60 protein-coding genes and 12 pseudogenes (2 of these 72 only partly in view) are annotated in these 56,194 nt (G+C 38.0%); 22 read left to right on the plus strand and 50 right to left on the minus strand.

What is annotated here, in order from left to right; all coding sequences use genetic code 11:
• Window positions 1-1,705 carry the 5' portion of an aconitate hydratase AcnA gene (gene acnA / locus ACQVGT_RS11050; protein ID WP_015383771.1) on the minus strand. Its footprint begins 1,025 nt before the window's first position, so the window shows 1,705 of its 2,730 coding nt (coding positions 1-1,705); the start codon lies at window positions 1,703-1,705; its stop codon lies beyond the left edge, outside the window.
• Window positions 1,706-1,932: 227 nt separating this feature from the next.
• Here acnA and sspO point away from each other — a divergent pair, with 227 nt between their 5' ends.
• The 4 genes from sspO to yneK all read left to right on the plus strand — a co-directional run bounded on the left by sspO (window position 1,933) and on the right by yneK (window position 3,391).
• On the plus strand, window positions 1,933-2,079 hold the full coding sequence (sspO, locus tag ACQVGT_RS11055; protein WP_003244839.1) for a small acid-soluble spore protein SspO: 147 nt from the start codon (window positions 1,933-1,935) through the stop codon (window positions 2,077-2,079).
• 31 nt (window positions 2,080-2,110) lie between these two features.
• Window positions 2,111-2,257, plus strand: a complete 147-nt coding sequence (locus tag ACQVGT_RS11060) for a small acid-soluble spore protein P (protein WP_003221237.1) — start codon at window positions 2,111-2,113, stop codon at window positions 2,255-2,257.
• A gap of 80 nt (window positions 2,258-2,337) precedes the next feature.
• Window positions 2,338-2,730: an outer spore coat protein CotM gene (gene cotM, locus ACQVGT_RS11065; RefSeq protein ID WP_080030670.1), complete on the plus strand. Its 393-nt coding sequence runs from the start codon at window positions 2,338-2,340 to the stop codon at window positions 2,728-2,730.
• A gap of 232 nt (window positions 2,731-2,962) precedes the next feature.
• On the plus strand, window positions 2,963-3,391 hold the full coding sequence (gene yneK, locus ACQVGT_RS11070; RefSeq protein WP_015383768.1) for a DynA interaction protein YneK: 429 nt from the start codon (window positions 2,963-2,965) through the stop codon (window positions 3,389-3,391).
• A 30-nt stretch (window positions 3,392-3,421) separates the two neighbouring features.
• Here yneK and ACQVGT_RS11075 read toward each other — a convergent pair whose 3' ends face one another.
• From ACQVGT_RS11075 to ccdA, 3 genes are all read right to left on the minus strand, one after another.
• Window positions 3,422-3,913 (minus strand): CcdC family protein, encoded by a 492-nt coding sequence (locus ACQVGT_RS11075; RefSeq protein ID WP_072174017.1) that lies wholly within the window; start codon window positions 3,911-3,913, stop codon window positions 3,422-3,424.
• Window positions 3,914-3,991: 78 nt separating this feature from the next.
• Window positions 3,992-4,354 carry a response regulator gene (locus tag ACQVGT_RS11080; RefSeq protein ID WP_003245707.1) on the minus strand — a complete coding sequence of 121 codons (363 nt, stop codon included), beginning with the start codon at window positions 4,352-4,354 and terminating at the stop codon, window positions 3,992-3,994.
• A gap of 88 nt (window positions 4,355-4,442) precedes the next feature.
• Entirely contained in the window at window positions 4,443-5,150 is a 708-nt protein-coding gene (ccdA, locus tag ACQVGT_RS11085) for a cytochrome c-type biogenesis protein CcdA (protein WP_015383767.1), read from the minus strand.
• Window positions 5,151-5,369: 219 nt separating this feature from the next.
• Here ccdA and ynzD point away from each other — a divergent pair, with 219 nt between their 5' ends.
• On the plus strand, window positions 5,370-5,543 hold the full coding sequence (gene ynzD / locus ACQVGT_RS11090) for an aspartyl-phosphate phosphatase YnzD (RefSeq protein WP_010886518.1): 174 nt from the start codon (window positions 5,370-5,372) through the stop codon (window positions 5,541-5,543).
• A 73-nt stretch (window positions 5,544-5,616) separates the two neighbouring features.
• On the opposite strand, the gene ACQVGT_RS11095 is transcribed toward ynzD, so the two are convergent.
• The 6 genes from ACQVGT_RS11095 to yneA form a co-directional block, all read right to left on the minus strand.
• Window positions 5,617-5,835 (minus strand): YneF family protein, encoded by a 219-nt coding sequence (locus tag ACQVGT_RS11095; protein WP_003221221.1) that lies wholly within the window; start codon window positions 5,833-5,835, stop codon window positions 5,617-5,619.
• Window positions 5,836-5,920: 85 nt separating this feature from the next.
• Window positions 5,921-6,367, minus strand: coding sequence for a sporulation inhibitor of replication protein SirA (gene sirA, locus ACQVGT_RS11100; protein ID WP_015383766.1), 447 nt, complete (start codon window positions 6,365-6,367; stop codon window positions 5,921-5,923).
• Between the two features lie 152 nt (window positions 6,368-6,519).
• Window positions 6,520-8,523 carry a transketolase gene (gene tkt, locus ACQVGT_RS11105; protein ID WP_015483285.1) on the minus strand — a complete coding sequence of 668 codons (2,004 nt, stop codon included), beginning with the start codon at window positions 8,521-8,523 and terminating at the stop codon, window positions 6,520-6,522.
• A 168-nt stretch (window positions 8,524-8,691) separates the two neighbouring features.
• Window positions 8,692-8,925, minus strand: a complete 234-nt coding sequence (locus tag ACQVGT_RS11110; protein WP_003231595.1) for a DUF896 domain-containing protein — start codon at window positions 8,923-8,925, stop codon at window positions 8,692-8,694.
• Window positions 8,926-8,988: 63 nt separating this feature from the next.
• Window positions 8,989-9,642, minus strand: coding sequence for a YneB family resolvase-like protein (locus ACQVGT_RS11115; protein ID WP_015383764.1), 654 nt, complete (start codon window positions 9,640-9,642; stop codon window positions 8,989-8,991).
• 18 nt (window positions 9,643-9,660) lie between these two features.
• Window positions 9,661-9,978 carry a cell division suppressor protein YneA gene (gene yneA, locus ACQVGT_RS11120; RefSeq protein ID WP_003231598.1) on the minus strand — a complete coding sequence of 106 codons (318 nt, stop codon included), beginning with the start codon at window positions 9,976-9,978 and terminating at the stop codon, window positions 9,661-9,663.
• A gap of 149 nt (window positions 9,979-10,127) precedes the next feature.
• On the opposite strand from yneA, the gene lexA reads away from it, so the two are divergent.
• A complete protein-coding gene (gene lexA, locus ACQVGT_RS11125; RefSeq protein ID WP_003238209.1) occupies window positions 10,128-10,745 on the plus strand; it encodes a transcriptional repressor LexA in 618 nt (205 codons plus the stop codon).
• A 371-nt stretch (window positions 10,746-11,116) separates the two neighbouring features.
• Here the strand turns inward: lexA and ACQVGT_RS11130 are convergent.
• Window positions 11,117-11,374: pseudogene (locus ACQVGT_RS11130) on the minus strand (hypothetical protein).
• Window positions 11,283-11,717 carry a metallothiol transferase FosB gene (fosB, locus tag ACQVGT_RS11135; RefSeq protein ID WP_015383763.1) on the minus strand — a complete coding sequence of 145 codons (435 nt, stop codon included), beginning with the start codon at window positions 11,715-11,717 and terminating at the stop codon, window positions 11,283-11,285. The pseudogene ACQVGT_RS11130 and the gene fosB overlap by 92 nt, the downstream one beginning before the upstream one ends.
• 205 nt (window positions 11,718-11,922) lie before the next feature.
• Here fosB and ACQVGT_RS11140 point away from each other — a divergent pair, with 205 nt between their 5' ends.
• Window positions 11,923-12,372, plus strand: a complete 450-nt coding sequence (locus ACQVGT_RS11140) for a YndM family protein (RefSeq protein WP_015483284.1) — start codon at window positions 11,923-11,925, stop codon at window positions 12,370-12,372.
• 26 nt (window positions 12,373-12,398) lie between these two features.
• On the opposite strand, the gene pghL is transcribed toward ACQVGT_RS11140, so the two are convergent.
• The 10 genes from pghL to ACQVGT_RS11190 form a co-directional block, all read right to left on the minus strand.
• Complete coding sequence (gene pghL, locus ACQVGT_RS11145; RefSeq protein ID WP_015383761.1) at window positions 12,399-13,157, minus strand: gamma-polyglutamate hydrolase PghL; 759 nt, start codon at window positions 13,155-13,157, stop codon at window positions 12,399-12,401.
• A gap of 224 nt (window positions 13,158-13,381) precedes the next feature.
• A complete protein-coding gene (locus tag ACQVGT_RS11150; RefSeq protein ID WP_174616646.1) occupies window positions 13,382-13,696 on the minus strand; it encodes a hypothetical protein in 315 nt (104 codons plus the stop codon).
• A gap of 86 nt (window positions 13,697-13,782) precedes the next feature.
• Window positions 13,783-15,423 (minus strand): YndJ family protein, encoded by a 1,641-nt coding sequence (locus ACQVGT_RS11155; RefSeq protein ID WP_015383759.1) that lies wholly within the window; start codon window positions 15,421-15,423, stop codon window positions 13,783-13,785.
• A complete protein-coding gene (locus ACQVGT_RS11160) occupies window positions 15,420-16,037 on the minus strand; it encodes a DUF4166 domain-containing protein (RefSeq protein ID WP_015483283.1) in 618 nt (205 codons plus the stop codon). Before ACQVGT_RS11160 ends, ACQVGT_RS11155 begins: the two co-directional genes overlap by 4 nt.
• A 4-nt stretch (window positions 16,038-16,041) precedes the next feature.
• Entirely contained in the window at window positions 16,042-16,848 is an 807-nt protein-coding gene (locus ACQVGT_RS11165; RefSeq protein ID WP_015483282.1) for a hypothetical protein, read from the minus strand.
• Between the two features lie 146 nt (window positions 16,849-16,994).
• Window positions 16,995-18,209 carry a Ger(x)C family spore germination protein gene (locus ACQVGT_RS11170; RefSeq protein WP_015483281.1) on the minus strand — a complete coding sequence of 405 codons (1,215 nt, stop codon included), beginning with the start codon at window positions 18,207-18,209 and terminating at the stop codon, window positions 16,995-16,997.
• Entirely contained in the window at window positions 18,199-19,290 is a 1,092-nt protein-coding gene (locus ACQVGT_RS11175) for a spore germination protein (RefSeq protein ID WP_015383756.1), read from the minus strand. Before ACQVGT_RS11175 ends, ACQVGT_RS11170 begins: the two co-directional genes overlap by 11 nt.
• A 29-nt stretch (window positions 19,291-19,319) precedes the next feature.
• On the minus strand, window positions 19,320-20,882 hold the full coding sequence (locus ACQVGT_RS11180; protein WP_015383755.1) for a spore germination protein: 1,563 nt from the start codon (window positions 20,880-20,882) through the stop codon (window positions 19,320-19,322).
• 293 nt (window positions 20,883-21,175) lie between these two features.
• Complete coding sequence (locus tag ACQVGT_RS11185) at window positions 21,176-21,364, minus strand: hypothetical protein (RefSeq protein ID WP_015383754.1); 189 nt, start codon at window positions 21,362-21,364, stop codon at window positions 21,176-21,178.
• Window positions 21,365-21,401: 37 nt separating this feature from the next.
• Window positions 21,402-21,524 (minus strand): hypothetical protein, encoded by a 123-nt coding sequence (locus ACQVGT_RS11190; protein ID WP_015483279.1) that lies wholly within the window; start codon window positions 21,522-21,524, stop codon window positions 21,402-21,404.
• A gap of 149 nt (window positions 21,525-21,673) precedes the next feature.
• On the opposite strand from ACQVGT_RS11190, the gene ACQVGT_RS11195 reads away from it, so the two are divergent.
• Window positions 21,674-22,108 carry an SRPBCC family protein gene (locus tag ACQVGT_RS11195; RefSeq protein ID WP_015383753.1) on the plus strand — a complete coding sequence of 145 codons (435 nt, stop codon included), beginning with the start codon at window positions 21,674-21,676 and terminating at the stop codon, window positions 22,106-22,108.
• Between the two features lie 62 nt (window positions 22,109-22,170).
• On the opposite strand, the gene ACQVGT_RS11200 is transcribed toward ACQVGT_RS11195, so the two are convergent.
• Complete coding sequence (locus ACQVGT_RS11200; protein WP_015483278.1) at window positions 22,171-22,569, minus strand: YndA family protein; 399 nt, start codon at window positions 22,567-22,569, stop codon at window positions 22,171-22,173.
• 16 nt (window positions 22,570-22,585) lie between these two features.
• Window positions 22,586-22,747, minus strand: a pseudogene (locus ACQVGT_RS11205) (hypothetical protein).
• Between the two features lie 78 nt (window positions 22,748-22,825).
• Here ACQVGT_RS11205 and tatAC point away from each other — a divergent pair.
• The 6 genes and pseudogenes from tatAC to ACQVGT_RS11235 all read left to right on the plus strand — a co-directional run bounded on the left by tatAC (window position 22,826) and on the right by ACQVGT_RS11235 (window position 26,701).
• Entirely contained in the window at window positions 22,826-23,014 is a 189-nt protein-coding gene (tatAC, locus tag ACQVGT_RS11210) for a twin-arginine translocase TatAC (protein ID WP_003231634.1), read from the plus strand.
• Between the two features lie 176 nt (window positions 23,015-23,190).
• Complete coding sequence (locus ACQVGT_RS11215; RefSeq protein WP_015483277.1) at window positions 23,191-23,415, plus strand: hypothetical protein; 225 nt, start codon at window positions 23,191-23,193, stop codon at window positions 23,413-23,415.
• A 244-nt stretch (window positions 23,416-23,659) separates the two neighbouring features.
• Window positions 23,660-24,018 (plus strand): annotated as a pseudogene (locus ACQVGT_RS11220) (YoqO family protein).
• A 160-nt stretch (window positions 24,019-24,178) separates the two neighbouring features.
• Complete coding sequence (locus tag ACQVGT_RS11225; protein ID WP_144052038.1) at window positions 24,179-24,901, plus strand: YrpD family protein; 723 nt, start codon at window positions 24,179-24,181, stop codon at window positions 24,899-24,901.
• A gap of 42 nt (window positions 24,902-24,943) precedes the next feature.
• On the plus strand, window positions 24,944-25,231 hold the full coding sequence (locus tag ACQVGT_RS11230; RefSeq protein WP_119123060.1) for a hypothetical protein: 288 nt from the start codon (window positions 24,944-24,946) through the stop codon (window positions 25,229-25,231).
• Between the two features lie 117 nt (window positions 25,232-25,348).
• Window positions 25,349-26,701, plus strand: a complete 1,353-nt coding sequence (locus ACQVGT_RS11235; protein ID WP_015483274.1) for an IS1182 family transposase — start codon at window positions 25,349-25,351, stop codon at window positions 26,699-26,701.
• Between the two features lie 234 nt (window positions 26,702-26,935).
• On the opposite strand, the gene ACQVGT_RS11240 is transcribed toward ACQVGT_RS11235, so the two are convergent.
• Together ACQVGT_RS11240 and ACQVGT_RS11245 are read right to left on the minus strand one after the other, a co-directional pair.
• Entirely contained in the window at window positions 26,936-27,775 is an 840-nt protein-coding gene (locus ACQVGT_RS11240) for a thymidylate synthase (RefSeq protein ID WP_046340238.1), read from the minus strand.
• A gap of 275 nt (window positions 27,776-28,050) precedes the next feature.
• Window positions 28,051-28,215 (minus strand): hypothetical protein, encoded by a 165-nt coding sequence (locus tag ACQVGT_RS11245; RefSeq protein ID WP_144052037.1) that lies wholly within the window; start codon window positions 28,213-28,215, stop codon window positions 28,051-28,053.
• 405 nt (window positions 28,216-28,620) lie between these two features.
• Between ACQVGT_RS11245 and cotU the strand changes: the two genes are divergently transcribed.
• Window positions 28,621-28,884: a spore coat protein CotU gene (gene cotU / locus ACQVGT_RS11250; RefSeq protein WP_015483271.1), complete on the plus strand. Its 264-nt coding sequence runs from the start codon at window positions 28,621-28,623 to the stop codon at window positions 28,882-28,884.
• Between the two features lie 314 nt (window positions 28,885-29,198).
• Here cotU and dutA read toward each other — a convergent pair whose 3' ends face one another.
• Both dutA and ACQVGT_RS11260 read right to left on the minus strand, forming a co-directional pair.
• Window positions 29,199-29,633: a dUTP diphosphatase DutA gene (gene dutA / locus ACQVGT_RS11255; protein ID WP_003245820.1), complete on the minus strand. Its 435-nt coding sequence runs from the start codon at window positions 29,631-29,633 to the stop codon at window positions 29,199-29,201.
• A 29-nt stretch (window positions 29,634-29,662) separates the two neighbouring features.
• Window positions 29,663-30,124: a DUF2691 family protein gene (locus ACQVGT_RS11260; RefSeq protein ID WP_015383749.1), complete on the minus strand. Its 462-nt coding sequence runs from the start codon at window positions 30,122-30,124 to the stop codon at window positions 29,663-29,665.
• A gap of 464 nt (window positions 30,125-30,588) precedes the next feature.
• On the opposite strand from ACQVGT_RS11260, the gene alr reads away from it, so the two are divergent.
• On the plus strand, window positions 30,589-31,773 hold the full coding sequence (gene alr / locus ACQVGT_RS11265) for an alanine racemase (RefSeq protein WP_015483270.1): 1,185 nt from the start codon (window positions 30,589-30,591) through the stop codon (window positions 31,771-31,773).
• A gap of 101 nt (window positions 31,774-31,874) precedes the next feature.
• Here the strand turns inward: alr and ACQVGT_RS11270 are convergent, their stop codons facing one another.
• Window positions 31,875-33,290: a sugar porter family MFS transporter gene (locus ACQVGT_RS11270; RefSeq protein ID WP_015383747.1), complete on the minus strand. Its 1,416-nt coding sequence runs from the start codon at window positions 33,288-33,290 to the stop codon at window positions 31,875-31,877.
• A gap of 412 nt (window positions 33,291-33,702) precedes the next feature.
• On the opposite strand from ACQVGT_RS11270, the gene yncB reads away from it, so the two are divergent.
• Window positions 33,703-34,338 (plus strand): endonuclease YncB, encoded by a 636-nt coding sequence (gene yncB, locus ACQVGT_RS11275; protein WP_015383746.1) that lies wholly within the window; start codon window positions 33,703-33,705, stop codon window positions 34,336-34,338.
• A 214-nt stretch (window positions 34,339-34,552) separates the two neighbouring features.
• Here the strand turns inward: yncB and ACQVGT_RS11280 are convergent.
• From ACQVGT_RS11280 to xylA, 3 genes and pseudogenes are all read right to left on the minus strand, one after another.
• A pseudogene (locus ACQVGT_RS11280) lies at window positions 34,553-34,718 on the minus strand (glycoside hydrolase family 11 protein); the annotation flags it as partial.
• Window positions 34,719-34,822: 104 nt separating this feature from the next.
• Complete coding sequence (gene xylB / locus ACQVGT_RS11285; protein ID WP_015383744.1) at window positions 34,823-36,322, minus strand: xylulokinase; 1,500 nt, start codon at window positions 36,320-36,322, stop codon at window positions 34,823-34,825.
• Between the two features lie 150 nt (window positions 36,323-36,472).
• Window positions 36,473-37,810 (minus strand): xylose isomerase, encoded by a 1,338-nt coding sequence (gene xylA, locus ACQVGT_RS11290; protein ID WP_015383743.1) that lies wholly within the window; start codon window positions 37,808-37,810, stop codon window positions 36,473-36,475.
• A gap of 247 nt (window positions 37,811-38,057) precedes the next feature.
• Between xylA and xylR the strand changes: the two genes are divergently transcribed.
• The gene (gene xylR / locus ACQVGT_RS11295; RefSeq protein WP_015483268.1) at window positions 38,058-39,212 is read left to right on the plus strand and encodes a transcriptional repressor XylR; all 1,155 of its coding nucleotides are present in this window, start codon (window positions 38,058-38,060) and stop codon (window positions 39,210-39,212) included.
• Window positions 39,213-39,349: 137 nt separating this feature from the next.
• On the opposite strand, the gene xynB is transcribed toward xylR, so the two are convergent.
• From xynB to ACQVGT_RS11370, 15 genes and pseudogenes are all read right to left on the minus strand, one after another.
• On the minus strand, window positions 39,350-40,951 hold the full coding sequence (gene xynB / locus ACQVGT_RS11300) for a xylan 1,4-beta-xylosidase (protein WP_015383741.1): 1,602 nt from the start codon (window positions 40,949-40,951) through the stop codon (window positions 39,350-39,352).
• Window positions 40,952-40,981: 30 nt separating this feature from the next.
• The gene (locus ACQVGT_RS11305; RefSeq protein ID WP_015383740.1) at window positions 40,982-42,373 is read right to left on the minus strand and encodes an MFS transporter; all 1,392 of its coding nucleotides are present in this window, start codon (window positions 42,371-42,373) and stop codon (window positions 40,982-40,984) included.
• Window positions 42,374-42,942: 569 nt separating this feature from the next.
• On the minus strand, window positions 42,943-43,254 hold the full coding sequence (locus ACQVGT_RS11310; protein ID WP_015483267.1) for a hypothetical protein: 312 nt from the start codon (window positions 43,252-43,254) through the stop codon (window positions 42,943-42,945).
• 350 nt (window positions 43,255-43,604) lie between these two features.
• Window positions 43,605-44,000, minus strand: a pseudogene (locus tag ACQVGT_RS11315) (UPF0715 family protein).
• A 24-nt stretch (window positions 44,001-44,024) separates the two neighbouring features.
• The gene (locus ACQVGT_RS11320) at window positions 44,025-44,300 is read right to left on the minus strand and encodes a YnaG family membrane protein (RefSeq protein ID WP_015483265.1); all 276 of its coding nucleotides are present in this window, start codon (window positions 44,298-44,300) and stop codon (window positions 44,025-44,027) included.
• Window positions 44,301-44,342: 42 nt separating this feature from the next.
• Window positions 44,343-44,705 (minus strand): annotated as a pseudogene (locus ACQVGT_RS11325) (hypothetical protein).
• A gap of 21 nt (window positions 44,706-44,726) precedes the next feature.
• The gene (locus ACQVGT_RS11330; RefSeq protein ID WP_015383737.1) at window positions 44,727-45,368 is read right to left on the minus strand and encodes a DUF3885 domain-containing protein; all 642 of its coding nucleotides are present in this window, start codon (window positions 45,366-45,368) and stop codon (window positions 44,727-44,729) included.
• Window positions 45,365-45,595: a helix-turn-helix domain-containing protein gene (locus tag ACQVGT_RS11335; RefSeq protein ID WP_015383736.1), complete on the minus strand. Its 231-nt coding sequence runs from the start codon at window positions 45,593-45,595 to the stop codon at window positions 45,365-45,367. Before ACQVGT_RS11335 ends, ACQVGT_RS11330 begins: the two co-directional genes overlap by 4 nt.
• Before the next feature lie 582 nt (window positions 45,596-46,177).
• Window positions 46,178-46,558 (minus strand): UPF0715 family protein, encoded by a 381-nt coding sequence (locus ACQVGT_RS11340; protein WP_015483263.1) that lies wholly within the window; start codon window positions 46,556-46,558, stop codon window positions 46,178-46,180.
• An 88-nt stretch (window positions 46,559-46,646) separates the two neighbouring features.
• Window positions 46,647-47,549 (minus strand): CPBP family intramembrane glutamic endopeptidase, encoded by a 903-nt coding sequence (locus ACQVGT_RS11345; protein WP_015383735.1) that lies wholly within the window; start codon window positions 47,547-47,549, stop codon window positions 46,647-46,649.
• A gap of 78 nt (window positions 47,550-47,627) precedes the next feature.
• Window positions 47,628-48,164: a GNAT family N-acetyltransferase gene (locus ACQVGT_RS11350; protein ID WP_015483262.1), complete on the minus strand. Its 537-nt coding sequence runs from the start codon at window positions 48,162-48,164 to the stop codon at window positions 47,628-47,630.
• A gap of 333 nt (window positions 48,165-48,497) precedes the next feature.
• Window positions 48,498-49,291 (minus strand): annotated as a pseudogene (locus tag ACQVGT_RS11355) (DUF7225 domain-containing protein).
• A 69-nt stretch (window positions 49,292-49,360) separates the two neighbouring features.
• Window positions 49,361-49,795 carry an SMI1/KNR4 family protein gene (locus ACQVGT_RS11360; protein ID WP_072175706.1) on the minus strand — a complete coding sequence of 145 codons (435 nt, stop codon included), beginning with the start codon at window positions 49,793-49,795 and terminating at the stop codon, window positions 49,361-49,363.
• Between the two features lie 182 nt (window positions 49,796-49,977).
• Window positions 49,978-50,229, minus strand: a complete 252-nt coding sequence (locus ACQVGT_RS11365; protein WP_015383731.1) for a SunI/YnzG family protein — start codon at window positions 50,227-50,229, stop codon at window positions 49,978-49,980.
• Between the two features lie 130 nt (window positions 50,230-50,359).
• Window positions 50,360-50,623 (minus strand): annotated as a pseudogene (locus ACQVGT_RS11370) (toxin); the annotation flags it as partial.
• Between the two features lie 907 nt (window positions 50,624-51,530).
• Here ACQVGT_RS11370 and ACQVGT_RS11375 point away from each other — a divergent pair.
• A pseudogene (locus ACQVGT_RS11375) lies at window positions 51,531-51,662 on the plus strand (excalibur calcium-binding domain-containing protein); the annotation flags it as partial.
• A gap of 26 nt (window positions 51,663-51,688) precedes the next feature.
• On the opposite strand, the pseudogene ACQVGT_RS11380 reads toward ACQVGT_RS11375, so the two are convergent.
• The 3 genes and pseudogenes from ACQVGT_RS11380 to ACQVGT_RS11390 form a co-directional block, all read right to left on the minus strand.
• Window positions 51,689-52,111, minus strand: a pseudogene (locus ACQVGT_RS11380) (hypothetical protein).
• Window positions 52,088-52,177: pseudogene (locus ACQVGT_RS11385) on the minus strand (hypothetical protein); the annotation flags it as partial. The pseudogenes ACQVGT_RS11385 and ACQVGT_RS11380, both read right to left, overlap by 24 nt.
• Window positions 52,178-52,403: 226 nt before the next feature.
• Complete coding sequence (locus tag ACQVGT_RS11390; protein ID WP_015483259.1) at window positions 52,404-52,697, minus strand: hypothetical protein; 294 nt, start codon at window positions 52,695-52,697, stop codon at window positions 52,404-52,406.
• A gap of 1,081 nt (window positions 52,698-53,778) precedes the next feature.
• On the opposite strand from ACQVGT_RS11390, the pseudogene ACQVGT_RS11395 reads away from it, so the two are divergent.
• The 3 genes and pseudogenes from ACQVGT_RS11395 to ACQVGT_RS11405 form a co-directional block, all read left to right on the plus strand.
• Window positions 53,779-55,649 (plus strand): annotated as a pseudogene (locus ACQVGT_RS11395) (T7SS effector LXG polymorphic toxin).
• A 20-nt stretch (window positions 55,650-55,669) separates the two neighbouring features.
• Window positions 55,670-55,978, plus strand: coding sequence for a hypothetical protein (locus ACQVGT_RS11400; RefSeq protein WP_015383727.1), 309 nt, complete (start codon window positions 55,670-55,672; stop codon window positions 55,976-55,978).
• A 53-nt stretch (window positions 55,979-56,031) separates the two neighbouring features.
• A protein-coding gene (locus ACQVGT_RS11405) for a contact-dependent growth inhibition system immunity protein (protein ID WP_015483256.1) crosses the window boundary here: on the plus strand, window positions 56,032-56,194 show its 5' portion. Its footprint extends 137 nt past the window's final position; the window shows 163 of its 300 coding nt (coding positions 1-163); its start codon is at window positions 56,032-56,034; its stop codon lies off the right edge, out of view.

The following is a 56,194-nucleotide window of genomic DNA, read 5'->3' on the forward strand; positions in this document are numbered from 1 at the left end:
GCGGTGGTGAAGCAAGATAGTTGCCTTTAACAAGCGGGTGAATACGTCCTTCAAAGTTACGGTTTCCGGAAAGGACAGACGTAATCAGAAGATCATTTTTCGCAACCGCTTCTTCGATTTCTGGTGAAAGCGGACCTGAGTTCCCGATACATGTTGTACAGCCGTACCCAACGAGGTTAAAGCCAAGCTCTTTCATGTATGGAAGAAGGCCTGAATTCACAAGATATCCTGTAACGACTTTAGAACCCGGTGCAAGTGACGTTTTCACGTAATTAGGCACCTTAAGCCCTAACTCAACCGCTTTTTTCGCTACTAGTCCGGCGCCGATCAGAACATATGGGTTTGATGTATTCGTACAGCTTGTAATAGCAGCAATGGCGATCGCACCCGTTTTCATAACTGTTTCTTCGCCGTTAAGGAGTTTAAACTTAATTTCTTTATTTTCTTCCTCAGCGTTTAAACCGAACCCTTGGTTACCCGCAGGGCTGACTAAGTGCTTTTTAAACGTTTCCTGCATAGCAGAAAGCGGAATTAAATCCTGTGGACGCTTTGGACCTGATAAGTTCGCTTCAATTTGAGACAGATCAATTTCAACCACATCAGTAAATTGAGGGTCTTCCGCATCAGGAGTGTAGAACAAGCCATTGCTTCTGCAGTACGCTTCGACAACATCAATATGTTCAGGATCACGGCCTGTCAGGCGCATGTAGTTGAGCGCTTCTTCATCTACTGGGAAGAATCCGCATGTAGCACCATATTCCGGAGCCATGTTCGCAATTGTTGCGCGGTCTGCGAGCGGCAGTTCAGCAACTCCTGGCCCGAAGAATTCAACAAATTTACCGACAACGCCTTTTTCGCGCAGCACTTGTGTTACTTTTAACGCCAAGTCAGTAGCTGTTGTTCCGTTTGGAAGCTTGCCGACAAGTTTCGCGCCGATTACCTCTGGAACTGGGAAGTAAGAAGGCTGTCCAAGCATTCCCGCTTCAGCTTCAATTCCACCGACACCCCAGCCGAGAACACCGATACCGTTAATCATTGTTGTGTGTGAGTCTGTTCCGACAAGCGTATCAGGATACGTTACAAGCTCGCCGTCTTCTTCAATGGCATGGACAACACTTGCCAAGAACTCAAGGTTAACCTGGTGCACAATACCTGTTGCAGGCGGCACTGCCTGATAATTGTTAAACGCTTTCTTTGCCCAGCTTAAAAATTTGTAGCGCTCTGCATTTCTTTCGAATTCCAAGTCCATATTTACTGCTAATGCATCTTCTGTACCCGCTTTATCTACCTGTACAGAGTGGTCGATAACGAGATCAACAGGAATTTCAGGGTTGATTTTATCAGGATCTCCGCCGACAGCTGCCATTGCTTTACGCAGTGAAGCCAGATCTACTACTGCCGGAACCCCTGTGAAGTCTTGTAAAATAACACGAGACGGTTTGAACGGAACGTCGATATCCTTTAATTCGGCAGTTCCCCATTTTGCCAAATTTTCCACGTGTTCTTTTTTGATAACGAAGCCGTCAACTTGACGCAATACTGATTCTAAAAGAACTTTGATGGAATAAGGAAGCTTCGAAACCTTTCCTATACCTGAATCTTCTAACGCTTTTAAAGAGTAGTAATGATATGTTTTCCCATTTGTAGTAAACGTTTTTCTCGCTTGGAAAACGTCTTTTGCTGCAGTTTTTTGCTCGTTTGCCATTCTCCAAAATCCCCCTTCAGATCAGATCATTCTCAGATGAACATTACATTCCATCACAATTTTCTCACAATTTCATATTAAAACAAAATCATACATAAGTAAATATCAATGTTTTTATTAAATACAATAAGTTCGACTTATGAGAAAAATGTACCGGTAATTTTTACTGTTTACGCTCTCTCATATAACACAGTAAAAGGAGCCATATTATGATTGAGGTGATAATGATGGTCAAAAGAAAAGCGAATCACGTCATTAACGGAATGAATGACGCAAAAAGCCAAGGCAAAGGCGCCGGCTATATTGAAAACGACCAGCTTGTACTGACTGAAGCAGAACGCCAAAATAACAAAAAAAGAAAAACCAATCAATAACACCGAACTCTTTTAAGGAGGTTCTCAATTTATGACCAATAAGAATACAAGTAAAGATATGCATAAAAACGCCCCTAAAGGACACAATCCCGGACAACCCGAGCCTCTAAGCGGAAGCAAAAAAGTAAAGAACCGAAACCATACAAGACAAAAGCACAACTCAAGCCATGATATGTAAGAAAAGCAGACCTTAGTGTCTGTTTTTTTATGCGTTCACCCATTTATAATCCACCGCATATGATGTTAAGCAAGGTTGATATGTGGAGGAATGCTTCCATGAACCATTCAAAACGCAACGATGCGAATGATTTCGATAGTATGGATGAATGGCTTCGGCAATTTTTTGAAGACCCCTTCGCCTGGTACGACGAAACATTGCCTATTGATTTATATGAAACAAGTCAGCAGTATATTATAGAAGCGGATCTGACTTTTTTACAGCCTACACAAGTAACAGTTACCCTTTCTGGATGCGAGTTCATCTTAGCTGTCAAATCGTCAGGACAGACTTTTGAAAAACAAATGATGCTTCCTTTTTATTTTAATGACAAAACCATTCAAGCCGAATGCGAAAATCAAATACTCACAGTCGCCGTCAATAAAGAAACAGAAGATGGCTCTTCTTTTTCTCTTCAATTTCCTCTCAGCTAAACATAAAAAGTCACTTTCATCCCCTATTATGAAAGTGACTTTTTTTCCGTCCATTTATCGTCAAATACCCTCTAGTGACTCTCCCATGGCCAAATAGCAGATTCACTATACAATAGAATATGATCTACTATCTCTTTTGACTAGACGTCTATCACTTTTTTCTATTCTTTTTTACTGTGTTCTTCTAATCTCTCTTCGTATACAATATGGTTAGAATAAGGGGGAATGATTGATGCTGGAAGGATGGTTTTTATGGTTTATTCTGTTTTGGGTGATCATGATGGTAGTCTTATTATCAATCGGCGGTTTTTTCATGTTTCGAAAGTTTTTAAAACGTTTACCAAAAGAGGACGGCAGATCAGAGCTTGATTGGCAGGATTACTATATTGAAAACAGCAGACATTTATGGAACGATGAAAACAAACAGTTTCTAAATGAATTGACTGCGCCGGTGCCAGAACTGTTCAGAGATGCAGCAAAAGTCAAAATCGCAGGCAAAATCGGTGAGCTTGCATTAAAAGAAAAGGTAGCAAAGATTGATCAGCAACTTATGATCAAAGGCTATATTCTCGCAACTCCTAAAAGAGACCATACCTTCTTAAAAAGGCATCTGCGGGACAAAAAAATCGATTTGGAACCTTATCAGACCCTTCTCAAATAAAAAACCTTTCCTGACAAGAGGAAAGGTTTTTTAATTCATTTGAATATTAGCTGACTGCAGCTCGTTATGAAGTTTTCGATATGATAAATACATGGCGATTCTCCAAGGCACAATCATACCGAAAGCCAGAATCCAAAACATTCCGCTCAGTGCACCATAATCAATTGATGTGCTCAAGATCGATTTCATCACGATTCTGATCACCAAAAGACCGACTAATATAAAAACAAATGCTTTAGAGCGTTTCATGTAAATTTCATTATTTTTAATTTCGAACTTAGAAGTTTTGATTAGAAAAATAGAGAAAATCACACCTAAAGTGAATGCTTCCAAAAACTCTGCACCAGTTACCCAAAATACCGGAAATAAAAACATTAACGCTCCCGTACTCATAAAAATCGGCGGAAGAATGATTTTTTTTGGTGAAACGGGCTTGTCAGAGGACTTTATTCTGACCACCATCACAGCTACAGCCATTAACACAGCAATAATCGATGAAACTATAATCATCATACTTATCATTCCTTTGTTTCTCGGAGTGTTGATACTATATACTATACTCCAAAACAATAAAAAAAACCATTTTGAAAAGAAATGACTTTAATGTCCCATAACGCGGCTTACAGCTTCCAGCACTTTTGTTTCCTCAAACGGCTTAACAATAAAATCCTTTGCCCCCAGCTCAATTGCTTCCGTTACAATTCTTTGCTGGCGCATGGCAGTGCACATGATGACCTTCGCTTTAGGATCAAAGGTTAAGATATCACGAAGCGCTTTAATGCCGTTTTTCACCGGCATTGTAATATCCATTGTTACAAGGTCCGGGCGCAGTTTTTTATACAGGTCCGCTGCTTGTTCACCGTCCGCCGCTTCGCCTGCGATTATGTAATTTGCCTCTTCCAAGATCTCTCTGATTTTTACTCTCATGAACTTGGCGTCGTCTACAACTAAAACTCTTGTCATATTCCCCTCCAACAATCGATTTCCACAGATAATAGTCTTATTGTACCAAAAACAAAAGGATTAGTAGTAGTACGAAAGTAATTTACCGTCAAAAACCAGTAAAGCCTCCAAAAAGATCTGACAGCAAAATAATGATCAGGCTCATCCAATTAAAGAATAACAGCACACCAATCACAATCATCAAAACGCCGCCAGCTTTCATAATGAAAAGCTGGTTCTTCCTTATCCACTTCAGCTTTGTGATAAAAAAAGACAATAAAAGAAACGGTACCGCAAAACCGAGTACATATAACATCATGTATGGCACCGCTGAGCCCGGATTGGTGCCTGCAAGTGTGATAACAGCACCTAATATCGGACCGGTACATGGTGTCCATCCAGCTGCAAATGCCATTCCAATTAAGACCGACCCTAAAAACCCGCTTGGTTTATGCTTAAAATGGATTCTCCGTTCTTTCATCATAGCCTCAGGCCGGAACACACCTAGTGTAATGAAACCGAACAAAATAATAAGCAACGCGCCAATTTGCCGAATCGCATCGTGATAATCCCTAAACAGGCTGCCAATAAAAGATGTTCCATAGCCTAAAGCAATAAAAATGACTGAAAAGCCAAGCAAAAAACACAAAGTATGAAACAGGCTTCTTTTCTGCAGCAGCAGCTTTTCTGTTTTTACATCGTCCATGCTGACCCCTGTAATATATGACAAAAAAGCTGGGTAAAGCGGCAGGCAGCAAGGCGAAATAAAGGATAAAAACCCCGCTCCGAATGTCAAAAAATAATTCACGTCTCCCATGTCATCATCCCTTCATGATTTGACATTCCTTCAAGTTATGACAAAATCATTTCATTTTTTTAACACTTTCACTTGAAGGATTTCTATTTTCAGAAAAAACTTATATAATTTAATTTGACATTGAGACATTATACTCCTTCTCATTTGAAAATTAGTATAAATATGGATATAATATAAACATTCACTTTGAAGATCTAATGTATGAAAGGATACATCCCTGTGATTAGAGAGCATCTATTAAAAGAAATTGAAAAAAAAAGAGCAGAGCTGCTGCAAATTGTCATGGCGAACGGAATGACATCTCATATTACGATAGAGCTCAGTCAGGAGCTTGACCATCTTCTCATACAATATCAAAAGCAGCGCCTTCGAGCAGTAGCGGGTGATGAATGATTGCAAAATAAAAAACCCGTATAAGGGTTTTTTATTTTATAACCATGTTTCTCTATATCATAATCTTTACGTATTATTTCGTTTGATTATTCATGGCTTTCATCATTTGATTGATTTTCTTTTGAGAAGGTTTCATTCCCATTTGCATCATCATCATGCGTAACATTTGTTCATTAATAGGCGGATTCTTTTTCAGGTAGCTCATCATATATTTACGAGCAATAAAAAACCCGAGTGCAACACCTATGAGCAATGCAACAACGCCCACTAGGATGCCAACCCATAAAGTCATTTTATTTCCTCCTTCATGTTGTCTAGTTTAAAGTGTACTAAACCAAAAGCTATTATACAACATTTACATCTCTTTTTCTTCGGTTTTAGACAAAATTTCTTTCTTTCACCGGATTTAGCCATCCGTAACGCTTCGAATTGAAATCCATTGCTAAAAAGCAAGGGCTTACTTTTCTTAACACTTCAAAGAATATCGTTTCTGCCTCGTAATCTCCCGAAGCCACAATTTCTATCATGTGCTCCTTCATCATAAACGTCGCATGGCCTTTTGCTTTCGGCAAAGCTATTCTATAAATATAATCCAGCTGCCTGTAATCCGTCTTGTTTAAATTCAATTTTAACCGCTGATGCATATGTAAAATCGGGATTGGTTGTGTAATATATTGAATCTGTTTCTCTGTCATTTCATACTGCTGCTTTTCAAGGCTTGTCCAATGATAGTCTTGAAACAGCTCAAACATAACCGATTCCCGGCCGAAATAGTGATTGGCAAATTCCTCTTTGATCAGGTACGTATAGTAGTGACGTTCCATCTTTTCATCCCCTTTTCCAGCAGCATTTCATTTGCTCTCTATTATACAAAAGAAGAAAAGAAAGAATTGTCTATTACTGTTAAACAGCCAATACTATTTTTGTCGGATAAACAAGAAAAAGAGGATGATTTGACCCATCCTCTTTCAAAAGCTTACTTATTGATTAATGCCTTAACTCGATTCACTACGTTCGGAACTGAGAAGCCGTATTCGTTAATGATGGTTTCACCTGGAGCAGATGCACCGAATCGGTCTATGCCGAGAACGTCACCTTCAAGCCCCGTGTATTTGCCCCATCCAAATGATGAGCCCATTTCAATTGCAAGACGTTTTTTCACATCTGCAGGAAGGACTTCGTTTTTGTATTCATCAGATTGTTTCTCAAAACGGTCCATTGAAGGCATGCTGACAACAGAAACATCGATATTTTCTTTTGCCAATTCAGCCTGCGCTTCAATTGCAAGACCTACCTCTGATCCGGAAGCGATGAGAAGAGCGTCAGGTGTTTCGTTTTTAGATTTAGAAACGACATATGCACCTTTTTCTACTCCTGCCAATGCTTCTTCAGATGTTTGATCGATGGTAGGAAGGTTTTGACGTGTAAGCACTAGCGCTGTTGGGTGGTCAGTGCTTTGCACTGCAAGCTTCCATGCTGCTGCTGTCTCATTGCCGTCTGCTGGACGGATCAAAGAAAGGTTAGGCATCGCACGGAGTGAAGCAAGCTGTTCAACAGGCTCGTGCGTCGGACCGTCTTCACCTACCGCAATACTGTCATGTGTGAAGACATATGTCACAGGAAGGCCCATTAACGCTGCAAGGCGAACCGCAGGACGGAGGTAATCAGAGAAGACAAAGAAAGTTCCGCCGAATACACGAAGACCGCCATGAAGCGCCATACCGTTTAAGGCTGCACCCATCGCAAATTCACGTACACCAAACCAGAAGTTTTTGCCTGAGTAATCAACCGCTGTAAAATCACCGGCATTTTTAATAGTCGTTTTGTTCGATCCCGCTAGGTCAGCAGAACCTCCGACAAAGAAAGGAATTTTTTTCGCAAGTCCGTTGAGAACTTCACCGGAAGATGCACGGGATGCCAGGCTGCTTCCTTTTTCATACACAGGAACCTCTTGATCCCAGTCCTTCGGAAGCTCTCCTTTGATTGCCAGTTCAAGCTGTTCAGCAAGTTCAGGATAAACTTCTTTATATTTAGCGAATTGAGCATTCCATTCTTGTTCTTTTTTCTCACCTGATTCTTTAACAGCTGCAGCGAAATGCTCATAAACTTCTGACGGAACGTAGAAGTCTTCTTCATACGTCCACGCGTAAGCTTCTTTTGTTAATTTGCTTTCCTCTTTACCAAGCGGCGCACCGTGAACACCGGATGTACCGGCACGGTTAGGTGAACCGAATCCGATTGTCGTTTTCACTTCAATTAATGTAGGTTTCTTTTCATTTTGGCGTGCTTTTTCGATAGCCGCTGTTAATTCTTCAATATTGTTTCCATCCTCAACATAAAGAACTTCCCAATTCATTGCTTCAAAACGCTGTTTCACGTTTTCAGAGAATGAACGGTCGAGGTCTCCATCAAGAGAGATGTCATTAGAATCGTATAGTACGATCAGACGGCCAAGCTGAAGATGGCCTGCGAGTGAAGCGGCTTCAGAAGAAATACCTTCCATTAAATCACCATCACCGCAAATACTGTATGTATAATGATCGACTACGTTAAATGAATCGCGGTTGTATGTTTCCGCTAAATGGCGTTCAGCAATTGCCATACCGACTGCCATGGCAATTCCTTGACCAAGCGGTCCTGTTGTAGCATCAACACCGGCAGTATGTCCGAATTCCGGGTGTCCAGGTGTTTTGCTGCCCCACTGGCGGAATCCCTTAAGATCTTCAATACTAAGATCAAACCCGCTTAAATGAAGCATGCTGTATAATAGTGCTGACCCGTGTCCAGCAGATAAAACAAAACGGTCACGGTTAAACCAGCCAGGGTTTGCCGGACTTACGTTCATAAATTTTGTCCACAGCGTGTATGCCATTGGAGCGGCTCCCATCGGCATCCCTGGGTGACCAGAATTTGCTTTTTCAATAGCGTCTATTGACAGTGTGCGAATGGTAGCAACTGATTTCTTTTCAATTGTATCCATAAAAATCCCCTTCCTTATGTGTTGTACCCTTACATCATAAATGTCTGACGACTTTTTCTCAACTGTTTCAGCTTAAATTTGAGAGAAACTTGTTGAATTTTGTCACATAAGAGTTTTGATTATAGTATATGCAAAAGAGGAATACGATATTGCCGTATTCCTCTTATATTAGTGAAGTTTGTTATTTCTTTGTTCTCTTTTTAGCTTTTCCGGTGTTACATCATTGCCTTCTGGGTCAATGATTTTCACACTTTTTAACGTGTTCTTCATAGAAGAACGAAAACCTTTCAAGTACTCTTGACGGAGCTTTTGCTGTTCGGCTTTTTCTTCTTCTGTAATAACGCCAGCTTTAGCTTTGGCAGCAAGCTCATTAATTCTGGCAATTTTCGCGTTTGAAATCATGTTAAACTCCTTTATTGCATTTTGTCTATATAGTACTAGATCAAAAAAAGTTTTACAACTGATTCACTCTGCTGTCTCTTCATTCTCTATGTATTCCTGAAAACGCCGGTGAACGGTTGCTTTAGAGACATCATAGCCAAACCCTCTTAGGGTAGCCGCGATTTCAGCAAACGTCAGTTTATTCGCTCTTAGGCGGACGATCTCAGAGATTGGCACCTCTATTTTTTCTTTTCCACTGTTCTCATGTTGGTTTTTTAAGTTTTTTTGCGGTTTAAAACCGTTTTTTACTGCACGCTTCATTCCCCGTCTGATTTTCATGTTGTGAATCTTTCGCTGATACTCTTCCACAATGCTGACGATTTCCAAGACCATTGAGTCAGCCTCCGATAACTCCAGTTCACCTCTGTGAGCCGTTGTATAGACTTTCACACCTTCTCTGTAAATACAATGAAGCAGTGCGATTTTTGCGTTTCCCCGCCCGAGCCTTGTCTCGTCTTGAACCAAAATGACATCAATTCCAGCGTTCTTAATCTCATCAAGCAGCTCAAATACACCATCCCGATCCATTTCATATCCGCTGGCTTTTTCTGAAATCACTTTGACCACTTCCATGCCGTTCTCCGCTGCAATGGCCGTAAGCTCCTCCTCCTGCCGCTTTAATGACGTTTCCTGCTGTTCTTTATTTGTGCTTACACGGGCATAAATGAGTGCTTTCATTTTATCTCTCTTTCCTCTCTATCTTACAGTTGCCAATTCATATGCATCCTGATGCTTCTTTTTCAATGGGATCACTAACTCATCACCCGGCTGGATATCAGATGTCTGTAGTTGATTTTTATCAGCTACCCATTCAATAAAATCATTTTTGTTTATCTTTTTTGTATCTGCTACCTGATCAGCAATTGACCAAAGTGTGTCGCCTTGCTGGACTTCTATTTTAACATACTGATTAAGCTCCTGGCCGCTGCTTGTATATGACAGCATAAGGATAACCGCGCTCAAAATCACTGTGAACAGACCGACAAAAATAATAGATTCTTTACTCATGATCATAACCCCCAACAGGAATGTTTGTTCGCATTTTTATAATTTCAGTATATACGAACAAACGTTTCTGTCAATTGTTTTTTCGAACCTATGTTTGTACTGTAAGGAAAATCATGCTATAATCTTCTTAAAATCGACGTTTTGAGGTGCGAAAAATGACGAAGCTATCAAAAAGGCAACTTGATATCCTCCGTTTTATTAAAGCAGAGGTTAAATCAAAAGGATATCCGCCTTCCGTTAGAGAGATCGGAGAGGCTGTCGGGCTTGCGTCCAGCTCTACTGTCCACGGCCATTTGGCCCGCTTGGAAACAAAAGGACTGATCAGACGGGATCCGACAAAACCAAGAGCAATAGAAATTCTTGATGAAGAAGTAGACATTCCGCAAAGCCAGGTCGTTAATGTACCGGTCATCGGGAAAGTCACGGCGGGATCTCCTATTACAGCAGTAGAAAATATTGAAGAATATTTTCCGCTCCCTGACCGCATGGTTCCTCCAGACGAGCATGTATTTATGCTGGAGATTATGGGAGACAGTATGATAGATGCCGGTATTCTCGATAAGGACTATGTCATCGTTAAACAGCAAAACACAGCGAACAATGGGGAAATTGTAGTTGCGATGACAGAAGATGATGAAGCAACTGTAAAACGATTCTATAAAGAGGATACCCACATTCGCTTGCAGCCTGAGAACCCAACGATGGAACCTATCATTTTGCAGAATGTCAGCATTCTAGGGAAAGTGATTGGCGTGTTCAGAACCGTCCATTAATCTATTGATCTATCAGATGCATGAAATAACCCCCTCTTCCTTTACGGAGAGGGGGTTTGTTGTTCAAAAAAAGCAGGCTCGCCCTGACTTTTGGGTGCGAGCCTGAATAGGAGGAAAAAGAACATCATGTTTACACCATAATTATCCACCAAAAGATTGTTGAAGTCAAGAAATTTTCTTTCCTTCAGGAAACTTTTATCAAAATATGAACGTTTAGAATATTAGACGCTATCTTCTTAAAAACGTTTCATTTTTTAGGTCGTGGAAGGATGCGGTTTCATATTTATTAAGGGGCGAGGCAATTGAAATATAATGAAAATTTAGTACACAGTTTAATTAGTTCATATTTCTGTTAAAACAGCTCGCTTTCTTCATATAAAATGTAATGTGTATTTCAATTTCACCTTCACCCAATCACTTGTGCAGTTCAAAAGATATGGCATCGTTGAACAAGTCGGGTAGAAACCTTCCCCAAACATAAAGTCTCCCCCAACACCCTTCTTTCAATTTAACCTTATATGAAATATGGTTGTGATATCAAAAGGCCGTTTCATCATAAAAGTGCATATGCGTTTTTTCTTGTTTGTAATATCGAAGCCTGTCTTGAAGGGTTCCGGTATGAAATTCAAATTTGTGGCCGTCAGGGTCGGTAAAATAAATTGATTTTCGATCGCGTTCATCTCGTTCTCTGCCAGGCAAAATATTGACATGTTGTCTTTTTAATTTAGCTGACACCTCCTCAAATTCATGATCTTCAATTGTAAAAGCAATATGGGTATAAGAAAGCTTAATGTCATTTCTCGGGATGTCTGGTTCTTCATTAAGAGCTAGCCAGATGCCGTTCATATCAAAATATGCAGTTGTTCTTCCCTTTACCAATAGCTTTGCACCAAACACTTTTTGATAAAAATCAATCGATGTATCCAAATGCGAAACTGAAAATAGCAAGTGATTGATTCCTTTTATCTCCACAAATCATTCCCCCCTTGAAAGCTGATCATCCACATATACGACTTTTTCATAAGAAAGTTTCATACAGCTGAAAAAAATACCAGTGTAAACAAAAACGGACTGTTTAAAATAGTAACATGACATTATGAATGGTTTTGAATTGCATTATTTATCACTTGTTTACGCCCAAGAATTTCCTTCAAAAAATAACAATTTAGGTGGTCAAATGAAACATATCATTGCGCTTGCTTCAAAGATTGCTTTCACTCTCGCCCTTTTATATGTGATTTTGGACAGAGTCTATCACGCATCCTTTTTAAGTGTGATGTTTATTGCACTTTTCTTAGGTTTTGTTTCTTATCTTTCTGGTGACATGCTCGTCTTACCCAGAACAAACAATATTACAGCTTCATTGGCTGACTTTGGCCTTTCATTCGTTATTCTTTGGGTATTTGTTTTAACCCAAACAAGAAACGATTTCTCACCATTTGGAGCAGCTCTCCTTTCTGCTGCCTGTCTTACTGTTTTTGAATACTTTTTTCATCGGTATTTACTGAAAAATGTACTTGATGAAAATTTCCGAAATGAACTGTCAGCGAGAGATAACACGTTGCAGTATCAAACGGAAGCCGCGGACGAGCTGTTTCCCGAAACGAATGAGAAGCATAAAGAATAGGAGGCTGTCTTATCGCCTCCTATTTTTCAGTAGCTATTTTTGAGAAAACGGAACATTACTTCTGTAAACTCATAAAACCTCTCATTTTGAGTAACAGCTCTGCTTTTTAAAGAAAAGATGCCGAACAAAGACTTTCGAAAGCCAGTGCTCATTTCTATCTGGATACTTAAACCTGTTTTTGATTTATTTGCAATGTTATTCGGACTAACGCCCGCATGTGGATGGTCCGTATTGAGCAATACAGCAGGAAAACCGGCATGCTGCAATTTCTCAACTAAATCCGCCGCTCTTACGCGATCTGTACCGCCGACTTCGATCTGCTGATCTTCTTCTGCGTACCCGTGTAATGAAATGACATATTCATGGTTTCCCGTCATTTTAAGGGCCCGAGGTTCATCAAAGTGCGTGCTCGTAATGTGCAGGACTGAGTTTCCTGCCGATTTTAAGCCTTCAAATAAATACATCGAGTACTCTTTGCTGAGCTCTCTCGCTACTTCACTTGTCCCGCCTTCAATACCTCCTCCGTGAATAGCTAAAACAAGAACAGGGCTTCCGGTTTCTTTCGTAACAACGTCGTAATCAGAAGGATCTTCATTGTTTTTTAATTCCTCAAAATTCTGATATACATCTTCAGCATAAATTGAAGAAATCGGAGTAAATACCATAAAAATTAACAATAATTTTACAATTTTAATAGTTGATGGAAAACGTTTGGCTATGTTACAATCAACATGCTTCAAGGAATGGAGCAAACGGCGGAGCAGGGATACTTTGGCCGGTTTCATCTACTCCGCCTCTAAGTCCAAATCAACAGGATGTAGGTCTCTTTGAGGCTTTAGCACGAATTCTCTCGTCCTCCTTGTTAAATTTTTGTTAAATTCACAATATTATATACCATTAGCCCGGGCGCTGTTCTTCTCATTTTTGAATTTATGAAAAGTAAGCTGGCACCACCTCCCCCATTTCCATACAAAACAAAAATGCACCTGCCCTTTGGCCTGCGCATTTTTTATTTTCTCTTCATTTTTCGTTTTTTTGCTTGATTTAATTTCATGATGTTTTTTTCAATTTTTCTTATGTTTCGCCTTTGCGGGATTGTTTTCATTTCATAATAAACAGAAATAAACCCGCTTAATGTCACTGCTGCAATATAAAGGACGCGCTGTTTGATCATCCGGTCAGCGTGTCCATGATCATTCGCTTCTTTTTCCAGCCTTTCGATCACAGTTTTATCAAACAGCTGATCGACATACACTTGTTTCATTCCCACTGCAAACCCAGCAGCCAGCCAAAGAATCAGAAATAAACTGATATAAAACACCATAAACCCTTCCTTTCCTGTCTTGATGCGGCGCAGAATTTTAAAACAGTTCATCTATTACAACTGGCAGACGAAGCTTCTTCTTTGTATTAGGTTCTTTCAATAGGCTGGTTAATATGTGTAATGCTGTAATGAACAGTTAGAAATTTTATTCCGAACAGCCACATATGATGAACAGCGGTTAATTTGTTGTCATGTGCAGCTTCTATCAGAAAGGTTTCAGATAAAGGAAGCGGACAAGTTCCCGCTCTTGTTTGCAGATAAATCCCCTCATCCCCCGCTCTGCTTTTTCTCCGCCTGCTTGTTAAAACCAGCTTCTCCTGATGATGATATGGTTTTAAAATACCTGTCATGCTGCTGAATGGAAGCGGTAAAGAAATATTCATATACCCCTCTCCATTTGAGCGATACACTGAATAAAGAGCGGTAAAAATGGTTTCGTTTTTTTCATTTGTTCTAATCCAGGCACGAACTCTTTCCCTTCCGTCTTTTTTCGAATGAACACCTTTTATCTTGCTGTACATCCTATACCAGTCAGGGTTCGTCGAAAGATGTATTTGGCCGATTCTTCTGCTGAACCATTCGTAAATAATTGCAAGCGGCCGAAACCACGTGCTCCATGTTACTTTTGCTTTAATATTGTATTCGATGGTTTGTTCATAAAACGAAAGAATGAGCGGCGACAGTTTTTCAGGTGAAAAATCTTTTGAACGCAGGCTGCCCATATCATCCACAAGTCCGCTGTACCGAGCGTTATTTTCAGCTTGAATATTAGCTAAAAATTCTTCTCCAATCTTTCTTTTTCCGTAGATACGGCTGAATGTCTTTACACGGTCTGCATCAAAAGGCTTCGGATCCTCTATTCTCCACCCTATAAGAGCGGGCAAGATAACACCAAACGCGTTGACAAAACCGTGAATCCAAATCATCTGATTGATGGTCAATGTAACTTCTTGCCGAAATACACCAAATGAATAAATCATCGAGAAAGCAATCGTTATCATTAAAACAGCGGAAGAAAGCCGAATAAGAAATGTCCCCGTCTTGGTGCGAAAAGCTGCCGTGAACACCAAAAATGCATGAAGATAAATCGCCGCCATATAAATGCTAACCGCAATGACATCAAGTGTTTTTGAATATGTGATGCCCAGCGCGATAAGAAGGGGCGAAAGCAAAATCACCCATGTTATCCAACTGTACAACATCCGATGCTTTCTAATGGTTCTGCCGAGTAAACCATTGAAGATCGGGATCAGAAAAGCAGAATAGTGAAAGTGGACAGCAGTCAGCAAAATGATGAGAGGGCCAAATTGCATGATCTGCAAATGGGCAGCATAAGCAAAAAACCAAAATCCTCCTCCCGCCAAATAAATAAGACCGAACAAAACTGATGTCTCTTCGATTCTATGTATCTTTGTTTCCCAAAGGCGGAGGATCGCATACAATGCAATAAAAATTGTGTACGTCCACCAGATTAGCGCGAAACCCCCAACCTCCGTCACTAGAGCCAGCACCGCAAAGAATGCGGCTACAGGATAGCACTGGATTAGCCCATATTCCATAAACTGAGCAGCACGAACCGGAGATTGACGAAAAACAAAAGGAAAAATTCCCGGCACGAAAAATAGAATGGATAACAAAACGAGTGCCTCTGCCACTGAAATATCCGGTGCTTCCGCTGCAAGAAATCCAATAAAACAAAGCGCACTGACTATGCCATTTCGTTTCATGATTCTCTCTCTTCCTCTTGAAACGTTCCTTTATAAAAGAAAAGAGTGCCCAGAATTGTATTTTGCACATGCACTTCAATGGTGAAACAATTCTTTCTTTCATCAAACGTTTCGCAAACTACGGATGTACCTGTCAGCCATTTCGGCAGCGGGATACTTTTTCCGCATATCAATAGCCATTGCTTTCCCGATGTGATCGTAAGAGAGCCGTCATGAGATGCCTCGAACGTCAAAACAGACAGCAGCAGATGAGGTTTGCCGAAGAAATCAAGTATTCTATTTTCTTTCTCGTCATATATCATTATCGCGTCAAAGAAACGTTTTTTGCCTTTAAAGAAAAATGTACGATTCCATTCTATCCCTGTATGTTGCGATTTCAAAAGACAAGTTCTATTTTGTATTGTAAATGGGATGTCTTTGCCTCTTTCTGAAAAGAAGCATCTGAAAAAAACACCAAGCTTTAACAGCATTCTAACCAGAAAAGAGCCTCCGCTTATTTCTGACATCGTTCCCGTCCCGCTGAATGTATGAGACCCATCTAATTGGTACCGTTTCTGCAGCTTGGGATGCAGCAAATGATAGTTAATAGTTGATTTTTCATAAATCGAACTCACAATGTCACTTCTTTCTCTTTCGTTTTGTGCGCCTGGCACTGGGAAGCTGCAGGCTAAGAGCGCCGCTTGCCGCAGAAAACACACTCAACAGAACCCATATGAATATCTCGGAACCTAGACAAGCGAACCCAGCAAAAATACAAGTCTGGACACCATGAATGATCCATTTTCTTTTTAAAGGAATCAGCCACAAAATAGCTAAGCCTATCTCCGCTGTTCCTGCCAATATGCTTGTTTCAACACCTGCAAAGCCTTGATAGAACCAAAACAGGCTGAAAAACAGACACATGAACACATAGATGATAGCGGATCGAATGAAGCGCTTCGGATGTTTATGTTGCTCAACCCAAAGCCTTAATGCATCAAAGCTCCAGGCAGTCGCCCAGCCAAGCAGCGGTCGAAATAATAAACGATCGATCCATCTTCCCAGCAGTCCGTAGGCTGTTTTGTATTGGTACTGTGTTAAAAACGTCATTTTCCCATTTTCTCTCTGTATATACTTCCAGTAGCCGCTTCCATGCCGAATCAGAGATAATGGATGATCAGAGCCAAAAGCCAGTGAAGAAGACCTTTCAGATGAACATTTGTTGAAAACACCGACGGTTTCTCCAGTACCTGACACCTTTAATCCAAAGCCTACCCTTGTTTCGTAAAGAAACTTCTGTTTTTCGCATGGCTGTCTATTCAAATACGTGATATTTGAAAACCGGAGATCCCATTCCTTATGCAGTGATGGGTTTTGTGTATATTCCCAGAGTGTATCCAGATCAGATTTCATTTCGATTTCTACATAAATCGGATTCTGCCTCACAGCCCCTCCTCCCTTCTATTTCAAGCAATTCCTATATTAGCATATTGGTCGATTTGAAAAGTGTATATCTCTCCAAAAAAAGTATCTTTATCCTAAAAAATGCATAAAAAAGAGAAGAGAGGTTTCCTTCTCTTCCTTGGGATTCATTACTGAGTTTTAACCGTGCCGTAATGAGTAATTGTGACGTTCACACTGTATGTGATGTCGGCTTTACTGAAGGTGTCATCCCAGTTATTTTTCACCCTTTTCCATAAGTGAGGATATGTAAGTCTTAAAGATTCATCAAAACCCGCAACATCTGCTTTATAATCATGCTGAATTTTTTTTAATACATGACCAACTATTTTCTTTACCTCGTTTTCAATAGTCGTTTCGAGACGATCTATAAACTGGGTGTCCAATGCCTCTTTTGTGTTCCAGTTTTCAACCAAATCGCCTTCTGATTCAATATCGACATGGAATGAAATATCCGTCCCTTTTACGACTGGATGAATTTTGCTTTTGATTTTATTGATATCGTACGCTAACGTCTGTTGGCTCTTTTTATCATGACTTTTGACAACTCCGCCTTTTCCTCCCCCTCTAATCCATGTAATCCCCTCAATTTCATATTCATTTAAGGTGCCGATCATTTTTTTCGACTTTCCGTTGATTACAGCTGCTCCGGAATACTTGATCGCTCCATTCGCCGCGACCACATTTTGCAGTAAAAAACTGCTGCCAGAATGCAGTTTTCCAATTAGTTTCGCGAGTGTCACAGGGGGAAGAATTCTGGAAACCTTATGTTCATTTTCACCTAGTCCAATCAGCCGAAATGCCGGAATTTCTCCGTTCTCTTTCAGCTGGAGAGCTTCTCTTGCTTCCCCTTTAGCAGATAAAACAAGACAGCTCAGCCTGATTTCATTATCACGAAAAAATTGATCCAGCATTTCGTCGATAGGAAATGTGTGCAGCACATCTTCACTCATGACAACAACTTTTAAATGCGGGCTAAACACTTCTCGGTCCCGTCTTAATGCAACCTCACTTCCGATCTGCTGTAATGAATCCCCTGTTTCACTTATATTAATATACGCTTTTTGCGCTCCTTGTCCGCTACCGCCTCCCCCGCCAGTGCCCGCGCCTGCCGCTTTTTCATTAACAAATTGATAGGTCAGCGTAATGTTGTCTTTTTTCGGATAGCTCCCGCCCTCTTCTTTTAACTCTTTTTCAGTGTTCGTTTCTTTTCCTTTATCAATTGCGATAGCGAATGTGAGACCCAGATCTTCTATTTCCCGGCTGCTCCAGCATCCTGTTACGCAAATCATCAGCAGACATACCATGACCATAGCAGGCAATTGACGTTTTAGTTTACTTTTCACCTCTTTTCCTCCATTTCGAAATGACTAACAGCAAAATCGGCAAAGCGCCAAATATATACAAAGCGATATGACTGACCGTATCGCCCAATATAAAGACGTCATTTTCATTTTTCGGCATGCAAGAGAGGATATAAATAACAGGAAGCAGCCCAAACATACATGAAAGGGGATTCTTTTTAAAAACTTGTGAGACTCCCAGGGAAGCTGCATAAAAAGTGATAATAAACGTAGCAAAAAGCTGCATAATCCAAATCACAAGCAGGAATGATTCAAACCGTTCAAATATTAAACCAGGTATTTCAAAACTTCTCATCAGGTCAAGCCCCGGCCATGTTCTCGTCACAACTCCCTCAACTGATAGTGCACCGATGACCATAATTAGCGTAATCATATAAAAACTGGTCACAACGCCTGTCCCGATCACAACCGCTTTCACCGCATTTTTCGGCTTTTTCATAAATGCTACTAAAATGAGCATAATTTCTGAACATGTAAATGAAAGGTTCGTTGTCTTTACACCTCTAAGAACCGGCATGATTCCATCACCTAATACAGGGCGCAAATTGTTGATCTCAAATATGCCTAAACTCATGAGGGCTATCGTTAAAAAGATGATGACCGTAATCGGAAAAATCATTTCAAAAAGCCGTGCAATCGGATCTAGGCCTTGTGTAATTGAATAAAGCCCAATCCAAAGAACTGTCATAATGATGGCCCAAGACGGTGTCCCTTCGAGGAGAAAAAAATCCACGATTTCGGACATGACTCTGACTTCAAACGCACCGAGTGCCAGAAAATAAGTAATAAAAACAATACTGATCAGATGCCCGAGCCATTTTCCTACAATATGTCGGGAGTATTCATAAAAGGTCTCCTTAGGATACTGCTGGCTTAATTTAACGATAATCATCCCGGCTATTACCGCTAGGACCCCGCCTAATAAAATTGAAATCCATCCATCAGGAGATTGTGTTTGTTCTGTTACTGTCCGAGGGAGCGTAAGAACTCCGGCAGCAAGCATATAATTAATGATGATAATCGTTGCCTGAGCGGTTGTGATTTTACTGGTTGGGCTGAACATGAGACTTTATCACCATCCTGTCGAGTTCATCACTTCACCCGTTTTGTATTATCTGTATTCATCATTTTAGGCCGGCGCTTCATGACTAAAAGAGGCATTCTGATAACAAAGTCTTTCCAATCTTTTAAGTGATAGGGCACTGCCGGACTTGCGTATGGCACACCAAAGCTCTTTAGCTTTACGACATGGCTGCTTAGCAGCAGATAATACATAATGACTCCAAACAATCCAAACACCGCCGCACAAAACATCGCGCCAAACCGAAGCATCCGAAGTGCTATACCTGTGCTATAATGCGGGATGGCAAATGAAGAAATTGCTGTGAGCGCAACAACAATGACCATGATTGGACTGACAATCCCCGCCTGCACAGCTGCTTCCCCGATGATTAATCCGCCAACTATGCCAATTGCGGGTCCAATTGGTTTTGGCAGACGAAGCCCCGCTTCTCTTAAAATTTCGATCGCGACTTCCATAAATAAGGCTTCAATGAGGGATGGGAACGGAACACCTTGGCGCGTCCCGGAAATTGAAATCGCCAGCTTGGTCGGAATTAACCCCGGATGAAAAGAAATAAATGATATATATAAAGCGGGTGCGAATAACGTTATCATTGCTGCTATGAACCTCAGCAATCTGATGAGCGAGCTCGGGAACCACCGTTCATAATAATCTTCAGGCGATTGAAGCATCATGCTGAAAGTGACTGGAACAATCAAAGCAAACGGAGTGCCGTCAAGCAGAATGGCTACTCTTCCTTCCATTAGTCCGCTTATGACGCGATCAGGACGTTCTGTACTCTGTACTTGCGGGAACGGGCTCAAGTAATTATCCTCAATTAACTGTTCAACGTAGCCTGACTCCGGCAAATGATCGATCTCAATCCCTCTCACTCTTTTTCTTACTTCCTCGACTACTTTTGGATCTGCAATGTCATTCATATAAGCGATGATTAAATCCTTTTTTAATCGTGTTCCTACTTCAAATCTCTGCAATGTTAATTGATCATTTTTTCCTTGCTGTCTCAAAAGAGCTGTATTCGTACTCAACTCTTCTGTAAAGCCTGTGCGCGGCCCTCTGACAAGCGCTTCTGAAAGCGGCTCCTCGATACTTCGATTTTGTTTTTTTACAGTTCCCAGAAGAAAGGCCTGCGGTATTCCATCGATGAGAAGCGCTGTCGAACCCATGAAAACATTCAACACGATATCACTGATTTTCTCTGATTCTATGACATCACCGATTGATACGATTTGATTTTTTATCTGTTTCGAAGTTAAAATACCTTTGCCGGATTGAGAAATTTCATCGCTTACCTGATTAGGTTGATTCATGGCTAACACTGATAGTCCTTTATTAATCAAATCCTGATCAGACAGTCCTTCAACAAAGATCAATGCCGCTTTCACATGTAAATGAGTGATTTCAAGCTCACGGAAGTGAACGTCCCCGTTATGTCCTATTTTTCTTTTTACATGTTCTAAATCGTATCCGATGTTACCAGTTAACACATCCTGATCCTGCTTTTCAGCTGTTGAATAATCTGATTTATGCTGCTTCTGTGTTTTGTACTGATTGCTCCGCCACCTCATCATTGCACCTTCTTATACATGAATCCAAGTAAACACTTTATAGATTACATATGGAACGAGAAATACAACTAACGCTTGAAACCACACATTCCAGTCAGTAAGTGTTGATATCATGTTATCCATCTGTCAGTTCCCCTCTCTCTATAGGATTATTTTTCCCGTATACCTATTTTTTATGTTCGTCTTTTTTCTCAATAAAAAAAGCATGATGAACATTTCATCATGCTTTTAAAGAAATCAACCTGACCATTTTGCATAATTAACACAAAATGAGCCTTTTAGCAGTCTGGGATAAACTAAAATTCCAGCTTGAAGCTTTCTTCCTGATCTGAAACTTCCACAGGAATCCCCATTATCGTTTTCGGTTTGGAAACGTAAACAAAGCGCATTTCTTCCTCTAATTGCTGAAACGCTTTTTCACTAACTATAATTCTGGCCGGCTTCCCTGGACTGTTATCAATGGCTGCTTTGATTTTTCCAAGCATAAAAAACCTCCTGTTTTAGAAAATGGCTCATTTACTATTAAAACAAAAATCGCAAAATAAATTGGCTGAGCAGGAATTCCAGTTCAAACATAACAGTTGCGGCTGAGCAAACAAGCATGAAAGACATGACAACATACACATCTCTCTCTTTCTCGCGCATACAGAATTCTCCCATTCACAGATCAGACTGGCGACTGACACGCTGTTCAACAGCAGCTCTAGCATAAATAATGCACGCTGTGGACATGATCTTATTAGTTATTATATGATTGAATTGAAAAAAACATCATATGTCAAGAGGTAAAAGCAATGGCTCAAAACAACGAAAACGCATTACCGGATATTACAAAAAGCATTACCCTGGAGGCTCCCATTCAGAAAGTCTGGGAGACAGTCTCTACTTCAGAAGGCATTGCCAAGTGGTTTATGCCCAATGACTTTCAGCTCAAAGAAGGACAAGAATTTCACTTACAATCACCGTTTGGGCCGTCCCCTTGTAAAGTTTTGGCTGTTCAAGCTCCAACTGAACTTTCTTTTGAATGGGATACAGAAGGATGGGTCGTTACCTTTCAATTAGAAGACTTGGGGGAAAAGACAGGGTTTACCCTTATTCACAGCGGCTGGAAAGAGCCGATTGAAGTGATCGGCAAAGCAAACGAGAAAAGCTCCTTCGTTCGCGGCAAGATGGATGGCGGCTGGACTGGCATTGTAAATGAACGGCTTCGTAAGGCTGTCGAAGAATAAAAAAGAGAGGTATCTCTCTTTTTTGTTTTTTTCCAAGGGTTATACTTCACAATTTGAGTCCATCAATCATAAAACGTAACAGTTTTAGATTTACCAGAGTAATCGGTAACAAAGAACTCGGCCTTGTTATTGCTCCCATCTACAAATTTTCCAATACTGTCAAATGTGTGGCATTCTCCGGGTGAAAAATAGTTTGCCCCTACATAATCATCAGGATTGTCACCGGGATCATCCTCATATAAGTGCAGTGAGACAGAAAAAGGAGTGCTTCCTGAAAGGCACACTCTAAAATCTCCTCCGGTTGAGTATACCGTCGGACTTGAGTAAGTATATGTGTAAGTCCCCAACTTATCCCACTCTCCAGCCCCCGCAGTTCCGGCTTTTTCTGCTTGTGCCGTTAATGGAAAAACCGCAGCCAACCCTAAAACAGACAAAAATCCAACTACCTTAGTGAATCTCATCAGCTACACCACTCCTCTATTTCAATGATAGCCGCAGATACGTTTGTATCATTTCCGGCAGAGCTAACACATAATTGATCCAGCCTGCCTCCCTGCTTATTAGGCAGGTGGCATTGGACATTATATTCAGCAGCAGCCGTTTTATGAATTCGCCTTTGTCTGGTTTTAAAATGTTCAAAATAAATGCATTCCCATTTGTACTGCTATCTCTTATAATTTGTTTAAAAGGTTGTACTTCAATCAGGGGGAAAAGGATATGGAATTAAGCTTCACAAAAATACTCGTTATTTTGTTTGTGGGTTTTTTAGTATTTGGGCCTGATAAACTGCCGGCGCTTGGCCGTGCAGCAGGAAAAGCCTTATCAGAATTTAAACAAGCAACAAGCGGACTGACTCAGGATATCAGAAAAAATGACTCAGAAAACAAAGAAGATAAACAAATGTAGGATAAATCGTTTGGGCCGATGAAAAATCGGCTCTTTATTTTGATTTGTTTTTGTGTCATCTGTCTTTTTTTTTATCATTTGGACAGCCCTTTTTTCCTTCTATGATTTTAACTGTCCAAGCCGCAAAATCTACTCGCCGTATAATAAAGCGTAGTAAAAATAAAGGAGGAGTATATATGGGTTATTACAAAAAATACAAAGAAGAGTATTATACGGTCAAAAAAACGTATTATAAGAAGTATTACGAATATGATAAAAAATACTATGATCACCATGATAAAAAATATTATGACTGTGATTACGACAAAAAATATGATGACTATGATAAAAAATATTATGATCACGATAAAAAAGACTATGATTATGTTGTAGAGTATAAAAAGCATAAAAAACACTACTAAACGCCATTAACATCTCCTCGTTTTTACTTTCCCCCGGCTATTGCCGGGTCTTTTTTGTTTGTGCACTATATGTATATTTCTGAAGCTTCTCTTTCTATGAAAACCTTGATGACTGAATCTAAAAAAGAATAATGAATATTTAGTACATAGTTTAGTTAGTTCATAAGTGAGCGCATTCAGTTTATGCAGTTACAAAGAAACTTTTATAAATTCTTTGAGGATCATACATAAAAGGAGAGGTTTTTTGTATAGAAACATCGTATTTTATCTCATTTTACTTTGTCTATTTATATCAGTTGTCATGAAAAGCTTCGAGGTGATAAGAACAATAGCTAATGTTATCTGCTTTGTTTTCGTATTGCTGTATTTTAAAGATGAAATGAAAACATACTCGCGTAAAGCGTTAGTAATCCTAAGTATTTGTTTTCTTTTCTTAGTCGGTATCTGTGCTTTTAATCATTTTACAAGGACAGACATTGATGAAACGTCACCTCTTTTTTACAGGCTGGGAAACGATAGCGGGCATCCCTTTTAATGATCGTTTCTTTAAGCATTTGTACTTTTATTTTGAAGAAAATTTCAAATTGGTTAAAACGATTGTGATCTCATTTTTTCCTCTGATAAAGGTATATAGCTTTCAGATTAGCGAAGCGGTTCGTCCCTTACTTCACTCAAAATGAAATATTTTGTCGATTTATATACATCAATCCAGTTCCAAAATAAGGTATAATAAATGGCGAAACCACTATCAAAAGGGGGAATTTTGATGAAAAAAGTATTGATTGCAGGTGCAGTAGGAACAGCAGTTCTTTTCGGAACCCTTTCATCAGGTATACCAGGCTTACCAGCGGCAGACGCTCAAGTCGCAAAAGCAGCATCCCAGCTGCCTAACGGAATCGGCGGCCGTGCCTACCTGAACAGTACGGGCGCCGTTTTTACAGCTAAAATCACGCTTCCTGAAACTGTCAAAAATAACGACTCGGTCTCTACTCCCTATATTTATTCAGGCTTTAGGGCATCAAGCGGAACTGAAGCCGATATCGGGCTTCAGTACAGCAAACAATACAACGTCTGGAAGCCCCTCATGAAGGTTGGGTCCAAAAATGAAGAAACGTACATCGAAGGAAAAGATAAATTCACATACAATAAAGGCTTCCGCCCTGGAAGCACAGTCCAAATGACAATCTATAAAAATTTAAGCGGCAATACGCGCATGACCCTTTGGGGAACGAACAATGACGGCTACACCGGAAGGATTATCACAGAAATTCAAGGAACCAACATCGGCACGATTTCAAAATGGAAAACCCTTGCTACCGCGGCTGTTTCGTATGAAAGCCAGCGTGATGCGATCAAAGCAACCTTTTCGACATCTTTTAACAACATCACAATCGACAATAAAGCCGTCACTCCTGTGGTAGATACACAGGATTTCGCAAAGGTTTCAGTTGCAGGAAATAACGTTACGATCTCTGTTAATAAATAAACGAAGCAGCAAAAAGCCGCCAGCATTGTCTGGCGGTTTTCCTTGGAGCATACTGGTCATAGTTCGTTTCTTCAGCTCTTTTGTTTAAACCTAACTTTAATAAGGGTGGAAATTGGTATGAAATATGAAAAAACAAGTCTTTTTGGAATGATTTTAGTTATTGTAGCACTTCTAATATCTATATATTTTATGTGTAATACAAATGCGTTGATACCTGCTGGATATGATCTAGCTATTCATGGAATTGTAATATCTAGAACTGTAATGATTGCTTTTACTTTGTATTTAGTTTCAAAGTTAGGATATTTTCTTCTGAATAAAAAAGATTAACTGTAGAGTTAATCTTCAGGCTGTCGAGAAAATCTCGACAGCCTTTATTTTTTCTTAAAATATCCATTCTTCTGTAATAAAATAAAAGAAAGACTTCAAAAGGACGGTGTCTTTCCCATGTTCCACACAAGAAATTCTTCTCAAAACGCAGCCGAATTTGTTCTTCTCGACCAACTTGTCGAAGAGGATCATCTGCTTCGAAAAATCGATAAATACATAGACTTCTCTTTTATCATTGAAAAGGTTAAGCCTTACTACAGTGAAAACAAAGGCCGCCCCTCACTTGATCCGCTGATTTTATTCAAAATGATGTTTATCGGATACCTCTATGGTATCCGTTCAGAAAGACAGCTCGAAAAAGAAATTTACTACAATATGGCGTACAGATGGTTTCTCGGATTGAACATAAACGATCCAGTTCCGCACCACTCCACCATCAGCTGGAACAGACGCACACGTTTTAAAGATACAACCATCTTCCAAGATATTTTTGATGAGATCGCTCTTCAGGCCATCAATCATGACATGGTGGGCGGACGTGTCCTATTCACCGATTCCACTCACCTTAAAGCCAATGCCAACAAGCATAAATACACAAGAAAAACGATTGAACAGGATACACAAAACTATATCAAAGATTTAAATGAAGCCATCCAAGAAGATCGAGAGGAACACGGAAAAAAGCCACTAATAGTCAAAGAGGAGGTGAAAGCTGAAAAAGAGATCCGCCACAGTACAACTGATCCCGAAAGTGGATATCTGTATCGCGAAAACAAACCAGAAGGTTTTTTCTATTTAGATCACTGCACAACGGATATGAAATACAACATTATCACCGATGCCCACGTCACACCGGGAAATCTCCATGATTCTGTGCCTTATCTTGACCGATTAGATCACCAAATCGCACGATTTGGTTTTCAAGTAGAAGCTGTCGCCCTTGATTCCGGATATTTAACAGCTCCTATCTGTAAAGGATTATCTGACCGTCATATTTTTGGCGTCATTGCCCACAGACGATATCACCCTACTAGAGGCTTGTTTCCAAAATGGAAATTTCATTACGACATTGAAAAAGACAGGTACATTTGCCCGAACCAGCAAACACTCACATACTCAACAACTGACCGAAAAGGATACAGGTCATATAAATCAAATCCTGAAACATGTTCCTCATGCCCTTTTCTTGAAAACTGCACAAAATCAAAAAAACATCAGAAAGTCATCACCCGGCATGTATGGGAAGACCACAAAGAAAAGATCAGGCAAAATCGCTTGTCTGTTTCAGGAAAAAACCTCTACAAAAAAAGAAAAGAAAAAATAGAGCGAAGCTTTGCAGATTCAAAACAACTGCACGGGCTTCGCTATTGCAGGTTGAGGGGAAAACGGAATGTGAGCGAACAAGTTCTCCTCACAGCCGCATGCCAGAACATGAAGAAGATTGCCACATACCTAGCCAAGCAGAGCTAGGTATGTGGGAGCTCTTTTTCTGTTTTTGAAATCAGCTGAAAATCTAAAGAAACAGCACACAACAAAAAAGCTTGTAGAAAAAACATCGTTTTCTCTACAAGCTGAAGATTAACTGTAGAGTTAATCTTTTTTATGTATTATACGTGTTTGTCCTTCAATTTTTATTCATCTTCCAGATTGCTTAATGAAATTAGGATACCTGCTATCTATTCACTGCACAATAAAAAGGCAGCATTAAACCGCTACCTCAAATAAAAGCTTGTCCCCATGTTTATAGTTGATTAACTTGAAATCATCAATGGTAAAGTCATAAAAATCTTTGACTTCAGGATTGATCCATAGTTCAGGTGCTTCAAACTGTTCTCTTTCCATTTGAATTTTCAAATTGTCTATATGACGTGTGTAAACATGGCAATCCCCAATGTTAAAGATATATTCACCAAGCTCATAACCAGTCACTTGAGCAATCATGCGCTGCAACACATTGTACTGGAATACATTGAATGGATTCCCCAACGCCATGTCATTGCTCCGTGCTCTTACCTCAAGGTGGAGCTTACCTTGCTTCACATACCATTGAGTTTCGTATACACATGGCGTTAAGGCCATTGCGTCTAAATCATCAGGATTCCACAGCATTGTAATGTGTCTGCGTGAAGACGGGTTGTTCTTCAATTGATGAAGAAGATAATCAACCTGATCCACTTTTTCTCCATTTAGACTTCTGTTTTTCTTCCCCAGCTGAAATCCATATGCATGTCCGATGGTGCCGTCTTCTTGTTTCCACTGATCCCAAATATGTACGCCCATCTTGTTTAAATCATTAACATCATTAGATTTCAGCTGCCAAATCCAGAGCAACTCTTTAATGGCTGTTTTCCAGGCAACCTTTTTTGTCGTTAAAATCGGAACCTCTGAGTTGTCGAATCTCATTTGCTTACTGATTACACTTAGAGTATGTGCCGGTGTTCCATCTGAGTCCCACTTGGTTCTCACATCAAACTCTTCGTCTGAGATTCCATTATTGATAATATCCTTTATAATTGAATTGTATTGTTTATCGAATTGCGTCATAACTATTCATATCCTTCTTTCATTTTCAGTTGCTAAGCATAATTTATTACGAATGCAATATTATCGCAAATACTAAGCACTCGCAGATAAAGTGAGGATCTTATTCCACTCACTGTGTGTTTAAAGAGGAGTTAATCCCCCCCTCTTTTACACCTGTATTTCCCCATAACATAGTCTGTCACATAGCTCATAGTTACCGCCAGTTTGGTACATACACCGTTGATAACATTGTTGAGGATTATAAGAAATGGTTTGATATTGCGGCATATAAAAATTCAAATAGTTAGGTGTTTGTGTATACCAAATTGGAAATTGTCTAAACACATTAAATCCTCCAATAGCTTTTTCTGATTTAATGCATTGTATTTTACCTCAATATCAATTGTCAGTTGTCCATGTGCAATTGGGCTTTCTTTAAAATAAATTCTCTCTAATTTCATTCATTTGATCATTAACAACTTTTTTATGATATTTGGCAGCGGTTCATACCTTATATGATCCATTTCTAACCGGTTTTGCTGCTTGTTTTTGATGTCTAACTTTAAATCCTTCCAAAAGCAGTGTGAAAAATCACATCATAGATCTCTTGAATCTTAACCATAACGTTCAAATATTCTTCAATGAGAAAGTCCCTTTTTACGTATATTAATCTTCTCTATATACTTTACTATTATTTTACAGTGATTGAGTGCTCTCTCTCGCTCTTATTTTCATAAACAGCTATCCGTTTTGTTTTTCAGAAAGTGTTTTAAACAGCCTCTTTTTACTATTCTTATTTCATTTGACCATACCATATCATTTAAACTTCATAAACTAAATTCGAATAAAATAAAGGAGGAATTTAATTGGGTTATTATAAAAAATATAAAGAAGAGTATTACACTTGGAAAAAAACATATTACAAAAAGTATTACGACAATGATAAGAAGCATTATGATTGCGACAAAAAGTATTATGATCATGATAAAAAACATTATGATTACGACAAAAAGTATTATGACCATGATAAAAAATATTACGATGATCACGATTATCATTACGAAAAAAAGTATCATGATGACGATGATCATTATTATGATTTTGTCGAATCATATAAAAAACATCACTAAATCTCTTAAACGTCTATTTATTCCCCGGCGACATACCGGGGGCTTTTTTATGATATTTATCGACGATACTCAGATTTTTTTGTGAAGTCTTATGTCTCATTTCATCTTATATTTTGAACTTGTCTCATGGCTGCTGTAAATTCAATTATTAATGAACACATGTCATTTAACTTGGCTTATTATTAGTGGCATTACTAGTTTGTAGTTGCCTTCCCCTACTTATAAAAATTTAGATAAAAGTATTTCTTTGTACCTTGGCTGAAACCTCCATTGATCAATCACACAGCATGAAGACAGCCAAGGATTTATTTTGTTTACTTAGTACCTGTTGAACCGAGTCCTCCTCTATCCTCGTTTCCCAAATGCTCGACTTCAACCAATTCAACCGCCGGCATTTTCTTCATGATTCTAAACTGACAAATACGATCACCCTTCTTAATTTCAGTATCACGCAATGCATAAGCAGGAAAGAACCAGAAATCGTTGTCACCCTTATATGACTCATCGATAACACCCATTGAATTTGTTTGAATAACGCCAAAGTTCTTATATGTACTTGAACGAGGGACGACATGTGCTTCGTAACCTTCAGGCAGCTCCATTGCAACACCTAATGGGACAAGCTTAAATTCATCTTTTTTGATTGTTACATCTTCAGCTGCCCGAAGATCAATCCAGTCTCCCTGCTCAATTTTGCTGATTCTTGTTTGTGTTTCATCTAGATACTTGATTTTAATTTGCATTGTCATGTACTAGCTCCTTTAATTTTTATTGACTATCATACAGTAAGGCTTGTTCTTGTGTCATTTTCATCAGTTATAAATTGAACGTCTTCAAAATCATTCTGTAAAGCATTGAAGTAAAGTTTTTCAATGAATTTTTTGTTTTTACAGTAAATCGAAACGTAGCTATTATCTGCTATCAAAAGGACAAGTTCGCAATCACTGTCAGCAAACTCTTCATATGAATTGACTTGATTAACCATTTTTCCATATGGAAATGCTTTCAGTTCAACGAAAATGGTATAGTACTGATTCGTTTTTAATTGTTGCTCAAAAACTGCCCCTTCAACAATTGCGTAGTCATGAAAAAGCTCCTCATCATCGAGCTCTCCTTCTACAACAAAATAAGATTCCCCACTCGTTTGCCACCTATAATTAGCTATTTCTACCGGCTGCAGTATTCTCCATAGAAAATTTCCATATTCATTCGGTATTTGAAAACTAACTCCCCTATTCATGTATACCCCTTACTTAAACGATTTTTGTGAATACGAGTTTAATTATATACTCTAATGTTAGGTTTATGGAACAAGGAATCGACTGCCTTTTCAACCGATTATCTTTTACAGAATTTCCTCAGCCCTTCTCATTTAAAAGGTTCTTCCAATGTTCATAACAACGGTAAGTATTTCCTGATTAGATTTCTCGTTATCATCTACCCTTAGAAAAAAATGTCCCAAAACAAATAATCATTTTTGTAATCCTCGGTCGCCGTACCCATTAACACCCCACTTACAAGCCTCATGTATCCCGTACTTGCTATTATTCGAATATTGATAGGCACCTTCTCGTATCACATGGATTTGCTGTTGAATGATTTCAAATAAAGTTGAATAAAATAAGATCGAATCATCCAACAATTAACATTTGCTCTTGCGGCAATAGGTGGTATTTATAATCCATAAGAAGGAAGGAAGCGTTGATGATAAAGCTTTGCCGAGAAGTTTGGATCGAAGTCAATCTTGATGCCGTTAAAAAGAATTTGCGAGCGATCCGCCGTCATATTCCACATAAGAGCAAAATAATGGCTGTCGTAAAAGCGAACGGTTATGGTCACGGGTCTATAGAAGTGGCACGCCATGCACTGGAACACGGGGCGAGTGAGCTCGCTGTTGCCAGTGTGGAAGAAGGAATCGTTTTACGAAAAGCTGGGATTACAGCACCTATCCTTGTGCTTGGTTTTACATCCCTTAGTTGTGTAAAGAAGTCAGCAGCTTGGAATATAACATTATCAGCATTTCAGGTTGATTGGATAAAAGAAGCAAACAAGATATTGGAAAAAGAAGCGAGTGCTAACCGGCTGGCCATTCATATTAACGTGGATACCGGCATGGGACGATTAGGTGTACGCACAAAGGAAGAACTTTTAGAAGTAGTGAAAGCCTTAAAGGCAAGTAAATTCCTCAGATGGACAGGGATTTTCACACATTTTTCGACAGCTGATGAACCGGACACAACACTCACAAAGCTGCAGCACGAAAAATTCATCAGTTTTCTCAGCTTTTTAAAAAAACAGGGGATTGAGCTGCCCACCGTGCATATGTGCAACACGGCTGCAGCTATCGCATTTCCGGAATTTAGCGCTGATATGATCCGTTTAGGTATCGGCTTATATGGTTTATATCCTTCAGCCTATATTAAACAACTAAATCTCGTTAAGCTTGAACCTGCGTTAAGTTTAAAGGCACGCATCGCTTATGTGAAAACCATGCGGACAGAACCCCGAACCGTTAGCTATGGTGCTACATACGTCGCAGAACCTAATGAAGTCATTGCTACACTCCCGATTGGCTATGCTGACGGCTATTCTCGCGCCCTTTCCAATCGGGGGTTTGTTCTTCATCGCGGAAAACGAGTGCCAGTGGCGGGAAGAGTAACAATGGATATGATCATGGTCAGTTTAGGAGAAAACGGTGAAGGTAAACAAGGAGAAGAAGTCGTGATTTACGGTAAGCAAAAAGGAGCCGAGATTTCCGTTGATGAAGTGGCTGAAATGCTCAATACGATTAACTATGAAGTCGTGTCTACATTAAGCCGCCGCATCCCTCGTTTTTATATAAGAGATGGCGAGATTTTTAAAGTATCAACTCCAGTATTATACGTGTAGAACATCTTAAAATGCTGAATCAAAATCCCTCTACCAGAGGGATTTTGTTTTTTCTGAAACTAAAAAAATTCCTCCTATAAGAAGAGAGATTTTCAACATATTTATACCTCAATAATTGATTGTTCAGGAGTATTATGATCGTGTCGAGAACGAAAATGCTCTTCTAATTCTTCAAGTGTACGCCCCTTTGTTTCCGGCATGAATTTGTATACAAAACCGATTGCCAATACACCTAAAGCCACAAATATAAAGAATGTAAAAGACAAACCTACAGAGCTAAGCAAGATCGGGAAAGCAAAACCGATCACAAAGTTTAATATCCAAAGGAAAAAAACACTTATCCCAGAACCAAGTCCTCTTAACCTTTGAGGGAATATTTCCGCTATGACAAGCCAAGTCACAGGTCCTACACACCCTTGCATAAAGGCAAGAAATAAAACGGTCAAAGAAAGCACTACATAAGGAAGTGCCATAGATCCATCAAGCACAATTGAGAAAATCGCAATCAATAGGAGAGCTGTAGTCGTCCCCGCCAAACCAATCAATAATATTGGACGCCGTCTCACTTTCCCGACCAGCCAAATCCCAAATATAACTGCAATAACTGATATCAGCCCATTTCCAATATTAGCGATTAAAGCCGCTTTTGTACCAAAACCAGATTCTTTAAGAATTTGTGTGCCATAATACATAATCGAGTTCACACCTGTAATTTGATTCACGATGGCAACACCGATTCCAATCCATAAAAGACGGCGCAGCCATGGTGTAGAAAAGTCCTTGAGTGATGCCTTTTCTAGTGTTGTATCTTTTTCTACCGCTTCTTGAATTTCTCTACATTCAGCTTCTGCACGTTTATCTTCTCGAATTTGTTTAAGAACACGCAGCGCCTCACTGTTTTTGCCTTTGGAGATTAGCCATCGCGGGCTTTCTGGTACCTTAAGCATACTGGCAAATAACATGATAGCCGGAACAGCACAAATGACTAGCATGTATCTCCAAACATGTCCCGTATTTGCCATTGTTACACCGAGGATCGCATTAAAAACATATGCTAAAAATTGCCCGCCAACAATCATTAGTTCATTTTGGGTTACCATACGCCCTCTCTTTTCATGCGGTGCCATTTCTGCTAAAAAGGCCGGCACCATCGCCGAGGCTCCTCCAACAGCCAGCCCCAGTAAAAAACGAAAGGCCGCCATGATGAAAACATTAGGTGCTAACGCTGTTCCCAGTGATGCCAGGAAAAATAAAAAGGAAAGATTAAGGATCATTTTACGTCGGCCATATCGATCAGCCAATCTTCCGCATAACAACGCTCCAAATGCGGCACCTAATAAAAGAATACTCGTAACAAGCCCTTCTGTAACCGGTGTTAAATCAAGCTGATCTGGCCTTGCCATAAAAGGTAAAGCTCCATTTATAACTCCGGTGTCATATCCAAAGAGAAGACCTCCAAAAGTTGCTGAAATCATTATTAATTTCAACCTTCGATTTCGATGTTCATTCATATCCATTTCCCCTGCCTTTATTAAGTATACTTAATAAGCTCTTTCAGTGTGGATATTGAGTCAAAACTAAAGTCATCTCTATCTTAGATTTTCGCCTCTGGATTTGTAACCGTTTACATTTTTAGACAGTAGAATAAACCTAAGCTATTAGTTGTTATGTTGTAGTAATGTTTTTGTCACATCATTGTCATTTCTCATATTATCATAATTCCAAAAGCATTTTCAGTCAATATTATTTTCAGGATTATTTATTTCCGCTATGTGATGGTGATGTTTTGATCATCTCGTTGTGAAGTTAACTATTGGCAATTTGAGTGTTATAAGTTCCCTTGAAGTTTTCCATTCACAAAAAATGTCCATATCGTTATAATGATGATGTTTAATCGCGAAAAGAGAAAATGATAAAGAGGGAATCAATATGAAGAAGATTTTGATCAGTATGATCGCAATCGTTTTAAGTATTACTTTGGCAGCTTGCGGATCAAATCACGCAGCCAAAAACCATTCAGATTCTAATGGGACGGAGCAAGTCTCTCAAGATACTCAATCTAATGAATATAATCAGACAGAACAAAAGGCCGGCACGCCTCATTCAAAAAAGCAGAAGAAATTGGTCAATGTTACATTAGACAGAGCAATAGATGGAGATACGATTAAGGTTATTTACAACGGAAAGAAAGACACAGTTCGCTACTTGCTCATTGATACACCTGAGACGAAGAAACCAAATTCTTGTGTTCAACCATACGGTGAGGATGCGTCGAAACGAAATAAAGAATTGGTCAACAGCGGTAAGCTACAGCTGGAATTTGATAAAGGCGATCGCAGAGATAAGTATGGAAGACTGTTAGCATACGTTTATGTTGACGGCAAATCTGTTCAAGAGACATTATTGAAAGAGGGATTGGCCAGAGTAGCATATGTATATGAGCCTAACACAAAATACATAGACCAATTCAGACTAGATGAGCAAGAAGCAAAATCAGATAAACTGTCAATTTGGAGTAAGAGCGGTTATGTGACGAACAGAGGATTTAATGGCTGTGTGAAATAGAAAAACACTGTTTGTTAAAAAAAGCAGCAAACCTAGCAGAATGCAGTTTCCAAAGAATGAGAAAGAGATGATGGCGTGTCTAGTTTCCATTCTGCTTATCAAGCTAAAATCATGCAACTAGCCTGTAAAATTTCCGCTGTATAGTAACAATAAAAAACACCCCTTCACGTCAATGTGAGGGGGTTATTTGTGTGTAAACATCCTTCCTATTTCATCATAAATCAAGAGATCCCTCTACCGTCGTTAGCGCGGTTTCATACATCTTACCCATTGGCATTCCTAAGCTTCCCCACTTCTTGAAGTGTTCGCTGACAGAATACGATTCCGCTCGTTCGTTTTGTCTGCTGGACACTCCAATACTGTTTAAAGGTTGCGATACCTTGTTCTCACCATCTTTTCAAAAGAAGGCAGCCATGTCATCAAAGGCCTTTGATGATGATTGATCATTAATTGTTTTTCGGTTGATCTCCGGACAATAACATCATTAGTTTTTTCGAAAGCTCTTCAAAGCTGTATTGAGATCCTTTGTGTGAGTGTAAATGTTCTTATACAAATCAAATAGTGTTTTATATTTTTGAACATTTTGCGCCTTTGGATAAAATGCAGCAGCCTCACGAATGAACTGCTCTGCACATTCTTCAAGGGATTCAAACCAACCGCTTCCAAAGGCAGCCAGCATTGCAGCTCCCATAGCTGGCCCTTGTTCATTTTCTAACTTAATCACCCTCGCATTGAAAATATCAGCTTGCATTTGCAGCCACGTATCATTTTTAGCTCCCCCACCAATAGAAACAACAGTATGAACTGATTTTCCCGCTTCGCGGAATAACTCAATTGATTCATGTAAAGAGAATGTAATACCTTCCATTATTGCCCTCAAAAAGTGCTTTCTATTGTGGGCTCCATCCATTCCGATCAAGCTTCCCCGAATAGAAGAATCAGCATGCGGCGTTCTTTCACCAACCAAATAAGGAGTGTATAGCAGTCCATTAGCTCCTATCGGAATAGCTTCCACTCCCTGCAATAATTGCTCAAACGATTCGTTTGGTGCAAACGTTCTTTTAAACCAGTCCAAGCTGTATCCTGCAGCGAGCGTGACGCCCATCGTATAAAAAGAATCCTTTTTTCCATGATTAAAAAAGTGGATTTTCCCTTTAAAGTCTCTTTCTTTTTCTTCTTCGTAGGAAAGGATGACCCCTGAGGTCCCAATACTGCATAAAGTTTTTCCGGAAGAAAGGATACCTGCTCCAATAGCGCCGCAAGCATTATCTGCTCCCCCAGCGTACACTTTTGTTTTTTCTAATAGCCCGGTCTTCGCGGCAACGTGCGGAAGCAGCGATCCTACACAATCATGAGATTCAACAAGCGGAGGACAAATATCTGCAGAAATACCAATTTGATTGCAAATATCATTGCTCCACTCCTTGCGGGTAATATGTAAAAGTAAAGTTCCTGCTGCATCGGAGTATTCGGTGTGAATGGCACCGGTCATACGGAATCGCACATAGTCTTTCGGAAGCAAAAACACAGCAGTTTTTTTAAAAAGTTCAGGTTCATGTTCCTTTACCCATAACATTTTAGGTAATGTAAACCCTTCTAAAACACGGTTTTTTGTGATGTCAAGAAGATGATCGCCAAATTTCTCGGTCATCCTTATACATTGAGGCGTTGTTCTGGTATCATTCCAAAGAATTGCATTACGTAACACCTGACGATCTTGGTCAAGCAGTACTAATCCATGCATTTGTCCCGAATAGCTTATCCCGTCAATATCCTTGGCTTGAACATTGGATATAGAAACCAATTCAGCCAATGCTTCAATTGTTTGCTGCACCCATTCTTCAGGATTTTGCTCACTATATCCCGCCCTCTCTTGGATGAGCGGATACCTTTTGGACGTTTCTGCACAAACCTTGCCGTTTTGGTTAACTAAAATGGTTTTAACAGCACTCGTTCCAAGATCTATTCCAATGACATACTTCATTTTTTCACTCCTTGCCCTTTTAAAAAACCATTCACTCTAAATAAATCCTAATTATAGAAGTTACCCGTCATAACAACAAGCAATAGGAAAGGAATCATGACGGGTAATTCAGTGACTTGGTATTGATAGCAGGATCTGGAGCTTATCCTGTTATACTTCTAAAATGTATTGGTTCAATATCGCTTTTAATTTCTCCTGTCTTCCAGATTCGTTTTTAATTGATTTATGATTTAGCGCATATTGCTCAAGTGTGTGGAAATTAGCTCTTCCTTCTATAATTTCAAGACCAATCCCTTCAGTAAAGCTGCGGTAACGATGTTGAATCACATCTTCAAACACACGATCTTCGATTAATTTGTGGGCAACTTTCAATCCTCTTGCAAATGCATCCATCCCTGCAATATGGGCATATATTAGATCATCAGGCTCAAAAGAAGATCTTCTGACCTTCGCGTCAAAGTTTAATCCGCCGCTTCCTAGGCCGCCATTTTGCAGGATTTCGTACATTGCTAATGTCGTAGAATATAAATCCGTCGGAAATTCATCCGTGTCCCAGCCTAAAAGAGGATGACCCTGGTTTGCGTCAACAGAGCCAAGCAGACCATGTACTCTTGCCATGCGCAATTCATGTTCGAATGTATGCCCAGCTAATGTGGCATGATTGGCTTCAAGATTTAATTTAAAATGATTGTCTAAGCCATATTGCTTCAAAAAGGCAATAGTTGTTGCTGCATCTGTATCGTATTGATGGGTGGTCGGCTCTTTTGGTTTTGGCTCAATCAAAAACTGCCCTGTGTACCCGATTTCCTTCGCATAATCCACTGCCATATGCATAAATCTAGCCAAATTATCAAGCTCAAATTTCAAATCGGTATTTAACAATGTTTCATATCCTTCACGGCCGCCCCAAAATACATAGTTCTCAGCGCCAAGCTCTTTTGCTGTTTCTAACCCTTTTTTCACTTGTGCTGCAGCATACGCAAACACATCTGCATTGCAAGAAGTCGCGGCACCATGGACGAAACGGGGATTCGTAAACATGTTTGCGGTATTCCATAATAGCTTAACGCCGCTATTTCTCATGTAATCTTTAATCATGCCCACGATCATATCTAAATTTTGGTTTGTCTCTTTTAGCGTACTGCCTTCTGGTGCAATATCCCGGTCATGAAAAGCAAAGAATGGTGCATCTAGTTTTTCAAACATCTCAAATGCTGCTTCTACTCTCATCTTCGCTAGATCCATGCCTTTATAGTGATCCCATGGTCTTTGCATCGTAGCTGCTCCAAAAACGTCTGTACCATCAGCAGTAAATGTATGCCAATAGGCAATAGAAAATCGCAAATGCTCTTTCATCGTTTTTCCGCCGATTACTTCTTGAGGATTATAATATTTAAATGCTAAAGGATTAGTCGAATCTTTCCCTTCGTAAACCACTTTGTTTGCGCTTCCAAAATAGTTGATTGAACTGGAATGAGATTGAGCCATGTAATTTCCCCCTTAAAAATAAATTCAAAACATGATCATTCAAATACAAATGCATTTTATTTCATCTTGTAAGTTACTATTAGTTTGTTGTTTAAACAAACTAACTTATTTTCATCTTATATAACCTCATCAGTATTTTCAATATTTTTTTTAGTTTTTTATGAACACATTAGATATAATAAAGGGAAGATTCGCTATGTACTATGTTCATACTTAATTTAAAGATTAAACAAATGGAGTGGATGAAGTGGATATCGCTGATCAAACCTTTGTCAAAAAAGTAAATCAAAAGTTATTATTAAAAGAAATCCTTAAAAATTCACCTATTTCAAGAGCAAAATTATCTGAAATGACTGGATTAAATAAATCAACTGTTTCATCACAGGTAAACACGTTAATGAAAGAAAATCTGGTATTTGAAATAGGTCAAGGACAATCAAGTGGCGGAAGAAGACCTGTCATGCTTGTTTTTAATAAAAAGGCAGGATACTCCGTAGGAATTGATGTTGGTGTGGATTATATCAATGGCATTTTAACAGACCTTGAAGGAACGATCGTTCTTGATCAATACCGCCATTTGGAATCCAATTCTCCAGAAATAACGAAAGACATTTTGATTGATATGATTCATCACTTTATTACGCATATGCCCCAATCTCCGTACGGGCTTATTGGTATAGGTATTTGCGTGCCTGGACTCATTGATAAAAATCAAAAAATTGTTTTCACTCCGAACTCTAACTGGAGAGATATTGACTTAAAATCTTCGATACAAGAGAAGTACAATGTGCCTGTTTTTATTGAAAATGAGGCAAATGCTGGTGCATATGGAGAGAAAGTATTTGGAGCTGCAAAAAATCACGATAACATTATTTACGTAAGTATCAGCACAGGGATAGGGATCGGTGTTATTATCAACAATCATTTATATAGAGGAGTAAGCGGCTTCTCTGGAGAAATGGGACATATGACAATAGACTTTAATGGTCCTAAATGCAGTTGCGGAAACCGAGGATGCTGGGAATTGTATGCTTCAGAGAAGGCTTTATTAAAATCTCTTCAGACCAAAGAGAAAAAACTGTCCTATCAAGATATCATAGACCTCGCCCATCTGAATGATATCGGAACCTTAAATGCATTACAAAATTTTGGATTCTATTTAGGAATAGGCCTTACCAATATTTTAAATACTTTCAACCCACAGGCCGTAATTTTAAGAAATAGCATAATTGAATCGCATCCTATGGTTTTAAATTCAATGAGAAGTGAAGTATCGTCAAGGGTTTATTCCCAACTAGGCAATAGCTATGAATTATTGCCATCTTCCTTAGGACAGAATGCACCGGCATTAGGAATGTCCTCCATTGTGATTGATCATTTTCTGGACATGATTACAATGTAATTTTTTAAGGAATGGACTGCTCATCTTTAAAGATGAGTTTTTTTATTCTAGGAGTATTTCTGAAGCAATAGTGACATAGGCACCTTCTCATATGAAAAAGGAGTTCTAAAATAGAAATCTCCTTTTTCATGTGCTAATTATTTTTCTTTATAACGAAAATATCTAAAGTCGGCCGGAATATGATTACCACTGGTATCTTGGCATTGCATCCCTACAAAGGCCCCTGTGAAGAATCCTCCCCCACGAATGTAATCATCCGATAATTTTTTCGATTCTAATGCAATGTCAATTTTGTGCCAAACTTCTTTGTTAAAAGAATAAAAATAATAATATTTGTCCTTTTCAATATTTACTCTTAAATATACATACTTTACTTCACGAGGAATAACAATTTTATTGTGTAATGGCTGTGAAAAAGAAAAGTTGTCACATATTGTTAATTCAAGAATGCGGCCCAGTTCTTCATCATGCGTGACTTGAAGAGCCGTCCAGTTCTCTGTATTGTAATAATTCACCAATCCAGCGGCTTGTTGAAAATTTTCCGGATAAAACTCAACAGCAGTTTCCGCTTCAAAATGGAGACTTTGCCAGCGTCTGGCTACAAATGCCTGAGTAAATGTCGAGGTTAATGATTCATGACCGAATAATCGTAAATGATTTGGCGCTTGAGTCAATGAACCTAATTCATTCGTGAATGGAATCCTTAACGTTTGAAAATTTATATTTAATGTTGAATCCTCAAATTCATCAACTTCCGGGTACGTTGCTTCAAATATTGTTTCGGGTATAGATGGTGCATCTACCTCCAAGCTTCCTTCTTTTCCACCTACTACATAGGGCCATTCGTCTTTCCAGTAAAGTTTTTGAATAGCTGTTTCTCTGCCCAAAGGACAATATCCTCTCTGCTGAAAAATTGAATCATCTTCAGGATGAATAGGACGTCCCGTTAAATGAGCTAAATACCACTCATCTGTATGTGTTTGAACAATGGATGCATGACCACATTTTTGCAATGGATTTCCTGGGTCATGCCATGACGTTAAGATTGGATTATCGGGATGAACTTCATATGGCCCCTCAATATTTGCAGAACGGGCAATTGTAGCAGCATGTTCGTACCGTGTTCCTCCTTCTGCAGTTAATAAATAATAATAGTTCCCGATATGATAAAGGTGCGGAGCTTCTGTCAGTTTTCTATCAGTTCCTTCAAATATAACTTTTGGTTTACCGATTAATTTTTGCTCTTTATCAGAATATTCCTGTATAACAATTCCTCCAAATGAGTGCCGATCAATACGGTGATCCCATAACATATTTAATAAATACTTTTTTCCATCCGTATCATGGAACAAAGAAGCATCAAACCCCGAGCTATTTAATGTAATCGGCTCACTCCAATCACCATTAATCGTTTCACAAGTAACTAAATAATTGTGACAATCTTTCCATGCGCCATCTACTACCTTAACATCCGTATAGATCAGCCAAAACTTCCCATCACTATAGCTTAAACATGGTGCCCAAACCCCACCTGAATTTGGATTTCCTTTCATGTCTAATTGTGAAATTCTCTGTAATGGATGTGCAACTAAGTGCCAATTTACTAAATCTTTTGAGTGGTGTATCTGGACTCCCGGGAACCACTCAAATGTAGATACCGCGATATAATAATCCTCTCCTGCCCTACAAATACTTGGATCGGGATTGAATCCTTTGAGTACTGGATTGGTAATCTTCATTTGGGACTCCTCCTCAGTTTATTTTCTTTTTTAAGCCTTGAAATCATCAATATGATCCAAATAAACTTTGTCTCTATTCTCTAATTCTCGAACCATGTTTTTATATTTTTTCTCATCTAAGTTATAGAAATTAATATCAATTAAAGCTAGAACAAGCAAGAACACGGGAATAATGGTTGTTGTAATTAAAATCCCCATTAATGCCGTCGGGGTTTGTGCCTGATTTGCCACATATCCAAACTTATCAAGAACCAGACCCGGAACAACTCCTCCTAAGGCCATACCAAACTTAAAGAAAAATCCGATTATAGCGTAAATGAGCCCACCCATTCTTTTCCCAGTCCTGTACTCTCCATATTCTATTGTTTCAGGAATAAGCGCCCACATATATCCCCCGGCAGTGAGACTTCCAGCAGCAGCGATTAATCGACAGACAAGTATGAGGTATACATTACTTGGCGGAACAAACAGTAAAGCTAAGAGGCCGATCATATTCAGTAATAATGCATAGTTTAGTAATTTCTTCTTCCCCAAAAATTGATGAAGCCTTGGAATAAACGGTAAAATGACCAAAGCGGGCAAACTGCCTATCAAACCGTACCACTTCACCAAATCCTCTCTTTCTAAGTTATACGTTACGTAATAAATGCCAACCGAATTACTGATGGAATTCACTCCAAAAATAATAATAAAGAAAATACTTAATACAACAAGTGGACGATTAACACGAAACTGCTCAAATATATCCGTAAATTTAATTTTTTCTTCGGATTTTTGAAGAGTGACACGCTCTTTTGTGCTTTTAAAACAAAAGATTAAAAGGCACCCGCCTATCATTCCCAAAATACCCATGGTTAGTTGCCAGCCAAGAGATTCGTTGCCGGAAGTATCGCTTAAATAAGCAGCCAGTAAGGGAACAAAAAATGCAACGACAAGTCCCCCAAGATTCGCAAATAACATACGAACTGATGTTATACTAACCACTTCTTGATTATTTCTAGTCATTGCAGAAGTTAACGCGCCATATGGAACGTTTATCGTAGTGTATGTAAGCGACAAGCCAACATAGGTCATATAGGCATATATTAATTTCCCCATATCCGAAAAGTCTGGTGTTGTAAAACAGAGTATTGCCAGTATGACAAATGGAAAAGCTCCGAATAAAAGATACGGTCTAAAGCGTCCAAATCTGCTGTTCGTTCTGTCAACTATTGTTCCAATAAAAGGATCAGCGAGAGCGTCGATTATTCTAACCACTAAAAACATAGTACCGGCTGCTGCTGCCGATAAACCAAAAACATCTGTATAGAAGAACAAAAGATACGTAGACACTGTTGCATAAATTAAATTACAAGCAAAATCTCCAGACGCATATCCAACTTTTTCAACCATGCTAATCTTCTTTACATTTTCACTGAGCATGATTTCTCCCCTTTTCGATCCTTTAATATGGAACAGTGTGAAACGGTATAACAATTTCTCGAATTTACGGTCAGTAAACGTTTATAAAAGCGCTTTCAAAACAGTGCAAAAAAATATGGTGATCAGCAAGCAAAAAATTCATCTTTTTTCGATATGCCTTATATATCTGGAAAAGGATAAAAGCCTCATTCTTTCGTTTCTTATATTGTTTAGCTCCATTAAATCGACCCTCTTATCCCCCTTCCATCCATATTCAGTAAGACCTTATCTTGTGGACAATGAAAGTTCATCTCATTAGTTTGTTGACCGAACAAACTAACTTGATTTAATATTATAAAATCCTTTCGACTTTTTCAACATCTTTTTCAGAAAGTTTAAACAGGTAAGATTTTAAAACTCTAAAAACCCTGAAGATCATTTTTACAATCTCCACTTTAAAAGAATTCTTTCATCTAAAAAGCCTTTTGTATTACTTAAAAAAATCGGTTCCATTTGTTATAATAAGTGTATAGAATTTTAAATTCATAGTATACTTCATTCCCCAGGTTCTCCAACCAAAAGCAGTCTATTCAGATCTGCTCCTTAGTGTTTTCTTCTTTTAACTTTTTGTTTAGCTTAAACCCAATTAAGACATTGACAATCGCTGCTGGAAAATATAAAATTCCTGCACCCATTATTCCCAGGGCAGTACTTGAACTCACTATAAATGCCTGCATTTCTGTATTTCTTGACTTCAGGCTAAGTAATACTAGGATACCGGCTAAAACCCCTATAAGTCGTGCAATACCTGAAATAAAGAAATCTGTTAGGACTCCAAATAATTGTCCAATAATTGATAGCACAATCCCGAAAAAGCTGGATAATAAAACTAATTTTTTCATGGTATCCCCCTCCTTTTGATGCGTGAATGCCGATGTTGTGGAATGAAAAAGAGCATTTAGTTTAATGCTCTTTTTGCTTTTGGTATCCGACAGTCATATACAAAGAAATTTATGTATTTAACTTTTCATCATTTTTAAAAGTTCTTCCTATTCCTTTTGTAACCTGCATAGAGGCCGCCAAAAATAACTATAACATTACAATCCAAATAAAAAAATTCAAGTCAATTCCCCCAATTAAAAATAACACTTCTTATGCTCTCGGATTAATTAAACAATCTGAATATTTACTCTGTTTGTTTCAGCAGCCTTTACTTATTGTGAACGGTGTAAACACATTATTTAAATCAAATTTAAATTCGCAGAAATATTAAGTCCCAGAACCAATAAATTAACGCAGCAATAATGCTCATAATGTAATACCCAAAGCTTCAGAATACGGTAAGAGCATTTGACGGATAATCAACAAACCAGAAAAAAAACACAGCTAAAAAGGCTACTGCAGCATAAATTAACAAATTGATCAAACTGAATTTTCTGGGCCTTCTTCTTAGTAATTTTTGCAAAGGAATAGCAAATAATAAGTAAGTGATAAATGAGTAGAATGCTATGATTCCTATTGTGATTAATGCGATCGCCATAAAACTTGAATAAACAAACATATACAAGCCAAAGACTAGACCATATGATAAGCTTGAAAATACCAATGTATAAGCGTAACTGCCTAACGGTTTATATAACCACAAAATGGTACCTCCGCTATTCTTTAAATTTTAAACTCCAAATAACAAAGTCCCTCCTATAAACCAGAAAAAAGGAAATGGAAACATAATTGCATTTAAGACAATCCCATATACAGCACACCGTTTATTTGTCTTTATTGAAACGAACGCTAAAATGATTCCTATAGGAGAAAGTAATATTGGAAAAAACACCGGCATTCCTTGCCATGGAAATGACATAACTCCCGTAAAAAAATTAATAATTAAGATAGCTGAGATAATTGGAATCGTGATTGAAAAAATAGCTGCAGCTTTTCTAATATTCATATTGAAAGCAAGTCTCCGTTTTCCTTAAAATTGTAGTTTTATTTAGTCTTGAGAAAGTTTGTCAAAATCTCTTTCTTTCATTTTCAGGCAGAGTTATATCAATCCCTAACATTTTTATTAATTCTTGTACGTAGCTTTTTATTGCAAGCATATTAAATGGGAAATCGAAATCAAGTTCTTCTTTAACGCTTAGAATATCCATTGCATACGAACAATTATGCTTCATACCTAAAAGATCACCATTAAAGCTTAATACATCTTTATACGACTGATCAGATAACTCAAAGTGAGTAACTAATAAACACTAATATGGTTTCCGCCTTGAGAATCAAAATCCACTAATCTTTCATCAAATACTAATAAAAATGCAGATCTCTCATAATCTAATTCTGCCTTTCCTGATATAAATCGTTTTATAAAAGAGTATTACATGCACTTATACTCTTCTACCCAGTCGTGATATTTTTCATAAAGTGGACGTATTCGTTTGAAATCAAGAGCTATGACTTCACATCCACGGTCATCATAGATAAAGAAAATAATGTCCTTTGTAATGTTCACAAAGAAAACATCAGGGTAATCAATAGAATAGCCTCCGAATTTCGGTTTCAATGGAAAATCTTCGTTACTGGCTGCTTTAAGTAATTCAGTTACACGTAAGTCTCGAGGTTTGCATAACAAGGAAAATTGTTGCATCTCGTATTCTTCAGCTTTATTGATTTCGAAAGGGTAAGGATATGTCTTCAACATAATTTGATTCAAATGATTTTTACATTTTAGAAACGGTTGATACACCTTTAATTTTCTTATACATTTCTCTTTCTTTTTGTGCTTATACATATTCGTCACAAGGAATATGTCATCGTTTTGTTCAAATAATTCATTAAAAATGATTGTTATTTGCTCATATACAACTTGGAACCTCTTAAGATTCAATTCTTCTTTCTCTTTGAGTTGATAGATATTTTCCCCAAGACAAAAATGGATTCCTATGCCCCATTGATTATAGATGCTAGGAATGAATTCGAGGTTTTGAAACCTTTCTTCCATATACTCCATTATCTTCATTTAGACATTCTCACTTTAGGAATATGATCTTTTTGGAATATCAACAACTCATGCAGTTCGATGTTTTGATAGGGCCAGACTTTATCAAACAGCTCTCTCGGATACCGCTCCATTTCGTCATTATATAGCTTTCTGACAGTTGGATACTCATGATCAATATCTCTGGAAAGTTTCCGGATACTGTTCTTTCTTTGGTCTATAATCGTTTTTAACTTTGATTTAATCATATTCTCACCTTTTAGTTATTTTTGATCACTTAAAATGATCATTAAGTTTATAATGGATCCTTGACCTCGCTGAATTTAATAAACCCGCTCTTCATGTTCAAATCCATAAATACCTTTTATCCACACATCGCCGCAGCCTGGACTTTTTTGTTATTTCTTCCAACTGATCACCTTCTACTCGATCTGCTGCACTGTAGTCCAAATAACTTCCTGGAATTCTTTCTCGCTCCTTGAAAATATCCATCAGTTAGAGCTATTCTGCTAAGTTTCATATTTAGAGTACAGTCTTTATTATTGTGTATTGTGAATTTATAACCAAGTGAGGTCAAAATTCCGGTCGAAATTATCTGTCATGAAGACAATTGTTGATTCCTCGCTCAAAACAAAATTTACATTTGTTTAATCCATCGTTAGCTTTGCTTCAGCATTCGGAAGATTAAAACTTGAGACTAAGCCTAAGCAAACCAAAGTTAAACGATTAACCCTTTTCATTCCTCTCTCCCTTTACCCATTTATGGCATAATTCGGTAAATGAAAGGGCTTTTTGACCGTGCATAAGGAAAAGGATTGTGATGATTTAAGCTACGCTGCTACCCTCCCAATGTTTTGCAGAAAAACCGAGTCCCAGATCCAAAATATTACGGCAAATGAGACGCTAAACAAGTATATTTCATATCCCATCAGAAAGTTTAAGGTGTTTTTTGGATCAGTAATGAAAGCGAAGAATATCCATACTAAGAAGGAAAAGAATATGTATATGAGTAAATATTTCGCGTTAAACCTTTTTGGATTGCGATTTAAGAAATATTGAACAGGTGCAGCAAAGATTAAATAAAAGATAAAGAGAAGAACACTTATTAGGAAGTATGGTATGTAGCCGTCATAACCAATGCCAAAAACATAAACAACAGCAGCTGATAACGCGGACAAGACATGAACAAATATGATCCTTAAAACTTGCATGTTTATAACCTCTTTCTTAATGAATGCTTCTTCAACATTGTCTAGATCCTCCTTAAAATCACTTTAAAACTACTGTTCTACTTAGAAATTAAACATCTTGATCGCATTTCTCGTTCTTCCGCCATTGAATAGTATTTCGGCGAGTTATCGCAACAGGTATTAAGAGTAGAGTACCGACAATAAGCAACATAAAAAAGATCACAAACAGCGCACCTGTTCCCGGAACAATTTCTTCATAGGTAATAAAGCGCTCCTCCCCCTGCAGGACGAAGAACCGAGAATTTTCGAGAAAGGCTAGATGAAAAGCGATAGACGTCCATAAGCTTCCTGTTACAATACGCAGGAGTTGAAGGATGAATCCAAAACCCAACAATAAAACAATGTAATCTAATGTGATAGCAGATGATTCAATTCCAACTATATATTGCAAGCCACTTACAGTTATTGGTGCAAGCACAAACAGGATCGGCTGTAGGAGTAAGGCCATAAAACAGTTCCAACGCTTATTTAGAGCATAGTACACCGTCCCACGAAAAGTTAATTCCTCTGGAAAAGCTTCATAAAAGAAAGCGATAATCATATTTAAGAGCAATGCTGTCACTAAATGGACAGAGAAGTGAAATTGTGTAACTTTGATCCAGCCTAATAAATGGGCGATAGCGAAACCAGACCCGGATAATACAATCACATATATTGCTCCTATTATGGCTTTCGGAATGGCTTGCCGCCACCCAGACAGTCCTATAGAATAAAAGGGTCTACTAGACATCCGTTTAAGAAGAATGTAGAGCAACGGGACAGTTATTAATGTGACTAAACCTGCTTGGATGCCTTGCTTCAAAAGCTTGGAAGCTCCTGTTTGGCTAGCCATTGAACCGACTAAAGTAGCAAAAAACAAAGCAAATACGAATGTTCCCCAACTGAGCAAGACAGTTCCTAACCATTTATGATGATTGTCTTGTTTTCCGCTTTTGGTAAGATGAATTTGCATTTGTGTATCCCTCTCACATCATTCATATTAAGCACTATAAGCCCTACTATCACTATACGTTCTATAGCTGTTATGGTTTCAAATTCCTGCATTACCCCTCTTACAATTCCACTCTTCCTCTAAAATAGCGTAATAATATTCATCCCACCATTCATTGCCTTTCGGAATACATTTTTTAAAAAATCCTTCTCTTCTCATTCCGATCTTCTCCATAACTCGGTATGAAGGAATATTCTCAGGTTGACACGTAGCTATAATCCTATGTAAGTTCATTTCTTTAAATCCATATTCCAAGATAGCTTGGGCTGCCTCAGAAGCATACCCTTTATTTTGATAATTGGGATTAAACACCCACCCAATTTCGTATGTATGTTCACCAAAATACTTATAAAAAACAATATGGCCTATAAGAAAGTCTTCATCTATTAGTATGACAGGGAATTTTTCAGCGTTATCACCTTTGTTTTTATTTACAAATGCCTTTGCATCTTCTTCAGTAAAAACCCCTTCAGGTATATACTTCATTACATTACTATCAGATGTATACTCATATACTGCTTGCCAATCTTTGAATTCAAATTCACGTATCAATAACCTTTTTGTTGTTATGTGCATTAAAGTAACTCCCCTCATGCTTACTTGATCTTTATTTCGATATTAAGACAACAATAACCTCTTTAAACTATCCTTATTCAACAATATTGCCTCTTGCTAGAACAACTCAAGGATTTCTGACTATGAAGAAGCAAAGGAATATGATTCTCCAAAATAATCCCCCTATCCTTCTCTGAGGGGTAATATGGGGAATTTATGACAAAACTAAAGACGAAGTAAGATCATTTACTGTGGATGCAACTCGTAAGCCAGATTGCAAAGATAAAATATGTAAGAATTAAACAAACATCCTCTTACAATAAGTAAGAGGATGTTTGTTACCAACAAGATTGTTTAATTTAATTGGTATTCCTTATTAAGCTTTTTAAGAAGTGAAATTTCAACTTCGTATTGGCTTCCATAAATTCTGCTTATTTTTTGCACTTCTCCCTTTGAGCCGAAGAAAATAACTTTAAAATCATCATTTGCGTATTGAACTACAAAAAAATCATCAAAATCATCAAATGTATTTTTATTTATCGAAATAAAACCACTTGATTGAGCTGTTGTTTTTTACACTAATCCGTCTGCCATCACTCACAACATCAAATCCATGCTGATTAGTTTTGGCGTGCCAGAGTGCCGTTGGTTTGGATTGCACAAATGAATTCACCGATTCTGCCAATTAAATGCCTCAATTCTGTAGGCTTACAGTTCAATACATTCATTTCATATCTCAGGATTTGGTTATATTCATTATAAAGGTTTACAAGTTGTTCTTTACTAATGATTTCGGCTTGATCATTTATTTGGTTATTAGTAACAGAAGCTTCTCGGAGTGATTTAACACCGTTTACCCATTCGCCTACGATAACTTCCTTATCTTCCCCTTTTGATTTTCTGAAAATAAGTCCTGTATAAAGAGAGTTTTCACCTAAGTATTTGTAAGAACTTCTATTCATATATTCAAAGAGGTGCTTATTAAAAGAAATCCCCTTATTATACCGGTTATAACAATAATCTGATAAAATAATGCTATCCGGATTAGTTCCGTATTTTTCTTGAAGGGTTTTCTTTACTTCTTGAGGTGAAACCAACTCATTGATCTTATTTTTCAAAGCATCCTTAATTTGCTCGTAAATTGTCATTATACTTCCCTCAAATTGCAGTTTCTTTGGTTGTTGAAATTAGTCATAATTTTTTCTTTTGCCGAAGTGTTATTCTGAAACCAGTTTATAATACTCTTGGAGATTCGGATTTACTTCCCAATATTTCGTTCCATTTGAAGACACTAGCATATCAAACCATATCTCGAAATTAGAATCTAAGTTAATCGCATCTTCAATATCATCAATTGAGTCTAGATATAGCATATAGCCTAATCCATTTTTTGATTTGTTTGTGTCTATGACATATCTTCCATCAAAATGATATCCAATTAAAACGTATCCCTCTGGGAAATCTTGAACCTCATTATATTCAATGATTCCCTCTAAGCTAAGTATTTCAATCCCATCAAACATTTCCATCCCATTGTGCTGTAACAAAAACTCTTTATAGTCATTAGGGAAAGTAACACCTAGCTTCTGTTCTATATCGCTAATTTCTTGAGGACTAGCAGGATCTTTGAAATGAAAAGTAGCATCTTCCAAGACATAACCCCCATGATGGAACACAGGAAATGTACCATATTTAGTAACTGCTTTCTTAATACCATCTAGTGTCATGTGAACTAACTTTCCTTCTTCCATAAATGCTCCTCCTTAAATCATCTCACTAAATTTTCTCACACAGAACATTAATAGATACATTTAAAAGGGACATAAACTGTTTATTAAGAAACAATTTTACTCATAATTAAAACAGGATTAGTGGTGAACAAAATGTAAGTGTTATGTGCTGTTTTAATTACTACCCTATCTGTTGAGCCATAAGGAAACCCAATCCTTACTGCGCTTTTCTCCTCTCCCCCATAGTTTGGATCAAAGAATACATCGTTAATTTCATTGATTGGAATTTCAATTTTGGATAGCTGCCAATTGATAATTAAGTTTTCATTTGATTTTTTAACGTTGATTCCAAGCATAAAAACATTCCCCTTTTGACTATGAATTCAGTGCAACAAACACGCTTTAAAATTCAATAAATCCAAAAAGTAATACTTACGGGAAATATGACTATAAGCAAAAGAGCCCTTTCAGGCCCTTACTTTTCTTTCATCCTTGGTATGAATTTGTTACAAACTCTTTTGCTTTATTAGCAACAGCTTCCCAAGTGGCGACAGCATTATCAAGATCCGTAGAAAGCTTATTGATATCCTCATTCTCAAACCCTTGGGCGAGTGAATAAAATTGATTTGCTATAGAATGCCAGATGCCTTCGATTTGTCCTATAAACTCCTTAGACTTTTCTGCTTGGACTATTACATTAACCAAGTCTATATTGATACTGTGAAGCATCCCCAAAACTTTTACTTCTAATGAAAGTTGTGCATCTATATTGTTTAACATATTCAGAAAATGATCAATTTGTTGTTTAACTGATTGTATATCAGAACACTCTAATATTTCAGATACAATAAAACCAAATAAAGGCCCTAGATCAAAGCTGAATTTTACTTTCTCATTAATATCATGACCTTCAACAAATATACCCAATATTTTTTTTAATCCTAAGAACATATTTATTGAATCATGTATCTCACTCTCATCATTATACTGTGAATCTAAATATGCGACTTCTTTTTCTAAAGAATTATTCAATTGTCTAACACCTATACAGTCGTTACTACCTTGAAGAAGGGAATTTAATTGGTTTTGAACCTCTTTCATAGACTGTTGGTGTTGATTGAGTTCTCCAGCAAGCATTGAACAGGAAGACTGAAATTGCTTCGCAGCCTCTTGTCTTCCTTGTTCATTGCTATCGTTAGACATTATTTGTAATAATTTTATATCCCTATTAATCGTTCTAGTTGCAAAAGATCCAATATTATTAATATCGTTAACCATATTAAGAACACTGCTGAATAAATTCTTCATCCACCAGTTACACAACTGTTTATATTCATTAAAAACATCATATATTTTTTGAAAATCTTGAGGAATTCCAACGTCATTCGGTATAGCCAGATAAGTTTTCATCTCTTCATTGCTCACAGGTAAACCCGATCCTGTAAGAATATCCGCTTGAGTATTTGCCCAGAATCTAGTAGATATTAAAAGCCCCTCTTTTTCCAAAAGACCTTGAGGCCCATATGGAGATGTTGAATCTAAAACATTATCAAATTTCATTTCTTAACCACCTTTCATATTATCCAACGTTATATATTTAATATAACAAAAAAATTCAATTATTCTTTATTTTTCCAATTAATGGAAAATAAGTGAAGAAACGTTTAAAAATTGACTGAGTTAAGAAAGAAATATCTGAATGGAGTGCCTAGTTCCCCACCCTGCTTACCAACATAAAATGGACAGAGATCAAGACAACGATCAAGACAACTATGCAAATGAACGTTGATTGAAAGCCCTTTGCGGCTTTCTTTTTTATTTCTCGAATTGTTTGTCATTGAGTAAAAATATTAGCGTTTCTTCAATTTCTTTTTCTAAGTCATTATTATTTAAATCGAATAATGTTCCATAACCCGTCCCTTTATATCCACCGTAGTAATACCACAAATCCATTGTGAAACAGTCTAATTCTTCATCACAGACTATTGCAGGTTGATAGTAATTAATTGCTATTTGTGAACGATATTCTTTTTCAAAACATCTCTCAGCTGTAAAATCATTTAGCACATCTCCATCTATGTCTCTACAAATTTTGATGCTTAGGTTTGGTTTACCCTGTGCTTCAAAAACATCTATATACTTATTCTGCAGCTTTTTCGATACTACTTCCCCCAGGCTCTCCAACTCAAATATCATTTGCTTTAATTATTGATTTATATCCTTTTCTGGAATCTGTATATAACCCTCATCGAGTGGACTTTGATTTTTCTGTTTCTTGAGTAATTGACTTAAAGCTTTCCACACAGTGTTGTCCTCCTATGATAGCTTCTTTAGACGTGCCTCTATGGAAATGGTCATTTGGTGATCAGCTTCACGAAATGCAGCAGCAAATGTTTCAATTCCAGTATCCTAGAAACATGGCGTTCGATAATCATGCCCACGGATGCCCCAGCTGTGTGGACCAGTTGCAAGCATAAACATCATTACTGACCTTGTCAAAGGGATACTAAATAAAAAAAGAACCTTTATTTTACCATTGGCTTACTTTTAAAAATTTATAAATTATTATTATATTGAACAGTGTTGGTATGATGTATACAAGACCAGTTCCAAGTAGACCTATTACTGAACTAGAAATTAATAAAATGCTGAAGATTGGTTTATTATTTGTCTGGATTGAAGCAAGCATGGTTATAATTCCCGCCAAAGCACCTAAAAACCATAAATTCCCCAAAGTGTAAGAGTCATCTATAACCGCAAACAGTTGAGCCAGTACAGAAAAAACCACTCCTAATCCCCCGGAAAAGATAGTCAATTTTTTCATAGAAATCTCCTTTTTGAAAATTGATTTAGATTTCAACGTAATTATGGATTTATCTGGTGATGGTGTCAATGTTAAACATCTACTTTATTCATCTTATTGCTGGTAGAAGTATTGAACAAAGGAACCATCACAGAATTTGTCGAATATTTATGCGTATTGCTTTCCTTAAGCATAGTATTATTTTCCTTCTTGAAAATTTAGTACATAGTCTTATCAGTGACATAAATAAAAGCGACCTGCTTTTAGCAGTGCCGCTCCATAATTTATTACCTATTAACATAAAAAATCCCCTGACACCAATAGTGCCAAGGGATTGAGAGATTAATACTGAGACATATATTGTTCGCGTTTCCAAGGATGTACTTGCGTGCGGAACATAATTCTTTAGATAAAAGAGCTAATCTATAACAATCAAAACCCTTACTTATCAAGCGTTTCAGCAAATTCATTCGTTTAGATATGTAATACATTAAGTATGATTAGTTAATTTTTTTGGTCAAATTTTGGTCTTAATTTTGGTCAAAAGCATGTTTTATGAATAATATGCTTACTACCTAGGAGGGAGTTTATCACCACTATTAAATCAATGATTTAAAAGGATTTATAACTTTTTTTGTGCAAAATTTGTGCAAAAAAACATTTGGAATTCTTTTTACTTTTTCCTCCCTCTAACTTTTTGGGAATAATGATATATCAGATAAACAATCAGAAAGACTAATGTAGCCATGGCAACATAATATAACGGCACCGCCAAGAAAGGAGCAAAATTCGCTATGACCATCAGTATAATGATGGCTATTCCATATAAACTTATAAAGCGTAGTAATGCCATATTATCTCCCCTTGCTGTTTTCATCATTTTAACAAAAAAAGTAAGGTGCTAAAGGGCTATTTTTGTTATGCGATATCCATGCATGGACTGAAACCGCCTGACTGCGTAAACGGTCTTCAATTAATTCAGATAGGTAAAATGACACAGATCAAATTAATCATTTCTCACTTTTGAATTACATCGCTGTCTATTTCCTCATTTTCCCATGGTAAAATCTTGTTGGAGCTATTCAAACGAAAGGATATGATCATGAAAGTATTTGAAGCCAAATCACTGCTTTCAGAAGCAGATAGACGTGCAAAGGAATACAAAGAATTAAGAAGTCAGATGGTCAATCTAAAAAAGGCTTTTAAAGCTGTAGCTGATTTAGATGACAGTGAATTTTCCGGCAAAGGCGCCGACAACATTAAAACATTTTATCAAGACCATGCAGGTGTAGCTGACAATTGGATTGACTTACTTGATATGAAAATTGCTTTCTTGACAAGCATTTCAGGCACTCTAGAGGACGCCAGCTTATCTGATGCTTATATAGAAGAATCCTTCTTAGAACACGAGCTGGCTAACGCCTACACAAAATCAAAATCTATTATGTCTGAACAAAAGAAAGCCATGAAAGATATCTTACATGATATCGACGATATCCTTCCGCTTGATCTGTTTTCAACTGAGGACTTTAAAGACGAACTCGCCGATGCGGAGGAGAAACGCAAAAAAACAGTCGATAAACTAGGCAGCGTGGACGAAGCACTTGTTACTGAATATGCCCAATCAGAGCCAAACGAGCAATTCATCAAGAAGGACTTCCAAAAGCTTGAGGAATCAACAGGTAAAGGCAAGAATGCTACCCCCATCCATTACAATGCCAAGGCGTACCGTGACAGTGACATACATAAGAAAAAAGGCGATATTGAGAAACAAACTGAAGCTTATTTGAAGATCAAGAAAGACGAAGCGAAAGAACGAGAAATCAAAGAGCTAAAGAAGAAACTAGCTGACAGAGTTACGGACCCGGATGAATACTTAGAAATTGCCAAGAAAGTCGGCTATGAGAACCTTACCCCTGAACAGCTTGAATTTGTTTCATTTCTTGAACAGCGTAAAGCTTTCATGGATAACGGAAAAGAAGTGTTGCAAATCATAGGTGATGGCGCCAAGGGTGCGATTGTTGGTATATACGATCTTGCCAAGGATACCGGTGAAGGAGCCATTCAATTCGGATGGAATATCGGTTGGACAATTGACAACTTAAACAAGGATCCTCAAAAAGTGCTGGATACCGTTTTGGAATATGACTATCAAGCTGCCTTTCAAAGTATGGTTGACACATTGAAGGATAATTGGGATAAAAAAATGATTCACGGGGATGCATATACACGGATGCACTATGTTACTTATTTGGGCGGAAGTCTTCTGTTATTGAAGGTGGAAAGTCCTCTGTCTCAACAGGATCGAAGGATCTTGCTAAAGTTGGGAAAGTAGCTAGTGAAAAGATTAAAAATGGCAATCCATCTGTCAAACCTTATAAAAATCGATATACTCCTGCATTAGAAGGGATTCTACAAGACGCCGGGAATCCTATTAACGTTAAAAATACTCCGTTATTAAAAAGTATTGCAGAAAATGAAAAAAGCAGTGTACTCTTCAAGTCAGAAAAACCAAACGGTGGGAATCATAGAGATACTGGCAGTCTTAAGGTTAATATTCCTGATAGTAGCATTAAGCACTCAGACATAGGTGATTTTACTAAAAACCCGAAAACAGGTGATATTTCAAAAATGAAAGGTGGAGGACATGGACAAAGTAACATTGAATTTCTTGAAAAAAATAATATAGATTATAATATAAATAAAGTATATGAAAATGGTGTTAGAGTAGGTAATGTTCCCGGACACAAGGTGAAAGCAAAAAGATCAGGCTCCAATCAATCTTGGTTTCCCGAAAGTTGGACAGAGTCTGATATTGCAGCAGCCGGTGCAAAGATTGCTGAATTACCCGAATTCACTAATGCAGAAAATGGTGTGACTATATTCGGAGAGTATAAAGGTGTTAGGGTTGGAGTTATTAAAACAAATGGAGAAATAGGAACCATTTTCCCCGATGCAACTAAACAACCATAGACAAAGTATGGAGGATCAATATGAATTTAGAGAAAAAAATGGAAGCTATATTAATTAAAAGAAAAAAACTTAATCTTAATGATGACTATGGAATTCAAAAAAGTTGGGATGAAATAATTGAAGTGCTCTCAGAAAATGAAGAAAATACAATTAGCTATCTAGAAAATTGTAATAAAGAAGATTTATATTGGATCAGTGAGGTATTTGAAGATTTAGCTGAAAGTTTGCAAAGTAAAGAACTTATTAATTGCTTAAGAAAATTAGATGAAAAGTACCCTGACTTAGAAATGACAAACGATATTGATATAGCAGAAAGTTATTTAGAGTAAGATAAGTACTATCCCTTAGATTTGAAGTTAATCGTTCTTGGTGGTGATAAGTAATGATTGAAACCGAAATTTCTGATCCTGTATTTAGATTTCTCGGTGGACATTTCCACCAAGATATAGAGTCTCCGGAAGAGGCTCTTAATGAATATCTAAATGAAGCATCACAAAAACTAAAAGAAAGAGATTTAATAGTACTAACTGAGTTTTTAAATAGTG

This window comes from Bacillus sp. SCT118 (assembly GCF_058566435.1).

Bases quoted from the DNA above. Each gene is read 5' to 3' on its own strand.
- sspO (WP_003244839.1), top strand. From the start codon at position 1,933: ATGGTCAAAAGAAAAGCGAATCACGTCATTAACGGAATGAATGACGCA.
- ACQVGT_RS11060 (WP_003221237.1), top strand. From the start codon at position 2,111: ATGACCAATAAGAATACAAGTAAAGATATGCATAAAAACGCCCCTAAA.
- cotM (WP_080030670.1), top strand. From the start codon at position 2,338: ATGTGGAGGAATGCTTCCATGAACCATTCAAAACGCAACGATGCGAAT.
- yneK (WP_015383768.1), top strand. From the start codon at position 2,963: ATGCTGGAAGGATGGTTTTTATGGTTTATTCTGTTTTGGGTGATCATG.
- ACQVGT_RS11075 (WP_072174017.1), bottom strand. From the start codon at position 3,913: ATGATAAGTATGATGATTATAGTTTCATCGATTATTGCTGTGTTAATG.
- ACQVGT_RS11080 (WP_003245707.1), bottom strand. From the start codon at position 4,354: ATGACAAGAGTTTTAGTTGTAGACGACGCCAAGTTCATGAGAGTAAAA.
- ccdA (WP_015383767.1), bottom strand. From the start codon at position 5,150: ATGGGAGACGTGAATTATTTTTTGACATTCGGAGCGGGGTTTTTATCC.
- ACQVGT_RS11095 (WP_003221221.1), bottom strand. From the start codon at position 5,835: ATGACTTTATGGGTTGGCATCCTAGTGGGCGTTGTTGCATTGCTCATA.
- sirA (WP_015383766.1), bottom strand. From the start codon at position 6,367: ATGGAACGTCACTACTATACGTACCTGATCAAAGAGGAATTTGCCAAT.
- tkt (WP_015483285.1), bottom strand. From the start codon at position 8,523: ATGGATACAATTGAAAAGAAATCAGTTGCTACCATTCGCACACTGTCA.
- ACQVGT_RS11110 (WP_003231595.1), bottom strand. From the start codon at position 8,925: ATGATTTCAAACGCGAAAATTGCCAGAATTAATGAGCTTGCTGCCAAA.
- ACQVGT_RS11115 (WP_015383764.1), bottom strand. From the start codon at position 9,642: ATGAAAGCACTCATTTATGCCCGTGTAAGCACAAATAAAGAACAGCAG.
- yneA (WP_003231598.1), bottom strand. From the start codon at position 9,978: ATGATCATGAGTAAAGAATCTATTATTTTTGTCGGTCTGTTCACAGTG.
- lexA (WP_003238209.1), top strand. From the start codon at position 10,128: ATGACGAAGCTATCAAAAAGGCAACTTGATATCCTCCGTTTTATTAAA.
- ACQVGT_RS11140 (WP_015483284.1), top strand. From the start codon at position 11,923: ATGAAACATATCATTGCGCTTGCTTCAAAGATTGCTTTCACTCTCGCC.
- pghL (WP_015383761.1), bottom strand. From the start codon at position 13,157: ATGAAACCGGCCAAAGTATCCCTGCTCCGCCGTTTGCTCCATTCCTTG.
- ACQVGT_RS11150 (WP_174616646.1), bottom strand. From the start codon at position 13,696: ATGGTGTTTTATATCAGTTTATTTCTGATTCTTTGGCTGGCTGCTGGG.
- ACQVGT_RS11155 (WP_015383759.1), bottom strand. From the start codon at position 15,423: ATGAAACGAAATGGCATAGTCAGTGCGCTTTGTTTTATTGGATTTCTT.
- ACQVGT_RS11175 (WP_015383756.1), bottom strand. From the start codon at position 19,290: ATGTTCAGCCCAACCAGTAAAATCACAACCGCTCAGGCAACGATTATC.
- ACQVGT_RS11180 (WP_015383755.1), bottom strand. From the start codon at position 20,882: ATGATGAGGTGGCGGAGCAATCAGTACAAAACACAGAAGCAGCATAAA.
- ACQVGT_RS11185 (WP_015383754.1), bottom strand. From the start codon at position 21,364: ATGCTTGGAAAAATCAAAGCAGCCATTGATAACAGTCCAGGGAAGCCG.
- ACQVGT_RS11190 (WP_015483279.1), bottom strand. From the start codon at position 21,524: ATGCGCGAGAAAGAGAGAGATGTGTATGTTGTCATGTCTTTCATGCTT.
- ACQVGT_RS11195 (WP_015383753.1), top strand. From the start codon at position 21,674: ATGGCTCAAAACAACGAAAACGCATTACCGGATATTACAAAAAGCATT.
- ACQVGT_RS11200 (WP_015483278.1), bottom strand. From the start codon at position 22,569: ATGAGATTCACTAAGGTAGTTGGATTTTTGTCTGTTTTAGGGTTGGCT.
- tatAC (WP_003231634.1), top strand. From the start codon at position 22,826: ATGGAATTAAGCTTCACAAAAATACTCGTTATTTTGTTTGTGGGTTTT.
- ACQVGT_RS11215 (WP_015483277.1), top strand. From the start codon at position 23,191: ATGGGTTATTACAAAAAATACAAAGAAGAGTATTATACGGTCAAAAAA.
- ACQVGT_RS11235 (WP_015483274.1), top strand. From the start codon at position 25,349: ATGTTCCACACAAGAAATTCTTCTCAAAACGCAGCCGAATTTGTTCTT.
- ACQVGT_RS11240 (WP_046340238.1), bottom strand. From the start codon at position 27,775: ATGACGCAATTCGATAAACAATACAATTCAATTATAAAGGATATTATC.
- ACQVGT_RS11245 (WP_144052037.1), bottom strand. From the start codon at position 28,215: ATGAAATTAGAGAGAATTTATTTTAAAGAAAGCCCAATTGCACATGGA.
- dutA (WP_003245820.1), bottom strand. From the start codon at position 29,633: ATGACAATGCAAATTAAAATCAAGTATCTAGATGAAACACAAACAAGA.
- ACQVGT_RS11260 (WP_015383749.1), bottom strand. From the start codon at position 30,124: ATGAATAGGGGAGTTAGTTTTCAAATACCGAATGAATATGGAAATTTT.
- alr (WP_015483270.1), top strand. From the start codon at position 30,589: ATGATAAAGCTTTGCCGAGAAGTTTGGATCGAAGTCAATCTTGATGCC.
- ACQVGT_RS11270 (WP_015383747.1), bottom strand. From the start codon at position 33,290: ATGGATATGAATGAACATCGAAATCGAAGGTTGAAATTAATAATGATT.
- yncB (WP_015383746.1), top strand. From the start codon at position 33,703: ATGAAGAAGATTTTGATCAGTATGATCGCAATCGTTTTAAGTATTACT.
- xylB (WP_015383744.1), bottom strand. From the start codon at position 36,322: ATGAAGTATGTCATTGGAATAGATCTTGGAACGAGTGCTGTTAAAACC.
- xylA (WP_015383743.1), bottom strand. From the start codon at position 37,810: ATGGCTCAATCTCATTCCAGTTCAATCAACTATTTTGGAAGCGCAAAC.
- xynB (WP_015383741.1), bottom strand. From the start codon at position 40,951: ATGAAGATTACCAATCCAGTACTCAAAGGATTCAATCCCGATCCAAGT.
- ACQVGT_RS11305 (WP_015383740.1), bottom strand. From the start codon at position 42,373: ATGCTCAGTGAAAATGTAAAGAAGATTAGCATGGTTGAAAAAGTTGGA.
- ACQVGT_RS11310 (WP_015483267.1), bottom strand. From the start codon at position 43,254: ATGAAAAAATTAGTTTTATTATCCAGCTTTTTCGGGATTGTGCTATCA.
- ACQVGT_RS11320 (WP_015483265.1), bottom strand. From the start codon at position 44,300: ATGAATATTAGAAAAGCTGCAGCTATTTTTTCAATCACGATTCCAATT.
- ACQVGT_RS11330 (WP_015383737.1), bottom strand. From the start codon at position 45,368: ATGAAGATAATGGAGTATATGGAAGAAAGGTTTCAAAACCTCGAATTC.
- ACQVGT_RS11335 (WP_015383736.1), bottom strand. From the start codon at position 45,595: ATGATTAAATCAAAGTTAAAAACGATTATAGACCAAAGAAAGAACAGT.
- ACQVGT_RS11340 (WP_015483263.1), bottom strand. From the start codon at position 46,558: ATGCAAGTTTTAAGGATCATATTTGTTCATGTCTTGTCCGCGTTATCA.
- ACQVGT_RS11345 (WP_015383735.1), bottom strand. From the start codon at position 47,549: ATGCAAATTCATCTTACCAAAAGCGGAAAACAAGACAATCATCATAAA.
- ACQVGT_RS11350 (WP_015483262.1), bottom strand. From the start codon at position 48,164: ATGCACATAACAACAAAAAGGTTATTGATACGTGAATTTGAATTCAAA.
- ACQVGT_RS11365 (WP_015383731.1), bottom strand. From the start codon at position 50,229: ATGCTTGGAATCAACGTTAAAAAATCAAATGAAAACTTAATTATCAAT.
- ACQVGT_RS11390 (WP_015483259.1), bottom strand. From the start codon at position 52,697: ATGAAAAAATTGACTATCTTTTCCGGGGGATTAGGAGTGGTTTTTTCT.
- ACQVGT_RS11400 (WP_015383727.1), top strand. From the start codon at position 55,670: ATGAATTTAGAGAAAAAAATGGAAGCTATATTAATTAAAAGAAAAAAA.